At 64.1% G+C, this 56,606-nt stretch carries 48 protein-coding genes (1 of these 48 cut by a window edge); 31 read left to right on the forward strand and 17 right to left on the reverse strand.

The window, feature by feature from the left end:
- Positions 1 to 133 precede the first annotated feature (133 nt).
- Positions 134 to 1,927 carry an ABC transporter transmembrane domain-containing protein gene (locus KVG96_RS06245; protein ID WP_217891247.1) on the forward strand — a complete coding sequence of 598 codons (1,794 nt, stop codon included), beginning with the start codon at positions 134 to 136 and terminating at the stop codon, positions 1,925 to 1,927.
- Positions 1,928 to 2,007: 80 nt separating this feature from the next.
- Here KVG96_RS06245 and KVG96_RS06250 read toward each other — a convergent pair whose 3' ends face one another.
- Complete coding sequence (locus KVG96_RS06250) at positions 2,008 to 3,936, reverse strand: transglycosylase SLT domain-containing protein (RefSeq protein ID WP_217891248.1); 1,929 nt, start codon at positions 3,934 to 3,936, stop codon at positions 2,008 to 2,010.
- Positions 3,937 to 4,151: 215 nt separating this feature from the next.
- Between KVG96_RS06250 and KVG96_RS06255 the strand changes: the two genes are divergently transcribed.
- On the forward strand, positions 4,152 to 6,074 hold the full coding sequence (locus tag KVG96_RS06255; RefSeq protein WP_085584644.1) for an ATP-binding cassette domain-containing protein: 1,923 nt from the start codon (positions 4,152 to 4,154) through the stop codon (positions 6,072 to 6,074).
- A gap of 81 nt (positions 6,075 to 6,155) precedes the next feature.
- Here the strand turns inward: KVG96_RS06255 and KVG96_RS06260 are convergent, their stop codons facing one another.
- Positions 6,156 to 6,593: a universal stress protein gene (locus KVG96_RS06260; RefSeq protein ID WP_085584573.1), complete on the reverse strand. Its 438-nt coding sequence runs from the start codon at positions 6,591 to 6,593 to the stop codon at positions 6,156 to 6,158.
- A 102-nt stretch (positions 6,594 to 6,695) separates the two neighbouring features.
- Between KVG96_RS06260 and KVG96_RS06265 the strand changes: the two genes are divergently transcribed.
- The 7 genes from KVG96_RS06265 to KVG96_RS06295 all read left to right on the forward strand — a co-directional run bounded on the left by KVG96_RS06265 (position 6,696) and on the right by KVG96_RS06295 (position 15,129).
- Positions 6,696 to 7,133: a hypothetical protein gene (locus KVG96_RS06265; protein ID WP_217891249.1), complete on the forward strand. Its 438-nt coding sequence runs from the start codon at positions 6,696 to 6,698 to the stop codon at positions 7,131 to 7,133.
- A gap of 538 nt (positions 7,134 to 7,671) precedes the next feature.
- Positions 7,672 to 9,819: a fatty acid oxidation complex subunit alpha FadB gene (fadB, locus tag KVG96_RS06270; RefSeq protein WP_217891250.1), complete on the forward strand. Its 2,148-nt coding sequence runs from the start codon at positions 7,672 to 7,674 to the stop codon at positions 9,817 to 9,819.
- A 30-nt stretch (positions 9,820 to 9,849) separates the two neighbouring features.
- On the forward strand, positions 9,850 to 11,025 hold the full coding sequence (fadA, locus tag KVG96_RS06275; protein ID WP_085584567.1) for an acetyl-CoA C-acyltransferase FadA: 1,176 nt from the start codon (positions 9,850 to 9,852) through the stop codon (positions 11,023 to 11,025).
- Between the two features lie 97 nt (positions 11,026 to 11,122).
- Entirely contained in the window at positions 11,123 to 11,359 is a 237-nt protein-coding gene (locus KVG96_RS06280; protein WP_217891251.1) for a DUF1653 domain-containing protein, read from the forward strand.
- A gap of 114 nt (positions 11,360 to 11,473) precedes the next feature.
- Positions 11,474 to 14,104 carry a type I DNA topoisomerase gene (topA, locus tag KVG96_RS06285; protein WP_217891252.1) on the forward strand — a complete coding sequence of 877 codons (2,631 nt, stop codon included), beginning with the start codon at positions 11,474 to 11,476 and terminating at the stop codon, positions 14,102 to 14,104.
- Positions 14,105 to 14,264: 160 nt separating this feature from the next.
- Positions 14,265 to 14,789: a DUF6586 family protein gene (locus KVG96_RS06290; RefSeq protein ID WP_217892447.1), complete on the forward strand. Its 525-nt coding sequence runs from the start codon at positions 14,265 to 14,267 to the stop codon at positions 14,787 to 14,789.
- A gap of 106 nt (positions 14,790 to 14,895) precedes the next feature.
- Positions 14,896 to 15,129, forward strand: a complete 234-nt coding sequence (locus KVG96_RS06295) for a hypothetical protein (protein ID WP_003226592.1) — start codon at positions 14,896 to 14,898, stop codon at positions 15,127 to 15,129.
- Positions 15,130 to 15,196: 67 nt separating this feature from the next.
- On the opposite strand, the gene sulA is transcribed toward KVG96_RS06295, so the two are convergent.
- Together sulA and lexA are read right to left on the reverse strand one after the other, a co-directional pair.
- A complete protein-coding gene (gene sulA, locus KVG96_RS06300; RefSeq protein ID WP_217891253.1) occupies positions 15,197 to 15,670 on the reverse strand; it encodes an SOS-induced cell division inhibitor SulA in 474 nt (157 codons plus the stop codon).
- Between the two features lie 10 nt (positions 15,671 to 15,680).
- Positions 15,681 to 16,289, reverse strand: coding sequence for a transcriptional repressor LexA (gene lexA, locus KVG96_RS06305; protein WP_085584557.1), 609 nt, complete (start codon positions 16,287 to 16,289; stop codon positions 15,681 to 15,683).
- A 229-nt stretch (positions 16,290 to 16,518) separates the two neighbouring features.
- Between lexA and KVG96_RS06310 the strand changes: the two genes are divergently transcribed.
- The 3 genes from KVG96_RS06310 (at position 16,519) to KVG96_RS06320 (ending at position 19,143) form a co-directional block, all read left to right on the forward strand.
- Complete coding sequence (locus KVG96_RS06310; protein WP_085584555.1) at positions 16,519 to 17,226, forward strand: TetR/AcrR family transcriptional regulator; 708 nt, start codon at positions 16,519 to 16,521, stop codon at positions 17,224 to 17,226.
- Positions 17,227 to 17,394: 168 nt separating this feature from the next.
- Positions 17,395 to 18,393, forward strand: coding sequence for a beta-N-acetylhexosaminidase (gene nagZ / locus KVG96_RS06315; RefSeq protein WP_176243877.1), 999 nt, complete (start codon positions 17,395 to 17,397; stop codon positions 18,391 to 18,393).
- 12 nt (positions 18,394 to 18,405) lie between these two features.
- Positions 18,406 to 19,143, forward strand: coding sequence for an S-methyl-5'-thioinosine phosphorylase (locus KVG96_RS06320; protein ID WP_085584551.1), 738 nt, complete (start codon positions 18,406 to 18,408; stop codon positions 19,141 to 19,143).
- 116 nt (positions 19,144 to 19,259) lie between these two features.
- On the opposite strand, the gene KVG96_RS06325 is transcribed toward KVG96_RS06320, so the two are convergent.
- From KVG96_RS06325 to mfd, 3 genes are read right to left on the reverse strand one after another with little or no spacing between them, the layout of a single operon-like run.
- The gene (locus tag KVG96_RS06325) at positions 19,260 to 21,950 is read right to left on the reverse strand and encodes a DEAD/DEAH box helicase (RefSeq protein ID WP_217891254.1); all 2,691 of its coding nucleotides are present in this window, start codon (positions 21,948 to 21,950) and stop codon (positions 19,260 to 19,262) included.
- An 11-nt stretch (positions 21,951 to 21,961) separates the two neighbouring features.
- Positions 21,962 to 22,528, reverse strand: coding sequence for a CsiV family protein (locus KVG96_RS06330; RefSeq protein ID WP_217891255.1), 567 nt, complete (start codon positions 22,526 to 22,528; stop codon positions 21,962 to 21,964).
- A 10-nt stretch (positions 22,529 to 22,538) separates the two neighbouring features.
- The gene (mfd, locus tag KVG96_RS06335) at positions 22,539 to 25,988 is read right to left on the reverse strand and encodes a transcription-repair coupling factor (protein ID WP_217891256.1); all 3,450 of its coding nucleotides are present in this window, start codon (positions 25,986 to 25,988) and stop codon (positions 22,539 to 22,541) included.
- A gap of 354 nt (positions 25,989 to 26,342) precedes the next feature.
- Here mfd and KVG96_RS06340 point away from each other — a divergent pair, with 354 nt between their 5' ends.
- Positions 26,343 to 27,806 carry a glyceraldehyde-3-phosphate dehydrogenase gene (locus tag KVG96_RS06340; RefSeq protein ID WP_085630799.1) on the forward strand — a complete coding sequence of 488 codons (1,464 nt, stop codon included), beginning with the start codon at positions 26,343 to 26,345 and terminating at the stop codon, positions 27,804 to 27,806.
- 201 nt (positions 27,807 to 28,007) lie between these two features.
- Here the strand turns inward: KVG96_RS06340 and KVG96_RS06345 are convergent, their stop codons facing one another.
- Positions 28,008 to 29,306: an MFS transporter gene (locus KVG96_RS06345; protein WP_217891257.1), complete on the reverse strand. Its 1,299-nt coding sequence runs from the start codon at positions 29,304 to 29,306 to the stop codon at positions 28,008 to 28,010.
- A gap of 75 nt (positions 29,307 to 29,381) precedes the next feature.
- Here KVG96_RS06345 and KVG96_RS06350 point away from each other — a divergent pair, with 75 nt between their 5' ends.
- Entirely contained in the window at positions 29,382 to 30,431 is a 1,050-nt protein-coding gene (locus KVG96_RS06350) for an FAD:protein FMN transferase (RefSeq protein WP_217891258.1), read from the forward strand.
- A gap of 198 nt (positions 30,432 to 30,629) precedes the next feature.
- A complete protein-coding gene (sthA, locus tag KVG96_RS06355) occupies positions 30,630 to 32,024 on the forward strand; it encodes a Si-specific NAD(P)(+) transhydrogenase (RefSeq protein WP_217891259.1) in 1,395 nt (464 codons plus the stop codon).
- Positions 32,025 to 32,066: 42 nt separating this feature from the next.
- Here the strand turns inward: sthA and KVG96_RS06360 are convergent, their stop codons facing one another.
- Both KVG96_RS06360 and KVG96_RS06365 read right to left on the reverse strand, forming a co-directional pair.
- Positions 32,067 to 32,789 (reverse strand): glycerophosphodiester phosphodiesterase, encoded by a 723-nt coding sequence (locus KVG96_RS06360; protein ID WP_217891260.1) that lies wholly within the window; start codon positions 32,787 to 32,789, stop codon positions 32,067 to 32,069.
- 14 nt (positions 32,790 to 32,803) lie between these two features.
- Positions 32,804 to 33,385, reverse strand: a complete 582-nt coding sequence (locus tag KVG96_RS06365; protein ID WP_217891261.1) for a PilZ domain-containing protein — start codon at positions 33,383 to 33,385, stop codon at positions 32,804 to 32,806.
- 94 nt (positions 33,386 to 33,479) lie between these two features.
- Here KVG96_RS06365 and KVG96_RS06370 point away from each other — a divergent pair, with 94 nt between their 5' ends.
- The 3 genes from KVG96_RS06370 (at position 33,480) to KVG96_RS06380 (ending at position 36,728) form a co-directional block, all read left to right on the forward strand.
- Complete coding sequence (locus KVG96_RS06370) at positions 33,480 to 34,730, forward strand: lipoprotein-releasing ABC transporter permease subunit (protein WP_217891262.1); 1,251 nt, start codon at positions 33,480 to 33,482, stop codon at positions 34,728 to 34,730.
- 7 nt (positions 34,731 to 34,737) lie between these two features.
- Positions 34,738 to 35,421 carry a lipoprotein-releasing ABC transporter ATP-binding protein LolD gene (gene lolD / locus KVG96_RS06375; protein ID WP_170930074.1) on the forward strand — a complete coding sequence of 228 codons (684 nt, stop codon included), beginning with the start codon at positions 34,738 to 34,740 and terminating at the stop codon, positions 35,419 to 35,421.
- Between the two features lie 62 nt (positions 35,422 to 35,483).
- Entirely contained in the window at positions 35,484 to 36,728 is a 1,245-nt protein-coding gene (locus KVG96_RS06380; RefSeq protein WP_217891263.1) for a lipoprotein-releasing ABC transporter permease subunit, read from the forward strand.
- A gap of 85 nt (positions 36,729 to 36,813) precedes the next feature.
- On the opposite strand, the gene KVG96_RS06385 is transcribed toward KVG96_RS06380, so the two are convergent.
- Both KVG96_RS06385 and KVG96_RS06390 read right to left on the reverse strand, forming a co-directional pair.
- Positions 36,814 to 38,163, reverse strand: a complete 1,350-nt coding sequence (locus KVG96_RS06385; protein ID WP_217891264.1) for a heavy metal sensor histidine kinase — start codon at positions 38,161 to 38,163, stop codon at positions 36,814 to 36,816.
- Positions 38,163 to 38,843 (reverse strand): heavy metal response regulator transcription factor, encoded by a 681-nt coding sequence (locus tag KVG96_RS06390; RefSeq protein ID WP_085584523.1) that lies wholly within the window; start codon positions 38,841 to 38,843, stop codon positions 38,163 to 38,165. The genes KVG96_RS06385 and KVG96_RS06390 overlap by 1 nt, the downstream gene beginning before the upstream one ends.
- 154 nt (positions 38,844 to 38,997) lie before the next feature.
- Here KVG96_RS06390 and copI point away from each other — a divergent pair, with 154 nt between their 5' ends.
- Positions 38,998 to 39,561 carry a copper-resistant cuproprotein CopI gene (copI, locus tag KVG96_RS06395; protein WP_217891265.1) on the forward strand — a complete coding sequence of 188 codons (564 nt, stop codon included), beginning with the start codon at positions 38,998 to 39,000 and terminating at the stop codon, positions 39,559 to 39,561.
- 61 nt (positions 39,562 to 39,622) lie between these two features.
- Positions 39,623 to 40,453: an NADPH-dependent 7-cyano-7-deazaguanine reductase QueF gene (gene queF / locus KVG96_RS06400; protein ID WP_217891266.1), complete on the forward strand. Its 831-nt coding sequence runs from the start codon at positions 39,623 to 39,625 to the stop codon at positions 40,451 to 40,453.
- 126 nt (positions 40,454 to 40,579) lie between these two features.
- Here queF and KVG96_RS06405 read toward each other — a convergent pair whose 3' ends face one another.
- Both KVG96_RS06405 and pcrP read right to left on the reverse strand, forming a co-directional pair.
- The gene (locus KVG96_RS06405; RefSeq protein ID WP_217891267.1) at positions 40,580 to 40,843 is read right to left on the reverse strand and encodes a DUF4404 family protein; all 264 of its coding nucleotides are present in this window, start codon (positions 40,841 to 40,843) and stop codon (positions 40,580 to 40,582) included.
- A gap of 108 nt (positions 40,844 to 40,951) precedes the next feature.
- Positions 40,952 to 41,569, reverse strand: coding sequence for an HAD superfamily inactivated hydrolase PcrP (pcrP, locus tag KVG96_RS06410; protein ID WP_217891268.1), 618 nt, complete (start codon positions 41,567 to 41,569; stop codon positions 40,952 to 40,954).
- Positions 41,570 to 41,766: 197 nt separating this feature from the next.
- Between pcrP and KVG96_RS06415 the strand changes: the two genes are divergently transcribed.
- From KVG96_RS06415 to rssC, 3 genes are all read left to right on the forward strand, one after another.
- On the forward strand, positions 41,767 to 42,456 hold the full coding sequence (locus KVG96_RS06415; RefSeq protein WP_217891269.1) for an MlaA family lipoprotein: 690 nt from the start codon (positions 41,767 to 41,769) through the stop codon (positions 42,454 to 42,456).
- Between the two features lie 330 nt (positions 42,457 to 42,786).
- Entirely contained in the window at positions 42,787 to 43,971 is a 1,185-nt protein-coding gene (gene rssB, locus KVG96_RS06420; RefSeq protein ID WP_085640694.1) for a two-component system response regulator RssB, read from the forward strand.
- A complete protein-coding gene (rssC, locus tag KVG96_RS06425; protein ID WP_085584507.1) occupies positions 43,968 to 44,450 on the forward strand; it encodes an anti-sigma factor antagonist RssC in 483 nt (160 codons plus the stop codon). The genes rssB and rssC overlap by 4 nt, the downstream gene beginning before the upstream one ends.
- Positions 44,451 to 44,563: 113 nt before the next feature.
- Here the strand turns inward: rssC and tal are convergent, their stop codons facing one another.
- Together tal and KVG96_RS06435 are read right to left on the reverse strand one after the other, a co-directional pair.
- Entirely contained in the window at positions 44,564 to 45,490 is a 927-nt protein-coding gene (gene tal / locus KVG96_RS06430) for a transaldolase (protein ID WP_217891270.1), read from the reverse strand.
- 190 nt (positions 45,491 to 45,680) lie between these two features.
- On the reverse strand, positions 45,681 to 46,628 hold the full coding sequence (locus KVG96_RS06435; RefSeq protein ID WP_217891271.1) for a glycosyl hydrolase family 5: 948 nt from the start codon (positions 46,626 to 46,628) through the stop codon (positions 45,681 to 45,683).
- A gap of 287 nt (positions 46,629 to 46,915) precedes the next feature.
- On the opposite strand from KVG96_RS06435, the gene KVG96_RS06440 reads away from it, so the two are divergent.
- The 8 genes from KVG96_RS06440 to KVG96_RS06475 are packed head-to-tail and all read left to right on the forward strand — an operon-like array spanning position 46,916 to position 56,430.
- A complete protein-coding gene (locus KVG96_RS06440) occupies positions 46,916 to 47,356 on the forward strand; it encodes a low molecular weight protein-tyrosine-phosphatase (protein WP_217891272.1) in 441 nt (146 codons plus the stop codon).
- A 39-nt stretch (positions 47,357 to 47,395) separates the two neighbouring features.
- A complete protein-coding gene (locus KVG96_RS06445; protein ID WP_217891273.1) occupies positions 47,396 to 49,624 on the forward strand; it encodes a polysaccharide biosynthesis tyrosine autokinase in 2,229 nt (742 codons plus the stop codon).
- A gap of 40 nt (positions 49,625 to 49,664) precedes the next feature.
- The gene (locus KVG96_RS06450) at positions 49,665 to 50,747 is read left to right on the forward strand and encodes a glycosyltransferase (RefSeq protein WP_217891274.1); all 1,083 of its coding nucleotides are present in this window, start codon (positions 49,665 to 49,667) and stop codon (positions 50,745 to 50,747) included.
- A gap of 14 nt (positions 50,748 to 50,761) precedes the next feature.
- A complete protein-coding gene (locus tag KVG96_RS06455) occupies positions 50,762 to 51,874 on the forward strand; it encodes a polysaccharide pyruvyl transferase family protein (protein WP_217891275.1) in 1,113 nt (370 codons plus the stop codon).
- On the forward strand, positions 51,871 to 53,100 hold the full coding sequence (locus tag KVG96_RS06460) for an MATE family efflux transporter (RefSeq protein ID WP_217891276.1): 1,230 nt from the start codon (positions 51,871 to 51,873) through the stop codon (positions 53,098 to 53,100). Before KVG96_RS06455 ends, KVG96_RS06460 begins: the two co-directional genes overlap by 4 nt.
- Positions 53,091 to 54,209 carry a hypothetical protein gene (locus KVG96_RS06465; RefSeq protein WP_217891277.1) on the forward strand — a complete coding sequence of 373 codons (1,119 nt, stop codon included), beginning with the start codon at positions 53,091 to 53,093 and terminating at the stop codon, positions 54,207 to 54,209. The genes KVG96_RS06460 and KVG96_RS06465 overlap by 10 nt, the downstream gene beginning before the upstream one ends.
- Positions 54,209 to 55,264: an acyltransferase family protein gene (locus KVG96_RS06470; protein WP_217891278.1), complete on the forward strand. Its 1,056-nt coding sequence runs from the start codon at positions 54,209 to 54,211 to the stop codon at positions 55,262 to 55,264. The genes KVG96_RS06465 and KVG96_RS06470 overlap by 1 nt, the downstream gene beginning before the upstream one ends.
- 5 nt (positions 55,265 to 55,269) lie before the next feature.
- A complete protein-coding gene (locus KVG96_RS06475; protein WP_217891279.1) occupies positions 55,270 to 56,430 on the forward strand; it encodes an SGNH/GDSL hydrolase family protein in 1,161 nt (386 codons plus the stop codon).
- Between the two features lie 4 nt (positions 56,431 to 56,434).
- Here KVG96_RS06475 and KVG96_RS06480 read toward each other — a convergent pair whose 3' ends face one another.
- On the reverse strand, positions 56,435 to 56,606 hold the end of the coding sequence (locus KVG96_RS06480; protein WP_217891280.1) for a phosphohexomutase domain-containing protein. The gene runs 245 nt beyond the window's last position; only the last 172 of its 417 coding nucleotides appear in the window; its start codon lies beyond the right edge, outside the window; the stop codon is at positions 56,435 to 56,437.

Raw genomic sequence — 56,606 nt, forward strand, 5'->3', positions numbered from 1 at the left:
TGAGATTAGACCATTAGCGTCTAGCCCCTAGTCGTGACGGTCATAATTAACCTGACTCGTTGTGATTCGCACAGTTCCACCCCATTTCAGCGTGTAGGCTGATCCCATTCACCTGCACAAGACGTGAACCCGAATGATCCCGATGCTTTCCCCGCGACACCGCCGGGCCCTGCGCCTGGCCAACCGGTTCCTGGCCCCTTACCGCTGGCAGGCGTTCGGCGCCTTGCTGGCGCTGATCGTCACCGCCGGCATCACCCTGTCGATGGGGCAGGGCATCCGCCTGCTGGTCGACCAGGGGTTCATGACCCAGTCGCCGCACCTGCTCAACCAATCCATCGGCCTGTTCATGCTGCTGGTGCTCGGGCTGGCCGTGGGCACGTTCACGCGCTTCTATCTGGTGTCGTGGATCGGCGAGCGCTGCGTGGCCGATATCCGCCGGCAGGTGTTCAACCATCTGGTCTACCTGCACCCGGGCTTCTACGAAAACAACCGCAGCTCGGAGATCCAGTCCCGGCTGACCGCCGACACCACGCTGCTGCAATCGGTGATCGGCTCGTCGCTGTCGCTGTTCCTGCGCAATCTGCTGATGGTGCTGGGCGGGATCGTGCTGTTGTTCATCACCAACCCCAAACTCACCAGCATCGTGGTGATCGCCTTGCCGCTGGTGATTGCGCCGATCCTCGTTTTCGGCCAGCGGGTGCGCAACCTGTCGCGCCTGAGCCAGGACCGGATCGCCGACATCGGCAGTTACGTGTCCGAAACCCTGGGCCAGATCAAGACCGTGCAGGCCTACAACCACCAGGTGCAGGACGAGCAGCGCTTCGCAACCACCGTCGAGCAGGCGTTCGAGACGGCGCGCAAGCGGATCTTCCAGCGGGCGTGGCTGATCACCCTGGTGATCGTGCTGGTGCTGGGGGCCGTGGCGGTGATGCTTTGGGTCGGCGGCATGGATGTGATCGCCGGGCGGATCTCCGCCGGCGAGCTGGCGGCGTTTGTGTTCTACAGCCTGATCGTCGGCAGCGCCTTCGGCACCTTGAGCGAGGTGATCGGTGAGCTGCAGCGGGCGGCCGGTGCCGCCGAGCGCATCGCCGAGCTGTTGCGCTCGGAGAACATCATCCAGCCGCCGGCCAACGGTCTGGTGACGTTGCCGGAGCGGGTCAAGGGTGAACTGACCCTGCAGGATGTGCGTTTTTCCTACCCCTCGCGTCCCGACAGCTTCGCCGTCGATGGCTTGAGCCTGACGGTCAGGGCGGGGGAGACCCTGGCGCTGGTGGGGCCGTCAGGCGCCGGCAAGTCCACGGTGTATGACCTGCTGCTGCGTTTCTACGACCCCGACGCAGGCCGGATCTTGATCGACGGCGTGCCGCTCACGAGCCTGGATCCCTTGGACCTGCGCCGCTGCTTCGCGCTGGTGTCGCAGAGCCCGGCGCTGTTCTTCGGCAGCGTCGAGGACAACATTCGCTATGGATGCCCCGACGCGACGCCGGAGCAAGTCAGGGAGGCCGCCCGGATCGCCCACGCCCACGATTTCATCGAGCGCATGCCCGACGGCTACCGCACGCACCTGGGCGACGGCGGGCTGGGCCTGTCCGGCGGCCAGCGCCAGCGCCTGGCCATCGCCCGGGCGTTGCTGGTGGATGCGCCGATCCTGCTGCTGGACGAAGCCACCAGCGCCCTCGACGCCCAGAGCGAACACCTGATCCAGCAGGCGCTGCCCAGCCTGATGCGCAACCGCACCACACTGGTGATCGCCCACCGTCTGGCCACGGTGAAAAACGCCGACCGCATCGCCGTGCTGGATCAGGGCAAATTGGTGGCCATCGGCACGCACCAGGAGCTGATCGCCGGCAATCCGCTGTATGCGCGGTTGGCGGCGCTGCAGTTCAGCGATGGTGTTCATGATTCGACTGCCCCGGTAACCGACTGAGCCGTCGGCCCGGCAGGACGCCATGAAAAATGCCCGCATCGGATGCGGGCATTTTCATTTCACACAATTGCAGCTTCGGCTCACAGGTCGTCGAAGTAACGCTCGTGCCAATCCACCAACGGTTGCGGCGAATTGAGCTTCTGGCCGTAGATCACCGAATAAGACAGCACGTTCTGCACATACTGGCGGGTTTCGTCGAACGGGATGCTTTCGACCCAGACATCGAAGCTCAGGTGGTCGGCACCGCGCAGCCATTGGCGCACGCGGCCCGGACCGGCGTTGTAGGCGGCGGAGGCGAGCACGCGGTTGCCGTTGAACTGGCTGTGAACCTGGCTCAGGTAGGCGGCGCCGAGCTGGATGTTCTTGTCCGGATCGAGCACCTGCTGGGGCGAGGCCAGCGGGATGCTGAACTTGCGTGCGGTTTCCTTGGCGGTGCCGGGCATCAGTTGCATCAGGCCGCTGGCGCCGACGCTGGAGCGGGCGTCGTCCATGAAGGCGCTTTCCTGACGGGTGATGGCGAACACCCAGCTCGAATGCAGGCCGCGCACCTTGGCTTCGCGCACCAGCGTATTGCGGTGGGCCATCGGGAAACGGATGTCCAGGTCGTCCCAGTATTGCGCCTGGCTGATGGTGCGGATCGCCGGGAAGTACCATTTCAGGTCGTAGGCCAGCTTGGCCTGGGCGACCATTTCGTCGCGGCTGAAATGGCGGCTGACGTGATACCACTCGCGCCGTCCGTCGACGATCTGCCCGCGGGCGTGGAATTCCAGGGCGCGGCGCACGCCCGGGGTGTTGCGCACCTTGTTGATGGTTGCCTGGCTCAGCACCAGCGGCTTGTTGACCAGCGAGTAGGGCGACTGGGAGCGGTCGGCGGCGAGGAAACCGTAGAAGTCCCGCTCGCGGGCCAGATTCTTGTACAGGGTCTGGGCTTCCGGGTTCTGCGGTTGCGCCAGTTCCAGGCTGCGGGCCTGCCAGTAGCGCCAGCGGTTGGTGGTGGCCAGGTCCTGCGGCAGGCGGCGGGTCAGCTGATAGGCGTCGTTCCAGCGGGCCAGGCGCAGCAGCAGGCGCAGACGCCATTCCGACACGGTGTTGTCGCGCAGTTCCGGATCGTATTGGGTCATCACGTCCAGGGCGCGGCTGTCGAAGCGGCGGGCGAGGGTCAGGCCTATTTCCCGGGCGATCGCGACCTTTTCGTCGCGGGAGAAATGCATGCTGCTGGCATAGCCGTCGAGCAGGGCCATGGCCTTGTCCGGATCCTGGCGGGCGAGGCGGCGCAGGCCGAGGCTCACCACGTCGGACATCGGCTCGTCCGCCGGGATGAAGCGCGAAGGCTGGTTGAGCAGCTCTGGCTTCTGCGCCACGTCCACCAGCAGGCGGCCGCGCGGGGCGAGGGTGGTCAGGCCGTTGACCAGGCTGTTGGCCAGCGGGTAATTGCGGTGCTGGGCGGCGAGTTTCGCCCGTTCCCAGCGCTTCTGCTCGGTCAGTTGGCCTTCGGCGGCCCACATGCCGAACAGCGCGTCGCAGGCGGCGGGCTGCGACTTGCCGGTCAGCCAAAGCTTCTCGGCGTTGGCGTAGCCCTCGGCCTTCTTGTTGTGGCTGATCTGGTACTGCGCGTTCAGGCAGTCCAGTTCGGTGAAATTGAGTTTCGGGTCGTAGTACTTGACGAAGGTCGCCCAGTCGCCGCGTTCGGCCAGCCAGCGCAGCCAGCGCAGCTTCATCCAGTTGGCCTGGGGCAGGTCGCCGTGCTCGGCGAGGAATTTCTCGATCTCGGCGTTGCTCGCGGTCTTCAGCCGGGCGGTGAGTTCGTCGTAGGCCAGGTAAGGTTCCAGCGGATAATCGGCCAGGGCCTGGCTGTAGCGAAAGTACGGGCCGGTATCGCCCTTGGCCAAGGCGCGCTTGGCCTCATCGTAGTACTGGCGTTGGGTGGACAGGTCCACCGCCTGGGCGGACTGGGCGGCAGCGGCGGAAAGCAGCAAACAGGACAAGACACTGAAAAGGCGACTGCGCATGAGGCATCCGGGCACATGAAAACAGGACAAGCGCCGGCAAGGGCCGGCACTGAATTGTCTGTAGCTTAGCCTTTTGCCAGCAGGCGGCGAAAGCTTTGCCGGGCTTGAGCCGCAAGATCGCAACAAATGTTGTGCAGAGTGCTTCCACGGTGAAATTGCCGGCCTGCTGGAGCCCCGATTCAGGTAGAATGCGCGCCCGGTTTTTGGAGAAGCTCATGACCCTGCTCAAATTCAGCGATGTGTCCCTTGCGTTCGGCGCCATGCCGTTGTTGGACAAGGTGTCCTGGCAGATCGCCCGTGGTGAGCGGGTCTGCATCATCGGCCGCAACGGCACCGGCAAATCCAGCATGATGAAACTGGTCAAGGGCGACCAGAAGCCCGACGACGGAGCGGTATGGCGAGCTCCCGGTCTGAAGATCGGCGAATTGCCTCAGGAATTGCCGGTGGCCGACGAACGGACGGTGTTCGACGTGGTGGCCGAAGGCCTCGACGGCGTCGGCGCGCTGCTTGCCGAATATCACCACCTGAGCCAGAACATCGTCACCGACGCCGATCTGGAAAAGCTGATGCACGTTCAGCACGACCTCGAAGCCCGTGACGGCTGGCGCCTGCAGACCCTGGTCGACAGCACCCTGAGCCGCCTGCAACTGCCGGCCGACAAGACCCTCGCCGAGCTGTCCGGCGGCTGGCGTCGCCGTGTGCTGCTGGCGCAGGCGCTGGTGTCCGAGCCGGACCTGCTGCTGCTCGACGAACCGACCAACCACCTGGACATCGGCGCGATCGCCTGGCTCGAAGAGGCGCTGAAGGACTTCCAGGGCGCGGTGCTGTTCATCACCCACGACCGTTCCTTCCTGCAGAACCTGGCCACCCGCATCCTCGAGCTGGATCGTGGCGGCCTGATCGACTGGAACGGCGACTACGCCAGCTTCCTCGTCCACAAGGAAGCCGTGCTGGCGGCGGAAGAGACCGCCAACGCCTTGTTCGACAAGCGCCTGGCCCAGGAAGAAGTCTGGATCCGCCAAGGCATCAAGGCCCGCCGCACCCGCAACGAAGGCCGCGTGCGTGCCCTGAAGGCCTTGCGGGTAGAGCGCAGCGAGCGCCGCGAACGCACCGGCAAGGCCAACATCCAGCTGGAGACCGCCGAGAAGTCCGGCAAGCAGGTGATGGTGCTGGAGAACGTGAGCTTCGCCCACCCGGGCGGCCCGTTCCTGGTCCGCGATTTCTCGATGGTGCTGCAGCGCGGCGACCGCATCGGCCTGCTGGGCGCCAACGGCACCGGCAAAACCACCTTGCTCAAGCTGATGCTCGGCGGCCTGCAACCGAGCAGCGGCACGGTCGAGGAAGGCACCAAGATCGACGTGGCCTATTTCGACCAGCTGCGCCATCAGCTGGATCTGGAAAAGACCGTGATCGACAACGTCGCCGAAGGCCGCGACTTCATCGAGATCGACGGGCAGAGCCGCCATGTGCTCAGCTACCTCGGCGACTTCCTGTTCAGCCCGCAGCGTGCGCGCACCCCGGTCAAGGCATTGTCCGGCGGCGAGCGTGCGCGCCTGCTGCTGGCCAAGCTGTTCAGCAAGCCGGCCAACCTGCTGGTGCTCGACGAACCGACCAACGACCTCGATGTGGAAACCCTCGAGTTGCTCGAAGAGGTGCTGCTGACCTTCAGCGGCACTGTGCTGATGGTCAGCCACGACCGGGCGTTCCTCGACAACGTCGTCACCAGCACCCTGGTGTTCGAAGGCGAGGGCAAGGTGCGCGAGTACGTAGGCGGTTACCAGGACTGGATCCGTCAGGGCGGCTCGCCGCGTCTGCTGGGCGTGACCGAGAGCAAATCCGGCAAGGCCGACTTGAATTCGGCGGTGGTGAAGGCCGAACCCGCGCCGGTGGCCGCTCCGGTGGCCGAAGCCCCGGCCGCGAAGAAGAAGTTGAGCTACAAGCTGCAGCGCGAGCTGGAAGCGCTGCCGGGCGACATCGACGCCAAGGAACAGCAGATCGCCGCCGTGGAAGCCGAAATGGCCGAAGCCGGCTTCTACCAGCGTCCGCCGGCGGAGACAGCTGAAGTGCTGGCTTCGCTGGAGCGCCTGCAGGCGGAGCTGGACGCCCTGGTGGAGCGTTGGGCCGAGCTGGAGGCCTGACCGCCCCCGGAAACGGAAAAGCCCGGCGTCCAGTGATGGGCGCCGGGCTTTTCGCATGCGGGTCGGGCGCTGGAGAGAGGCTCAGCGCTTGATCAGGTGCACCGCCAGTACATCGCACGGCGCGCCGTGCAGCACATCGTTGGCGGTCGACCCCAGCAGCAGCGCCAGGCCGTGCCGGCCATGGCTGCCGACCACGATCAGGTCGCATTCCTGTTCCTTGGCGAAATGGTGGATTTCCTGGCGCGGCTGGCCGTAGGTCAGGTGGCAGTTGGCGCTTTCCAGCTCGCTGTACTTGTGCTTGAGGCGCTCCAGGCGCTCCTTGGCCTGGTCGAACTGCTGCTGTTGCAGTTGTGACAGATCCATCGGCACGTCACCGCCGAAGGCCATGGCCATCGGCTCGACGATGTGCACCAGCGACAGCTTGGCGCCGTTGCTCACCGACAGCTCGCGGGCGCGGTGGATCACGGGGTCGCATTCTTCGGTCAGGTCGACGGCGACCAGGATGTGGTGGTAGGGCATGGTTGCGCCTCCAGAGGATTCGATAGTGTTAAGTATGGCTGGTTTCAAGCGCATTGGTTCCGAACTGAAGCAATGGGCTCATCCAAAAACGGGAGTAGAGATATGACGGTCTGGCTGGTGGTGTCAATCCTGCTGGTGGTGTTGAGTCCGCTGGCATGGTTGCGCCCGTCCCGCGTGCAGAGCGGCCGCATGGCCCTGCGCATGGAGGCGCGGCGCCTGGGCCTGGCCATGCAATTGGCGCCCCAGGAATGGCCGCACTGGCTGTCTCAGGAGCCGCCGAACCCGTGCGCGCAGTACCACCGGCCGCGGCGCGGCAGCCGGCCGGCGTGTTGGGCCTACTGGCAGAAGTCTGCCGGGGTCTGGGTCAATCAATGGCAGGAGGCCTGCGAAGACCCTGCGCTGCTGGATCATTTCCGCAAGTTGCCGGCCAATGTCTTCAAGGTCGAGGCGGACAAGCAGATGATCGCCCTGTATTGGGGCGAGAAAGGCGAGGCCAGCGTCTTGCAGGACATCGACGCCACGCTGAAAGCGCTGGCGTGATCCAGGGACGTTTCGTGCCGCAACGGTGCGAAACGTCCGGCAGACGCGCAATAAAAAGCCCGACATGATGCATCGGGCGGGGTTGGCCAGGCAGGCCGGAAAATCTTCTGGGGCGTAGCCGGACGCTGTCCGTTCGCCTGGATGCGGCTGTTTTCCTGCGTCCTCCCGTGAGCGTAGCCCGTTGGACGGGGCTCGCCGGGAATTAGGGCGACTTTTCTAATGATTGATCTTATGAATGTACTCACATGCAACCGTGAGCGGTGGCCTGTGTCCTACGGAAATGACCGTAAGGTCGCGTTTGAACCGGTATTTCGGGCGATTGACAATTGTCGGAAATTCCGTGAATGTGGCGTACCCAAATCAAACGGGCGTATGAATTGAGCGTTTGTATTGCAGACTGCTCCTACAGATTCCCGACTATCGCGTTGGCGGGTGTGCCGGGTGGATTGGCGTCAGCATCGACGAAAAAAACGTCCTGCGAGCCGGTTGCCTGCGTCCGACGTGTACTGTTCAGCTTCCATATCGTGGAGATCAGTTGATGATTTACGAAGGTAAAGCCATCACGGTTAAAGCTCTTGAAAGTGGCATCGTCGAATTGAATTTCGACCTCAAGGGTGAGTCCGTCAACAAGTTCAACCGTCTTACCCTGAACGAACTGCGTCAGGCCGTGGACACCATCAAGGCAGATGCTTCGATCAAGGGCGTGATCGTCAGCAGTGGCAAGGACGTCTTCATTGTCGGCGCCGACATCACCGAATTTGTCGACAACTTCAAGCTGCCGGATGCCGAGCTGGTTGCTGGCAATCTCGAAGCCAACAAGATCTTCAGCGATTTCGAAGACCTCAACGTGCCGACCGTTGCCGCGATCAACGGCATCGCCCTGGGCGGCGGTCTGGAAATGTGCCTGGCGGCCGATTACCGCGTCATGTCCACCAAGGCCAAGATCGGTCTGCCGGAAGTCAAGCTGGGCATCTACCCGGGCTTCGGCGGCACCGTGCGCCTGCCGCGCCTGATCGGTGCCGACAACGCCATCGAGTGGATCGCCGCCGGCAAGGAAAACCGTCCTGAGGACGCGCTGAAGGTCGGCGCGGTCGATGCGGTGGTCGCTCCCGAGAAGCTTCACGACGCCGCTGTGCAACTGGTCAAGCGCGCCATCTCCGGCGAGTTCGACTTCAAGGCCAAGCGTCAGCCGAAGCTGGACAAGCTCAAGCTCAACGCCATCGAGCAGATGATGGCTTTCGAGACCGCCAAGGGTTTCGTGGCCGGCCAGGCCGGTCCGAACTACCCGGCTCCGGTCGAAGCGATCAAGACCATCCAGAAAGCCGCGAACTTCGGTCGCGACAAGGCCCTGGAAGTCGAAGCCGCCGGCTTCGTCAAACTGGCCAAGACTTCGGCCGCACAGAGCCTGATCGGCCTGTTCCTGAACGATCAGGAGCTGAAGAAAAAGGCCAAGGCCTACGATGAGATCGCCCAGGACGTGAAGCAGGCCGCCGTATTGGGCGCCGGCATCATGGGTGGCGGCATCGCCTATCAGTCGGCCTCCAAAGGTACGCCGATCCTGATGAAGGACATCAACGAGCACGGCATCGAGCAAGGCCTGGCCGAAGCGGCCAAGCTGCTGGTGAGCCGCGTCGACAAGGGCCGCATGACCGCAGCGAAGATGGCTGAAGTGCTCAACGGCATCCGTCCTACGCTGTCCTACGGCGATTTCGGCCACGTCGATCTGGTGGTCGAAGCGGTCGTCGAGAACCCGAAGGTCAAGCAAGCCGTGCTGGCCGAAGTGGAAGACCAGGTCAAAGAGGACACCATCCTGGCGTCCAACACCTCGACCATTTCCATCAGCCTGCTGGCCAAGGCCCTGAAGCGTCCGGAAAACTTCGTCGGCATGCACTTCTTCAACCCGGTGCACATGATGCCGCTGGTGGAAGTGATCCGTGGCGAGAAGTCCAGCGAGCTGGCCGTCGCCACCACCGTTGCCTACGCCAAGAAAATGGGCAAGAACCCGATCGTCGTCAACGACTGCCCGGGCTTCCTGGTCAACCGCGTGCTGTTCCCGTACTTCGGCGGTTTCGCCAAGCTGGTCAGCGCCGGTGTGGACTTCGTGCGCATCGACAAGGTCATGGAGAAGTTCGGCTGGCCGATGGGCCCGGCCTACCTGATGGACGTGGTCGGCATCGACACCGGCCACCACGGCCGTGACGTGATGGCTGATGGCTTCCCTGACCGCATGAAGGACGACCGTCGTTCGGCCGTGGACGTGTTGTACGAAGCCAAGCGCCTGGGCCAGAAGAACGGCAAGGGCTTCTACGCCTACGAGGCCGACAAGAAAGGCAAGCAGAAGAAGGTCGCCGATCCGTCGGTGCTGGAAGTGCTCAAGCCGATCGTCTACGAGCAGCGCGAAGTCACCGACGAAGACATCATCAACTGGATGATGATCCCGCTGTGCCTGGAAACCGTGCGTTGCCTGGAAGACGGCATCGTCGAAACCGCCGCCGAAGCCGACATGGGCCTGGTCTACGGCATCGGTTTCCCTCCATTCCGTGGCGGTGCGCTGCGCTACATCGATTCGATCGGTGTTGCCGAGTTCGTTGCCCTGGCCGACCAGTACGCTGACTTGGGCGCGCTGTACCACCCGACCGCGAAGCTGCGCGAAATGGCCAAGAACGGCCAGAGCTTCTTCGGTTAAGCGCCCCCAAACTAGAGTGAGAGTGAACGTATGAGCTTGAATCCTAGAGACGTCGTGATCGTCGACTTCGGTCGTACTCCGATGGGCCGCTCCAAGGGCGGCATGCACCGCAACACCCGCGCCGAAGACATGTCGGCGCACCTGATCAGCAAACTGCTGGAGCGCAACACCAAGGTCGACCCGGCGGAAGTCGAGGACGTGATCTGGGGCTGCGTGAACCAGACCCTGGAGCAAGGCTGGAACATCGCGCGCATGGCGTCGCTGATGACCCAGATCCCGCACACCTCGGCCGGCCAGACCGTCAGCCGCCTGTGCGGTTCGTCGATGAGCGCCCTGCACACCGCGGCGCAAGCGATCATGACCGGCAACGGTGACGTGTTCGTGGTGGGCGGCGTCGAGCATATGGGCCACGTGAGCATGATGCACGGCGTCGATCCGAATCCGCACATGTCGCTGTACGCGGCCAAGGCGTCGGGCATGATGGGCCTGACCGCCGAAATGCTCGGCAAGATGCACGGCATCACCCGTGAACAGCAGGACGCCTTCGGCCTGCGCTCCCACCAGCTCGCCCACAAGGCGACCGTTGAGGGCAAGTTCAAGGATGAGATCATCCCGATGCAGGGCTACGACGAGAACGGTTTCCTGAAAACCTTCGACTACGACGAAACCATTCGTCCGGAAACCACCCTGGAAAGCCTGGCGACCCTGAAGCCGGCCTTCAACCCGAAGGGCGGCACCGTGACGGCCGGCACTTCGTCGCAGATCACCGACGGTGCCTCGTGCATGATCGTGATGTCGGCGCAGCGTGCCCAGGATCTGGGCATCCAGCCGATGGCGGTGATCCGTTCGATGGCGGTGGCGGGCGTGGATCCGGCGATCATGGGCTACGGCCCGGTGCCGGCCACGCAGAAGGCGCTGAAGCGTGCGGGCCTGGGCATCAACGACATCGACTTCTTCGAGCTCAACGAAGCGTTCGCGGCGCAGGCCCTGCCAGTGCTCAAGGACCTGAAAGTGCTCGACAAGATGAACGAGAAGGTTAACCTGCATGGCGGCGCGATCGCCCTGGGTCACCCGTTCGGTTGCTCCGGTGCACGGATTTCCGGCACCTTGCTGAACGTGATGAAGCAGAATGGCGGCACCTTCGGGGTGGCCACCATGTGCATTGGTCTCGGCCAAGGCATCTCCACCGTCTTCGAACGCGTTTAAGCGTCTCGTCGACGGAAGCCGGGGCCCAGTGCCCCGGTTTTTGTTTTTGCGGTTTTTTTTGTTTTTATTTTGAAAAGATTTGAGTGAGGGCCGAAGCATGCCGATACAACCTGGGCTGTACCAGCATTACAAAGGTCCGCAGTACCGCGTATTCAGTGTCGCGCGGCATTCCGAGACCGAAGAGGAAGTGGTCTTTTACCAAGCCCTGTATGGCGAATACGGCTTCTGGGTACGCCCTTTGAGCATGTTTCTGGAGTCCGTCGAGGTTGACGGCGAGCAGGTGCCACGCTTTGCTTTGGTGCAGGCCGAACCGAGCATCTTTACCGGGCCGTGAGGCGAGTGCGCGCAGAACCCTGCGCTTGACCTCACCTTGTAGCCACTATATATAGCGGTGCCGCGTCAGGCGCCAACCGCCTTTCACTTCTAGAATTCAGGAATTTTCCGATCCATGGGCAAATCGCTGGTCATTGTGGAATCCCCGGCTAAGGCCAAGACCATCAACAAGTATCTGGGCAACCAATACGTGGTGAAGTCGAGTATCGGCCATATCCGAGACCTGCCCACCAGCGGTTCGGCTAGCGCCACCAAGGAGCCGGCCGCCAAGCGCGGCAAGGCCGCCGCCGGCGAGGCCCCAGCGCTGTCGCCGAAGGAAAAGGCGCGCAAGCAGCTGGTTTCGCGCATGGGCGTGGATCCCGACCACGGCTGGAAAGCCAAGTACGAGATCCTTCCGGGCAAGGAAAAGGTCATCGAAGAGCTGCGCCGCCTCGCCAAAGACGCCGACACCATCTATCTGGCGACGGACTTGGACCGCGAAGGGGAAGCCATCGCCTGGCACCTGCGCGAAGCCATCGGTGGCGACGACAGTCGCTACAAGCGCGTGGTGTTCAACGAAATCACCAAGAAGGCGATCCAGGAAGCCTTCTCGGAGCCGGGCGAGCTCGACATCGACCGCGTCAATGCCCAGCAGGCCCGTCGCTTTCTCGACCGTGTCGTCGGCTACATGGTTTCGCCGCTGCTGTGGGCCAAGATCGCCCGTGGCCTGTCCGCCGGCCGCGTGCAATCGGTGGCCGTGAAGCTGGTGGTCGAGCGCGAGCGTGAGATCCGCGCCTTCAACCCGGAAGAGTACTGGGAGGTGCATGCTGACCTCGGCACCGCCAAGGGTTCGACCGTGCGCTTCGAAGTGGCCCGCGAAAAGGGTGAGGCCTTCAAGCCGCTGAACGAGGCCCAGACCCTGGCCGCGCTGGAGAAGCTCAAGGCGTCCAGCTACAGCATCGTCAAGCGCGAAGACAAGCCCACCAGCAGCAAGCCGTCGGCGCCGTTCATCACCTCCACCCTGCAGCAGGCCGCGAGCAACCGCCTGGGCTTCGGCGTGAAGAAGACCATGATGATGGCCCAGCGTCTGTATGAGGCTGGCTACATCACCTATATGCGTACCGACTCCACCAACCTGTCGGCCGATGCCGTAGCGATGGCGCGTACCTACATCGAAAGCGAGTTCGGCAAGAAGTACCTGCCGGAGTCGCCGAACGTCTACAGCAGCAAGGAAGGCGCCCAGGAGGCTCACGAAGCGATCCGTCCGTCCGACGCCAATACCGTTCCGAGCAAGCTGTCGGGCATGGAGCGCGACGCCGAGCGCCTCTACGAGCTGATCTGGCGCCAGTTCCTGGCCTGTCAGATGCTGCCGGCGCAGTACCTGTCGACCACCGTCAGCGTGGCGGCCGGCGACTTCGAGCTGCGCGCCAAGGGCCGCATCCTCAAGTTCGACGGCTACACCCGGGTCCTGCCGCAGATCGCCAAGCCCGGCGATGATGACGTGCTGCCGGACATGGCCCAAGGCGACGCGATGAAGCTGATCAAGCTCGATCCGTCCCAGCACTTCACCAAGCCGCCGGCCCGTTATTCGGAAGCCAGCCTGGTCAAGGAAATGGAAAAGCGCGGCATCGGCCGGCCGTCGACCTATGCGGCGATCATTTCGACCATTCAGGACCGCGGTTACGTGACCCTGCACAACCGCCGTTTCTACTCGGAAAAAATGGGCGACATCGTCACCGAGCGCCTCTCGGAGAGCTTCGCGAACCTTATGGACTACGGCTTCACCGCCGGCATGGAAGAGAACCTCGACGACGTGGCCGAAGGTGAGCGCGACTGGAAGAACGTGCTGGACGAGTTCTACGGCGACTTCAAGAAGAAGCTTGAGGTGGCGGAGAACCCGGACAGCGGCATGCGCGCCAACCAGCCGGTGATGACCGACATCCCGTGCCAGACCTGCGCCCGTCCGATGCAGATCCGTACCGCGTCCACTGGCGTGTTCCTCGGTTGCTCGGGCTACAGCCTGCCGCCTAAGGAGCGCTGCAAGGCCACCGTCAACCTGGTGCCGGGCGACGAAATCGCGGCGGACGACGAGGGTGAATCGGAATCCCTGGTATTGCGTGGCAAGCATCGCTGCCCGATCTGCAGCACGGCGATGGACGCCTACCTGCTCGACGAGAAGCGCAAGCTGCACATTTGCGGCAACAACCCGGATTGCGCCGGCTACGAGATCGAAGAGGGCAGCTACCGCATCAAGGGCTATGAAGGCCCGAGCCTGGAATGCGACAAGTGCGGCAGCGAGATGCAGCTCAAGACCGGCCGTTTCGGCAAGTTCTTCGGCTGCACCAATGCGACCTGCAAGAACACCCGCAAGCTGCTCAAGAGCGGTGATGCGGCGCCGCCGAAGATGGATCCGGTGAAGATGCCTGAGCTCAAGTGCGAAAAGGTCGATGACACCTACATCCTGCGCGACGGCGCTTCCGGTCTGTTCCTGGCCGCCAGCCAGTTCCCGAAGAACCGCGAGACGCGTGCGCCGCTGGTGCTTGAGATCCTGCCGCACAAGGACGAGATCGATCCGAAGTACCACTTCCTGTGCGAAGCGCCGCAGAAAGACCCTGACGGCCTGCCGACGGTGATCCGTTACAGCCGCAAGACCAAGGAGCAGTACGTGCAGTCCGAAGTGGACAGCAAGCCGACCGGCTGGAAGGCGTACTACGACGGCGGTAAGTGGACGGTCGAAGACAAGCGCCCGGCGAAAGCCAAAGCTTGATCGGGCAATAGCCCGGCATTGTCGGCGATCTGAACGCAAAGGCCGGATGGAACCCTGGGTTTCATCCGGCCTTTCTGTTTTGTGCTTGCGGACGCATCGGATGATCCATGACACTGTCCGACCTGTGTGACGCAATCATTTCGATGTGGGGACTGCCGGCATGGCACATGAGCTCTATACCCGTACCAACCAGAAAATCTATTTTGCCGGTTTGTCGCTGGAGGCCTTGGCCAGGGCCGAAGAAGGGCGGGCCATGAATTCGTTGGCGTTGATCCAGGCAGGGCGCGAGTCGGCGTTGTTTCACCTGTACGGTGCGTTGCTGGGGCTCTGCCATGAGATCGCCGGTTTCTACCGGCTGCCGCAGGCAGGCGCGCCTCGGGCGGAAGCGCTGCTGAACCGTGATGTGCTGGAGTCGATCGCGATTCCGGAGCTGGCCGAGATGATCGAGCTGGCGGGTAATCCGGAAACCTGGCTGGCGAAGCTGCTGGCTGCGCATTCGGCCATGTTCCAGCCGCCTCGGGTGCCGCACAAGCCCAAGGGGGATGTGACGCAGCCGTTGATTCAGGCGGTAAACCTGGATGAGGAGGAGGCGCCTGCGGAGCTGAGCCGGGAAGAACTGGAGAGCTGGCGGCAGAACCTCAAAGAACTGGCGATTCGCTTCCGCGAAGGCCTGAACGAGTGCTGATGGGCTGAGGGACGCGGGTGGCACCTTACATGCTGCTGGTCAAGATCCCGAGCGAAGCCTTGACGATCTCTATATAATCGCTGCCTTTCGTGGAGAACAGACCCATATGCCAACGTCCTTTCTAGAGATTGTCGAGTTACCAGACGGCCGAATCGAACTGCGCAGGGCCGAAGATGAAGGCTCCCTGGTGACTCTGGATTTCTCCGAGGATGCCAAGGCGTTCCTTCAGGGTCAGCACGTGGAAATCGCCAAGGCGATGCTCAGCGTCGGCGTCCAGATGGCCGGTCGCATGGTCGAAGGCGAGTTCGACAAAGAGGAAGGGCCACGGGTTCTGCATTGATCCCGTCGGTCGGGCTTCTCTGTCCCTGGAGAGGCCCGGAGCTTGAGGCAGAGCGTTCCTCGCTCAGTCAACCCAATCGAATGTTCAGGCTTTGAGCGTCCCCGGCACGGGCGGCGCCGATCAGTTGTTGCCGTGAGCCAGGACTGAGAGGGTTGAGCCAGGTGACCACGGTGTGGCTGCGCCCCAGGCGCAATGCCTCACAGGCCAGTTGCTGAGCGCTTTGGGCTCCGCGAGGCTGCAGCAGCAGGATCCGTTCGCGGTTCAGGCCGGCATCCCGCAGCCAGGCCTGGGTCAGGCTTGCGGGTGGCGCGATCAAGGTGAGCCAGCGGGCGTCCTGCTCTTCGCTCAGGTCACGAAGAATGGGGGCAAGCAGGTTCAGGCAGTTCCCGGCAGCGCCTCGCAGTGACAGTTCGCTGAAGACTTCCGGGGCGGCATTCCAGGGACGCTCGACGATGTCCTTCAGGACTGGCGCCATCGGTTGCGCCAGAAAAGCTTCGAACAAGGGCAGTTGTGTTTGCTGAGGTGCGTGAGGGAACTGCATACAGCCTCCTTTAGCGGCGGATCACGCCGACACTCAAACCTTCGATGACCAGTTCCTGATCCTGGAGGTTGACTTCGATAGGGGCGAACTCAGGGTTTTCGGCGATCAGCCAGACCTTGCTGCCGTCGCGCTTGAAACGCTTGACGGTCACTTCGTCGCCGATCCGGGCTACGACGATCTGGCCGTTGCGGGCCTCCCGGGTGGTGTGAACCGCCAGCAGGTCACCGTCGAAAATGCCGATGTCCTTCATGCTCATGCCGTGCACGCGCAGCAGATAGTCGGCGCGCGGGTGGAAGAAGGCAGGATTGATGTTGCAGGACTCTTCGATATGTTGCTGGGCCAGGATGGGGGCGCCGGCAGCCACGCGGCCGATGATCGGCAGTGTGGATTCGTCGACCTTGGCTTCGAAATCGGGAATGCGGATGCCGCGGGAGGCGCCGGGCGTCATCTCGATCGCGCCCTTGCGGGCCAGGGCCTTGAGGTGTTCCTCGGCGGCGTTGGGGGACTTGAAGCCCAGTTCCTGAGCGATTTCCGCGCGGGTCGGCGGATAGCCGTTGTCTTCGAGGCAACGTTTGATAAAGGCCAGAATCTCGGCTTGGCGTGGCGTCAGCTTAAGCATATTGATCGCTCTGTCTTTTTATACAGTGACTGGGATTATATACAGTGGGCGAGGCTTGGCAATGCCCGTTTTTCGGCAGCCCGCCGGACGGTCGGCGACGGCTCCCGTCAAAGGCGCGGCCTTGTGTGGTTAAATACCTGACCGACCGTTCCCAAAACGAACCGGCAGGCTTGACAAGGCATGGGCTGAAACGTATGTTTCAAACAAGTGTTTGTCAGGCGGAGTAGCCATGGCCCAGTCGGAAACCGTTGAACGCATTCTCGATGCTGCCGAGCAATTGTTCGCGGAGAAAGGTTTCGCCGAAACCTCGTTGCGTTTGATCACCAGCAAGGCCGGGGTCAACCTGGCGGCGGTGAATTACCACTTCGGTTCCAAGAAGGCGCTGATCCAGGCAGTCTTCTCCCGGTTCCTCGGGCCGTTCTGCATCAGCCTCGACAAAGAGCTGGAGCGTCGCCAGGCCAAGCCGGAGCACAAGGCGTCCCTTGAGGAGCTGCTGGAGATCCTGGTCGAGCAGGCGCTGGTGGTCCAGCCCCGCAGCGGCAACGACCTGTCGATCTTCATGCGTTTGCTGGGCCTGGCCTTCAGTCAGAGCCAAGGTCACCTGCGCCGTTACCTCGAAGACATGTACGGCAAGGTGTTCCGCCGCTACATGCTGCTGGTCAACGAGGCCGCTCCGCGCATTCCGCCCATCGAGCTGTTCTGGCGCGTGCACTTCATGCTCGGCGCCGCCGCGTTCAGCATGTCCGGGATCAAGGCGTTGCGCGCCATCGCCGAAACCGATTTCGGCATCAACACGTCCATCGAGCAAGTGATGCGCCTGATGGTGCCGTTCCTCGCCGCCGGCATGCGCGCCGAAAGCGGCGTCACCGATGACGCCATGGCCGCCGCGCAATTGCGCCCCCGCAGCAAAACCGCCCCGGTGGCCGCCAAGGCCTGAGCAAACGGGTGGGCGCGGCGGCGGACATCCGCTAAGCTAGCCGCCCATGCCGACTCTCGTTCTGAACCCGTTCCCCGTTGAAACCGCCGACCCGCCGGGCAATGCCCCGGGCGGCGGTTGTCCGTGGAGCGGGTTTTTCGTTATCAAGGAATCCCTATGACTGCTGGCCTGCAAGGCTCGTTGATGGTGGACGTCGCCGGTACCTGGCTGACGGCCGAAGATCGCCAACTGTTGCGTCAGCCCGAAGTGGGCGGCCTGATCATTTTTGCCCGCAACATCGAACACCCCCGTCAGGTGCGGGAGCTGAGCGCGGCGATCCGCGCGGTGCGTCCCGACCTGTTGCTGGCGGTGGACCAAGAGGGCGGCCGGGTGCAGCGTCTGCGTCAGGGCTTCGTGCGGTTGCCGGCCATGCGGGCGATCGCCGACAACCCGAACGCCGAATACCTGGCCGAACAGTGCGGCTGGATCATGGCCACCGAAGTGCTGGCGGTGGGGCTCGACCTGAGCTTCGCGCCGGTGCTGGACCTGGATCACCAGCGCAGCGCCGTGGTGGGCACCCGTTCCTTCGAAGGGGACCCCGAGCGTGCCGCGCTGCTGGCCGGCGCCTTCATCCGCGGCATGAACAGCGCCGGGATGGCTGCCACGGGCAAGCACTTTCCCGGCCATGGCTGGGCCGAGGCAGACTCCCACGTGGCGATTCCGAACGATGAGCGCAGCCTCGACGAGATCCGCGCCAAGGATCTGGTGCCGTTCGCGAAGCTGAGCAAACAGCTGGCCGCCGTGATGCCGGCCCACGTCATTTATCCGCAGGTCGATGCGCAGCCGGCCGGGTTCTCCCGTCGCTGGCTGCAGGACATCCTGCGCGGCGAACTGCAGTTCGACGGCGTGATCTTCAGTGACGACCTGTCGATGGCCGGCGCCCATGTGGTGGGCGATGCCGCCAGCCGCATAGAGGCGGCGCTCAGTGCGGGTTGCGACATGGGCCTGGTCTGCAACGACCGCGCCGCCGCCGAGCTCGCCCTGAGCGCGGCGCAGCGCCTGAAGGTCAAGCCGTCCGCACGCATCGCCAGGATGCGCGGGCAGGCGTTCGCCAGCACCGACTACCGTCAGGATCCGCGCTGGCTCACCGCCCTCGGCGCGCTCAAAGACGCTCAACTGATTGATTAAGGATTCTTCGCTATGACGGTTTACGCGATTATCGGCGGCACCGGGCTGACCCAGCTTGAAGGCCTGAGCATCCGCCGCTCGCTGGCGCTGGACACGCCCTATGGCGCGCCCTCGGCCGAGGTGCAGATCGGTGAGTACGCCGGCAAGGAAGTGCTGTTCCTGGCCCGCCACGGCCACCCGCACCGTTTCCCGCCGCACAAGGTCAACTACCGCGCCAACCTGTGGGCCCTGAAGCAGGCCGGCGCCGAAGCGATCATCGCGGTCAACGCCGTGGGCGGGATCCATCCTGCAATGGGCACCGGGCATTTCTGCGTGCCGCACCAGATCGTGGATTACACCAGCGGCCGCGAGCACACCTTTTTCGCCGATGACCTGGAGCATGTCACCCACATCGACTTCAGCTTTCCCTACAGCGAACCGCTGCGCCAGCAGTTGATTGCTGCGCTGGCGGCCGAAGGCTGCGAGTACAGCGACCAGGGCGTCTATGCCTGCACGCAGGGGCCGCGCCTGGAAACCGTGGCGGAAATCGTGCGCCTGGAGCGTGACGGCTGCGACATCGTCGGCATGACCGGCATGCCGGAAGCCGCGCTGGCCCGCGAGCTGGAGCTGGATTACGCCTGTCTGTCGCTGGTGGTGAACCCGGCGGCGGGCAAGACCACGGCGGTCATCACCATGGCCGAGATCGAGCAGGCGCTGCATGACGGGATGGGCAAAGTGAAATCGACGCTGGCGCGGGTGCTCAAGGGCTGAGCCCGGCCTTACGCCGCGTCGCTCCCGCAGAGGCATGAGCCGTACCCAAAAGATCGGTTTGACTCAAGCCCTGTGGGAGCGGCGGTCTGATGATTCGACTTGCCCGCAATCCGTACTTAGCGCTTGTCGAACTTGTCCGGCAACGGCGCAAACAACGCTTCGATGTCGTCGTTCTGCAGCTTCCAGTCCCCGGCCTTGCGCCCGTCCAGCACGCCGGCCGCCAGGTCGGATTTTTCTTTCTGCAGGTGCTGAATTTTCTCTTCGACGGTGCCCCGGGCAATCATCTTGTAGACGAACACCGGTTTTTCCTGGCCGATCCGGTAGGCGCGGTCGGTGGCCTGGTTTTCCGTTGCCGGGTTCCACCACGGGTCGTAGTGAATCACCGTGTCCGCTTCGGTCAGGTTCAACCCGACGCCCCCAGCCTTCAGGCTGATCAGAAAGATCTGACGCTTGCCGCTCTGGAATTCCTTCACTGGCGTGCGACGGTCTCGGGTCTGGCCGGTCAGCAGCGCGTAATCCACCTTGCGTTTCTTCAGTTCGTCCTCAATCAGCGACAGCATCGAGGTGAACTGCGAGAACAGCAGGATCCGCCGGCCTTCATCGAGCAATTCCTCCAGCATCTCCATCAGGCTGTCGAGCTTGCCCGACGTGCTGCCGCGGGTGGGCGGGGCAGCGTCACTGACCAGGCGCAGGTCGCAGCAGACCTGGCGCAGCTTGAGCAGGGCTTCGAGGATGATGATCTGGCTGCGCGCCACGCCCTTGCGGGTGATCTCGTCGCGGACTTTCTTGTCCATCGCCAGGCGCATGGTTTCGTACACGTCGCGTTGGGCTTCGTTGAGTTCGACCCAGTGGATGATCTCGGTCTTGGGCGGCAGTTCGGTCGCCACCTGTTCTTTGGTGCGGCGCAGCAGGAACGGCTTGATCCGACCGTTGAGGTGTTGAAGTCTGACTTCGCTGGCGCGCTTTTCGATTGGCACCCGGTAAGCGGCATTGAAGCTTTTGACGTCGCCGAGCCAGCCGGGCAGCAGGAAATGGAACAGCGACCACAGTTCGCCCAGGTGGTTTTCCAGCGGCGTGCCGCTCAGGCACAGGCGCTGGCGGGCGTTCAGTTCGCGGGCGGTCTGGGCGGCCTTGCTGCCGGGGTTCTTGATGTATTGCGCCTCGTCCAGCACCAGCACATGCAGCGGTTGCCGGACGAGGTGGTCGATGTCCTTGGGCAGCAGCGCGTAGGTGGTGAGGATCAGGTCGTAATCCTCCAGGTGCTCGAAGTGCTTTTTGCGGCCGGCGCCGTACAGCGCGAGCACCTTGAGCTGCGGGGTGAAGTGCGCCGCCTCGTCGAGCCAGTTCGGGATCAGGCTGGTGGGCATCACCACCATGCTCGGGCGATCCAGGCGTCCGGCGTTCTTTTCAGAGAGGATGTGCGCCAGCGTCTGCAGGGTCTTGCCCAGGCCCATGTCGTCCGCCAGGATCCCGCCGACCTCCAGTTGCCGCAGCGACTGCATCCAGCTCAAGCCTTCGAGCTGATAGGGACGCAGCGTCGCGTTCAGGCCTTTGGGCGCCTTGGCGGAGTAGTCGCGGATGTCACGCAGGCGCTGGGCGAAACTGCGGATCTGTTCGCCGCCTTCCCATAGCAGGGGAATGCCTTCCAGCGCATTGAGCCGGGTGGCGTCGGCCTTGCTCAGGCGCAGGGCGGTTTCGCCCGGTTCCTGCAGGTAGAACCCGCCGAGCGTCGCCAGCACCGGTTTCAGCCGGCCCAGGGGCAGGGCCACTTGCAGCGGGCCGTGTTCGCTGTTGCGCTGGGGGATGTTCACCAGGATCAATTCGTCGTCGCGCCGGCGGGCGAGGCGTTCCGGGTTGAGGATCTCCGTGTGCGAGCGCATCAGGTTGAGCAGGATCGGCAGCAGGCTCAGGCGTTCGCCGTTGACGATGATCCCCAGCTCCAGGTCGAACCAGTCGCGCTCGGGCGTCTGTTCGACGGTGGCGTACCAATCGTCGACGGCGGTGAGGTCGAAGCCGAATTCGTCGTCGATCTGCAGCTCCCAGCCTTGGGTGCGCAGTTTCGGCAGGTCGTTGAGGGTGAAGGTCAGCCAGGCGCTGTCGTTGACCATTTCGTAGAGCTCGCCCGCGCTTTCGGGCAGGGCCTTGCTCTGCCGGGTGGCGATGCGGAAACCGAGGATGCGCAGTTGCTCGCGGTAGGTCTGTTCGATGTCCGGATGGCGTTTGATCCGCAGCGTCTGCGCTTCCTGGCGGATCAGGATGTCGCTGTTCTTCTGCCCGCTGACGTACTCGTCCAGATAGCTGAACGACAGCGCCGCGCGGTGCTGGATGTAGCGCTGCATCTTGCCGTTGCGCGGCTCGAACGCGCTGAACTCGACGCTGGCCAGCCACAGGCGCGGCACTGGCTGGACGTTGTCCACCAGCACTTGCGGCGGCGCCTTGGGGCTGCGGCTTTCGAGGACGGCCTGGAGTTTCTCCAGCAGTTCGGCGTCCTTCGCCGCCGCCGGGTACTCAAGGGTTTCCTGCACCTGCAAAAGGACCGCCGCGCAGTGTTTGCAGTTGCTGTGGACCGGGCAGGTGCACGTGGCGTCGACCATCAGCAGCGTGCCCTTTGCCGACTCGCGCAGGCGAATGGTCTGGCGGTAGACGTTGCCGCCGGAGCCTTCGCAACTGGCGGTGATGGTGGCGTCGCCGGCCTGGACGATCCGTACCCGGTTTTCCAGCGCGTAGCGGCGGCCGCGCTCCAGGCTCTGTTCCTTGAACCGGCCGACCCAGGAGGGTGCCAGCGGTTTGCTCAGGGGCGATGGCATAACGACTTCGATCAGTCCGGCACGACTTCAGGCGCTTCGCGAGGCGCAGGCGCCGTCAGTGAAGTGATCTTGATCAGCAGGGCCAGGTGGCCGTTGTCGAGGTAGTTGAGCTGGCCGTTCTTGGTGTGGCTGTCCTGCTTCAGCCGTTCGCTGGCCGTGACCATGCCGTTGCCGTCGATCTGGTTGACCCAGAAATCGGCGTTCACGTCGGTGAAGCGCCCCAGCTTCATTTCCAGCGTCCCTTCGATGGGGAACTGGCCGAACTGCTCCTGGCCTTCGCTGACCGCCACTTTCGCCGGCGCTTCGCCCAGGGTCTGCTGCCAGGCCTTGTGCATCAGTACGCTGTACTCGCCGCTGGCGGTGAGCTTGGCGGCGACGTCGCCCAGGGCCGGGGTGCGCCGGCTGTCATCGCCCAGGCGCCGGGCGCCGGCGGCCCAGTCTTCCGGTGCGGCGCGGCTGACGATCGCCGGCACGGCGTTCTGGCGCACCAGGATCATTTCGACCTGGTACAGGTCATCGGCAAACGCGGTGGGGGCGACCAGGGTCATCAACAAGGTCAGTGAGCGGAACAGGCGCATGCGGCGTCCTTCAAGCAGTTGTCGGGATGAGGCGCTCGAACAGCGCCTCCACAGTATTGAAGCGCTCTTCCGGGCGCTCCATCGGCACCATGAACTTGAACATCGTGGCGCCTTCGAACTTGTAGCGTTTGGGCTGGCCCTGGATCAGTTTGATCAGGGTCAGCGGATCGACCGGCGTCTGGGCGGCGAACTCGATGCGTCCGCCTTGCGGTCCGCCGTCGACCTTCTTGATGCCCAGCTGTTCGGCCTTGAGTTTCAGCGCGGTGAGGCGCATCAGGTTCTTGGTCGGCTCCGGCAGCAGGCCGAAGCGGTCGATCATCTCCACCTGCAGGTCCTTCAGGCCTTCCTCGTCGGTGGCCGACGCGATGCGCTTGTACAGGATCAGGCGGGCGTGGACGTCCGGCAGATAGTCCTCGGGAATCAGTGCAGGCACCCGCAGGTTCACTTCCGGGCCGCCGCCGAGCGGCTGCTCCAGGTTCGGTTGCTCGCCCTTGCGGATCGATTTCACCGCGCGTTCGAGCATTTCCATGTACAGGGTGAAGCCCACGGCCTGGATCTGGCCGCTCTGGCCGTCGCCGAGCAGTTCGCCGGCGCCGCGGATCTCCAGGTCGTTGGTGGCCAGCACGAAACCGGCGCCCAGGTCCTGGGTGTTGGCGATCGCTTCCAGGCGCTTCTCCGCGTCGGCGGTGATCTGCTGGCGCGGCGGCGTCAGCAGGTAGGCGTAGGCCTGGTGGTGGCTGCGCCCGACCCGCCCGCGCAACTGGTGCAACTGGGCCAGGCCGAACTTGTCGGCGCGCTCGATGATGATCGTGTTGGCGCTCGGCACGTCGATGCCGGTCTCGATGATGGTCGAGGCGATCAGTACGTTGAAGCGCTTGTGATAGAAGTCGCTCATCACCTGTTCGAGTTCGCGCTCGCGCATCTGCCCGTGGCCGATGCCGATCCGCGCTTCCGGCACCAGTTCGGCCAGGTCGGCGGCGCACTTCTCGATGGTCTTCACATCGTTGTGCAGGTAATAGACCTGGCCGCCGCGCAGCAGCTCACGCAGCAGCGCCTCTTTGACCGTGCTCTTGTTCTGCTCCATGACGAAGGTGCGCACCGACAGGCGCCGCGCCGGCGGCGTGGCGATGATCGACAGGTCGCGCATGCCCGACACCGCCATGTTCAGCGTGCGCGGAATCGGCGTGGCGGTCAGGGTCAGGATGTCGACTTCGCTGCGCAGGGCCTTGAGCTGTTCCTTCTGGCGGACGCCGAAGCGGTGCTCTTCGTCGATGATCACCAGCCCCAGGTTCTTGATCTTGACGTCGTCCTGCAGCAGCTTGTGGGTGCCGATGACGATGTCGATCTTGCCCTCGGCCAGATCGGCCACGGCGGCGTTGACTTCCTTGGCCGACTTGAAGCGGCTCATCACCTCCACGGTCACCGGCCAGTCGGCGAAGCGGTCGCGGAAACTGTTGTAGTGCTGCTGGGCGAGCAGGGTGGTCGGCACCAGGATCGCCACCTGCCGGCCGCCGTGCACCGCGATGAACGCGGCGCGCATCGCCACTTCGGTCTTGCCGAAGCCGACGTCGCCGCAGACCAGGCGATCCATCGGCTTGGGCGCGAGCATGTCCTCGCGCACGGCTTCGATGGTGGCCTGCTGGTCCGGGGTTTCCTCGAACGGGAAGCCGGCGCTGAACGTGGCGTAGTCGGCCTTCGGGTCGGCGAAGGCGTAACCTTCGCGGGCGGCGCGGCGGGCATAGATGTCGAGCAGTTCGGCGGCGACGTCGCGCACCTGTTCGGCGGCCTTGCGCTTGGCTTTCTGCCAGGTTTCGGAGCCTAAGCGGTGCAGCGGCGCGAGTTCGTCGTCGCTGCCGGTGTAGCGGGCGATCAGGTGCAGGTTGGCCACCGGCACGTACAGCTTGGCGCCCTCGGCGTATTCCAGGGTGAGGAACTCGGCGGCCTGGTTGTCGATCTCGAGGATCGACAGGCCCAGGTAGCGGCCGACGCCGTGGTCGATGTGCACCACCGGCGCGCCTTCGCGCAGTTCCGTGAGGTTCTTGATCACCGCGTCGTTGTTGGCGTCGGCGCGTTTTTCGCGGCGCCGGCGTTGCATCACCCGTTGGCCGAACAGCGGGCTTTCGGCGATCAGCGCCAGCGACGGTTCGTCCAGCATCAGGCCTTCGTCGAGCGGGGCGATGGTGATCGCCAGGCGCTCCTTGCCGGCGACGAAGTCCGGCCAGCTGTCGACGGTCTTGGGGCGCAGCTTCAGGCGTTCGAGCAGTTCCAGCAGCACCTCGCGGCGGCCTGCGGATTCGGCGGTGAACAGCACGCGTCCGGGGAAGGCGTCGAGGAAGGCGGAAAGGGCCGCCAGCGGTTGGCTGGCCTTGGCCTCGATGGCCAGGTTCGGCAGCGCCTGCGCCGGGAAGCGCTCGCGGCCGACGCCGGTGTCCGTGTCCTGTTGGCTGGCGGTGACGCGAGGCCAGCTCTTGAGGCGGGCGAAGCAGTCTTCCACCGGCAGGAACAGTTCGGCGGGCGGCAATAAAGGACGCGACGGGTCGACGCGGCGTTCCTCATAGCGGTTGCGCACGTCGTTCCAGAAGTTCTCCGCCGCCTGTTCGATGCCCGGCAAGGAGAACACCTGGGTGTCCTGGGGCAGGTAGTCGAACAGGGTGGAGGTCTCTTCGAAGAACAGCGGCAGGTAGTACTCGATGCCGGCCGGGGTGATGCCGCTGCTCAGGTCCTGGAAGATCGGGCAGCGACGGAAATCGACATCGAAACGCTCACGGAAGCGCGCCTTGAAGCGGGTGACCGCTTCTTTCTGCAGCGGGAATTCCTTGGCCGGGAGCAGCTTGACCGAGTCGACCTTGTCGATGGAGCGCTGGTTCTCCGGGTCGAAGGTGCGCAGGGTCTCGATTTCGTCGTCGAACAGGTCGATGCGGTAGGGCAGTTTGCTGCCCATCGGGAACAGGTCGATCAGCGCGCCGCGCACGGTGAACTCGCCGTGCTCGTAGACCGTGTCCACATAGCGGTAGCCGCTGGCTTCGAGCCGGGTGCGCATCTGTTCGACATCGAGCTTCTGGCCGACGTCCAGCGCCAGGCTGCTGCCGAGCAGGAACTGGGTCGGCGCCAGGCGGTGCAGGGCGGTGGTGATCGGCACCACCAGCACGCCGTGCGCAAGTTCCGGCAGGCGGTAAAGGCTGGCGATGCGCTGGGAAATGATGTCCTGGTGCGGCGAGAACAGGTCGTAGGGCAGGGTTTCCCAGTCCGGGAAATGCAGCACGGGCAGATCCGGGGCGAAGAAGCTCAGCTCCTGTTCCAGCCGCTCGGCGCTTTGGCTGTCGGCGGTCAGCAGCAGCGTAAAGCGCTTGGCTGCGCTGGCAGCCTCGGCGATCGCCAGGCTCAGGGCGGCACCGGGCAGGTTGCCCCAATGCTGTTTACCTGCCGCGGCAGGGAGTGGCGGTAGACGCAGAACGGGCACGGAAGGTCGGGCTCCAGGCGGTGCGACAAAGTCGGTAATTGTAGCGGCGTCGGGTGCCGCCTGTCAGTTGCAGACTGCGTCTATCTGCGCTGTTTGGGCGAAATGTAGTGGTAAAGACAAAAACGGGCGGTTTTTTGGTGGAAATGTAGTGCCGAAAACCAAGGGTGTTACGGAGGGTTACAGACATGGTCGTTTGGGTGTCGAAAAATTGACAGCGCTGGAAGCCCCGGTTTTGCTGGGCTGGCGAGGGGCGCAATTTTTTCGGCCGGTCATTTGTTACCGATTGCGCGACAGGCGCGCATTGCTACGCGATGGACTCGGCGGCATAATGTAGCCCCTTTTTTCTGCCCCTACATGTGGAAGGTTCCCGTGACTCAGAAGCCCGACCAGTGTCTTGGTGAATGGATCGACCGTGAAGCACTCGCAGAAGCGATGATTCCGCTTATCGGTCAGCTCTACCGCAACAACAACGTGGTGAGCTCGATCTATGGCCGCAGCCTGATCAACCAGTCTGTCATCGCGATTCTCAAAGCCCACCGCTTTGCCCGCCATCGCGCTGCCGACGACAGCGAACTCTCCGTCCACGAAACATTCCCGCTGCTCAAGGCCATGAGCGAGCTCAAGCTCGGCGCGGCTTCGGTAGACCTGGGCAAGCTGGCGTTCAAGTTCCGCAACGAAGCCAACGGCCGTACCGCCGAGCAGTTCGTGCGTGAAGAGATGGCCGAAGTGGTCGGTCAGCAGAACGCTTCGGCCCGCAAGGGCACCGACGTCGTCCTGTACGGTTTCGGCCGCATCGGCCGTCTGCTGGCGCGCATCCTGATCGAGAAGACCGGCGGCGGCGACGGCCTGCGCCTGCGGGCCATCGTGGTGCGCAAGGGCGCCGAGAACGACCTGACCAAGCGCGCCAGCCTGCTGCGCCGCGACTCGGTGCACGGTTCGTTCAACGGCACCATCACCATCGATGAAGCCAACAACACCATCACCGCCAACGGCAACCTGATCCAGGTGATCTACGCGAAGAACCCGACCGAGGTGGACTACACCCAGTACGGCATCAAAGACGCGCTGCTGGTGGACAACACCGGTGTGTGGCGTGACGCCGACGGCCTGGGTCAGCACCTGCAGTGCCCGGGCATCGACCGTGTGGTTCTGACTGCGCCTGGCAAGGGCAAGCTGAAGAACATCGTTCATGGCATCAACCACAACGAAATCACCGCTGACGACAAGATCGTCTCCGCCGCTTCCTGCACCACCAACGCCATCGTGCCGGTGCTGAAGGCTGTGAACGACAAGTTCGGCATCGTCAACGGCCACGTCGAGACCGTTCACTCGTACACCAACGACCAGAACCTGATCGACAACTTCCACAAAGGCGACCGCCGTGGCCGCAGCGCCGCGCTGAACATGGTGATCACCGAGACCGGCGCCGCCACCGCTGCCGCCAAGGCCCTGCCTGAGCTGGCCGGCAAGCTGACCGGCAACGCGATCCGCGTTCCGACGCCGAACGTGTCCATGGCCATCCTCAACCTGAACCTTGAGAAGGCCGCCACCCGCGAAGAGATGAACGAGTACCTGCGCTACATGGCGCTGCACTCGGACCTGCACAAGCAGATCGACTTCGTCAATTCGCAGGAAGTGGTTTCCACCGACTTCGTGGGCTCGCGCCACGCAGGCGTGGTGGACGCCGAGGCGACCATCACCCAGGACAACCGCGTCGTTCTGTACGTCTGGTACGACAACGAGTTCGGCTACAGCTGCCAGGTGATCCGCGTGATGGAAGACATGGCCGGTGTGAACCCGCCAGCGTTCCCGCGCTAAGCCTTAGCGGTACATGAAAACGCCCCGACCTTGGTCGGGGCGTTTTTGTTTGTGTGCCTGTCGGGAGCTCGCTCGTCTGTGCGGGCCTCATCGTCGGATCGCCTCCCGGAGCAAGTCCGCTCCCACAGGTCGCGCGGCGTACGCAATGCTTGTGAACGACAGGGGCATTGTGGGAGCGGGCTTGCCCGCGAAAGCGATCGGTCAGGCACCGCCGCTCACGGCCGCCTGTGCCGCTCGCTGTTCGTGCCTGTTGCCGCGGAACAGCACCAGCGTCGCGATCAGCCCCAGCACCGCTGCACCGCTGAGCCAGATGCCCGGCGCTGCCTTGTTGTCCAGCACATGGATCAGGTAAGTGCAGGCCGCCGGGGTGAAGCCGCCGAACGTTGCGGTCGCCAGGCTGTAGGCCAGCGAGAAGCCGGTCGTGCGCACTTCCACCGGCATGATCTCGGTCAGCGCCACCACCATGGCGCCGTTGTACGAGCCGTACAGGAACGACAGCCACAGCTCGACGATCAGCAGATGGCTGAAGCTCGGGTTCGCCACCAGCCACGACAAGGCCGGGTAGGCCGTGACGATGGCCAGGATCGTCGCCGCCAGCAGCAGCGGTTTGCGTCCGATCCGATCCGACACCGACCCCATCACCGGCAGCCAGAAAAAGTTCGACAGGCCGATGCACACCGTCACCAGCAAGGCATCGAAATCAGACAGATGCAGCTCGGCCTTGCCGAAGGTCGGGGTGTAGGCGGTAATCAGATAGAACGACACGGTGGTCATCACCACCAGCGCCATGCCGGCGATGACGATGCTGAAGTTCTGGCTGATGGAGCGGACGATGTCCGACAGGGTAGGGCGATGCTTGCGCGCCTGGAACTCCGGCGTTTCTTCCAGCGAGCGGCGGATGATGAAGATCGCCGGGACGATCATGCAACCGACCAGGAACGGCACGCGCCAGCCCCAGTCGCCCATTTGTTCGGGGCTCAGCCAGTGGTTGAGCCCGACGCCGAGCAGGCCGGCGAAGACCACGGCCGCTTGCTGGCTGGCGGACTGCCAGCTGACGAAAAAGCCTTTGCGCCCCGGCGTGGAGATTTCCGCCAGGTACACCGAGACGCCGCCCAGTTCGACCCCGGCCGAGAAGCCTTGCAGGAGGCGTCCGAGCAGCACCAGCAGCGGCGCAGCGACGCCGAGGGTCGCGTAGCCGGGCACGCAGGCGATCAGCACGGTGCCGGCGGCCATCAGGGCCAGGGTGATGATCAGGCCGTGGCGGCGGCCGTGGCGGTCGATGTAGGCGCCGAGGAAGATCGCCCCGAGAGGGCGCATCAGGAAGCCGGCGCCGAAGGTCGCCAGCGACAGCATCAGGGAAGCGAAGGCGCTGTCGGCCGGAAAGAAGGCTTTGGCGATGGCCGTGGCATAGAAGCCGTAGACCATGAAGTCGAACATTTCGAGGAAGTTGCCGCTGACAACGCGAAAGATCGCCTTGCCTTTGCCCGTGGAGGAGGACATATCCAGGTACTCGCTGTTGGATTTTGTATGAAGGCGTTGCGTTCGTGCGGGAGCGCGCGGGCGCTTTGATTCATAATGGCCGGCGCGGTTTTGCGGGGAGATGAAGAATTGTTAACTGGACGGTGGCTTGGGCTTGTGATCCTGGCGGGCGCGCTGTGCGCCTGCGGCGCCGGCGACACCCTGGAAACCCTTGGCGGCCCGACCATGGGCAGCACCTGGTCGCTCAAGTACGTGCGGCACCCGGGCCTGCCCGATCCTGCGCAGGTGCGCGGCGAGGTCGAGGGCATCCTGGCCGGGGTCGACCGACAGATGTCCACCTACCGCAGCGACTCCGACATCTCGCGCTTCAACGGCTTGCCCGCCGGTGGCTGTCAGGCCATGCCGGCACCGGTGCTTGAGTTGGTTCGCGTCGGCGAGCGTCTGTCGCTACTTAGCGAAGGTTCCTACGACCTGACGGTGGAGCCGCTGATGAACCTGTGGGGCTTCGGCCCGCAAGGCCGCGAGGAAAAGGTGCCGGATGACGCGGCGCTGGCGCAGGCCCGGCAGCGCGTCGGCCATCAGCATCTGCGCATCGAGGGCGAGCGCCTGTGCAAGGATGCCGCCGTCGAGGTCGATTTCGACAGCATCGCCGCCGGTTACGCGGTTGATGCGATCGCCGCCAGGCTCGCAGCCCTGGGCATCCACGACTACCTCGCCGAGGCCACCGGCGAACTCAAGGCCAGTGGCAAGAAGCCCGACGGGTCTGCGTGGCGCATCGCCCTGGAGGAACCCCGTGACGACCGGCAGGTGACCGAGCGCATCATTGAGGTCGACGGCTACGGCGTTTCCACCTCCGGCGACTACCGCAACTATTTCCGGCAGGACGGCCAGCGTTATTCCCACACCTTCGATGCCCGCACCGGCCGGCCCGTCGTGCACGATCTGGCGTCCGTGACGGTGATTGATCCTTCGGCGCTGATGGCTGACGGGCTTTCGACGCTGCTGCTGATCCTCGGGCCCGAAAGGGGGTGGGACTATGCGCAAAAGCACGGCGTCGGTGCATTCTTCGTGATTCGTGCCGATACAGGTTTCGTCACGCGCGCAAGCCCTGCGTTCGAGCGGCTCAGTCGCGGGAAAACTGACTGAGGACAATGCGAAAACTGGCGTTGTAGTGCAGGCAGAAGTAGCCTACGACGCGACCAAGGGTTAATGTGCGCGGCGTTGACGCTTCTATAGACTGTGTCCGGGTTTTTTCACTGGCCCCCAATTGTTCCTTCGCGCCGCCATCCGGCGTGATTTAGCCGCCGGTGCCGATGGCGCCGCGGCCTGTTCTGAGGAGTACGCATGGCTGTCTACAACTACGACGTGGTGGTGCTGGGTTCCGGCCCGGCGGGAGAAGGCGCGGCAATGAACGCCGCCAAGGCGGGGCGCAAGGTGGCGATGGTCGACAGCCGCCGTCAGGTCGGCGGCAACTGCACCCACCTGGGCACCATTCCGTCCAAGGCCTTGCGTCACTCCGTGCGGCAGATCATGCAGTTCAACACCAACCCGATGTTCCGGGCCATCGGCGAACCGCGCTGGTTCTCCTTCCCGGACGTGCTGAAAAGCGCCGAGAAGGTCATCTCCAAGCAAGTCGCCTCGCGCACCGGCTACTACGCCCGCAACCGCGTCGACGTATTCTTCGGCACCGGCAGCTTCGCCGACGAGCAGACCATCGAAGTGGTCTGCGCCAACGGCGTGGTCGAGAAGCTGGTGGCCAAGCACATCATCATCGCCACCGGTTCGCGCCCGTACCGTCCGGCGGACATCGATTTCCACCACCCGCGCATCTACGACAGCGACACCATCCTCAGCCTCGGCCACACCCCGCGCAAACTGATCGTCTACGGCGCCGGCGTGATCGGCTGCGAATACGCCTCGATCTTCAGCGGCCTGGGCGTGCTGGTCGAACTGGTGGACAACCGCGGCCAACTGCTGAGCTTCCTCGACTCGGAAATCTCCCAGGCGCTGAGCTACCACTTCAGCAACAACAACATCACCGTGCGCCACAACGAAGACTACGACCGGGTCGAAGGCGTGGACAACGGCGTGATCCTGCACCTGAAGTCCGGCAAGAAGATCAAGGCCGACGCCTTGCTCTGGTGCAACGGCCGCACCGGCAACACCGACCAGCTGGGCCTGGAGAACATCGGGGTCAAGGTCAACAGCCGCGGCCAGATCGAAGTGGACGAGGCCTACCGCACCTGCGTGCCGAACATCTACGGCGCCGGCGACGTGATCGGCTGGCCGAGCCTGGCCAGCGCCGCCCATGACCAGGGCCGTTCGGCCGCCGGCAGCATCGTCGACAACGGCAGCTGGCGTTTCGTCAACGACGTGCCGACCGGCATCTATACCATTCCGGAGATCAGCTCGATCGGCAAGACCGAGCAGGAGCTGACCCAGGCCAAGGTGCCGTACGAAGTGGGCAAGGCGTTCTTCAAGAGCATGGCCCGGGCGCAGATCGCCGGCGAGCCGCAAGGCATGCTGAAGATCCTGTTCCACCGCGAGACGCTGGAAGTGCTGGGCGTTCACTGCTTCGGCTATCAGGCCTCGGAGATCGTGCACATCGGCCAGGCGATCATGAACCAGCCGGGCGAGTTGAACACCCTGAAGTACTTCGTCAACACCACGTTCAACTACCCGACCATGGCCGAAGCCTATCGGGTAGCGGCGTACGACGGCCTCAACCGGCTTTTTTGAGCGGCTCCGGCCGGTGGCCTGAGCCGGCCGGGGAGACCGATTTCAGCAATTCTCGAGGGTGGCAGTGGCCAAACCGGGAAAGTCTGTAATCAGGCTGTCAACGCCGAAATCGGCGAGCCTGCGCATCAGCGCAGGTTCGTTGACGGTCCACACCGATACGTGCAGCCCTTGGCGCTGCGCCTTCTGCAGACGCTCCGGCGTGCACAGCGTCCAGTTCAGGGCCAGAATCGCGCAACCGTAGTTCTGCGCGACCTTCAGCGGATCCAGCCAGGCGTACTCGGCCACCAGGCCGCGAGACACGTCCGGCACCAGGTCCTGCGCCGCCTTCAACACTTCCCGTGAGCTCGAGGTGATCGTCACCTTGTCGAGCAGGCCATGCCTGACCGCCATTTCGCGGATCGCCAGCACCGTGGTCGCGGCGCGGGTGCGCGAGGCGCTCTTGACCTCCAGTTGCCAGTGCTCGAAGTCGCATTTCTCGAACAGCTCCTCCAGCGTCGGGATCGGGCAGGGCTTGATCCAGCCCGGGCCGCCCTTGCGCGCATCGTAGGTCACCAGCTCGGCGGCCGTGTGCTCGACCACCTTGCCGCGCCGCTCGGTGGTGCGCTTGAGGGTCGGGTCGTGGATGACCATCAGTTCGCCGTCCTTGGACAGGTGCAGGTCCAGTTCGCAGCGGCGCACGCCGTGCTTGAGGCATTCCTGAAAGCTGGTCAGGGTGTTTTCCGGTGCTTCGCCCTTGGCGCCGCGGTGGCCGTAGATGAGGGTCACGGTTCTTCCTTAATTCAAATGCCTGATTCGTTCTGTTCGCGGGCCAGGCGTCGTTCCTGGGCCTGCTTCTGCAGGATGTAGCGGGCGAGCAATTGGCGCTGGGCGTCGGTCAGGTGCTCGAACTCGGTGCCGACGTCGTAGCCGTCGCCCTTGCGGTCGCAATGGGTCACGCGGGCGCGCAGCAGCAGGCCCAGGGCCTGGGGCATCAGCACCAGCTTGACCGACAGCCGCGCGCCGACGGCCACGGGCGTCGGGTGCTGAAAGTCGATGCCGCCTTCGGAGATGATCACCGGCTGCGGCTCGCCGATGTGGCCGAGCACGGTCAGGGCGACCACCTGGCTGAGCAGGTCGATGCGTTTGTTCTGGGTCTTCAGGAACGCGGCGATGGCGCGGTCGCGCTCGTTGATCTGGCGCAGCAGGTGCTGCGACTCGAATTCGCTCAGGTGCAGTTCGCTGAGCAGGTTGAAGAGGGGGGAAGCATCCTGCAACACTTCCTCGCCCGCCGCTTCGGGAGCGGACAGGGGCCTAATTTCCAGTGCGATCATGTCCTCGATACGGTAGTATTCGCGGCGATCTTCTTCATCTAATGTCGACATGGCGAACCCATGGTAGCGGCGGTGGTCTGAGTGTAAAGCTGGTTATCGACCCCCGCCACAAGGACGTTCCTTTTCCCTCCGAACAAGCCCCGACATGTTCAGACCTCTCTTCGTATTCATCGGCACGCGTTACACCCGTGCAAAGCGCCGCAATCATTTTGTCTCCTTCATTTCCCTGACTTCGATGATCGGGCTCGCCCTTGGCGTGGTCGTGATGATCGTGGTGTTGTCGGTGATGAACGGCTTCGACCATGAGATGCGCACCCGCGTGCTGGGCATGGTGCCCCACGCCACCGTCGAGTCCGGCGAAGCCATCAGCGACTGGCAGGGCCTGGCCGACAAGGTCAGGCAGAACCCTCAGGTGACGGCCGTCGCGCCGTTCACCCAGATGCAGGGGCTGTTGACCAACAACGGTCAGGTGTCCAAGGTGCTGCTCAACGCCATCGACCCGACGCTGGAGCGCAACGTGTCGATCATCGACAACTTCATGCAGCAGGGCAGGCTCGACGATCTGACCCCTGGCAGCTTCGGTATCGTCATCGGCGACAAGGCCGCGGCCAAGCTCGGCGTGGGCCTGGGCGACAAAGTCACGTTCGTGGCGCCGGAGGTCAGCGTGACCCCGGCCGGCATGTTCCCGCGCATGAAACGCTTCACGGTGGTCGGCATCTTCCACGTCGGCGCCGGCGAGATCGACGGCTACCTGGGCGTCACCAACCTGCAGGACCTGGCGAAGCTGCACCGCTGGAAGCCGGACCAGGTGCAGGGCCTGCGCCTGAAGTTCGACGACCTGTTCCAGGCCCCGCGCGAGGCGTGGAACATCGCCCGGCAGCTCGGCGAAGACCGTTACTACGCCCGCGACTGGACCCGCACCCACGGCAACCTGTACCAGGCGATCCGCATGGAGAAGGCCATGATCGGCCTGCTGTTGCTGCTGATCGTCGCCGTGGCGGCCTTCAACATCATTTCCACGCTGGTGATGGTGGTGAACGACAAGAAGGGCGACATCGCGATCCTGCGCACCCTGGGCGCCACGCCCGGCACGATCATGCGCATCTTCATGGTGCAGGGCACCGTGATCGGCGTGGTCGGCACCGCCATCGGCGCGGTGGTCGGGATCTTCGCCGCGCTCAACGTCAGCGCCGCGATCTCGGCCCTCGAAGGCCTGATCGGCCACAAGTTCCTCAATGCGGACGTGTACTTCATCGATTACCTGCCGTCGCAGGTGCAGAGCCAGGATGTGGTGATGGTCTGCTCCGCCGCGTTGGTCCTGAGTTTCCTCGCCACCCTGTATCCCGCCTGGCGTGCCGCACGCACCCAGCCGGCGGAGGCGCTACGTTATGAGTGAGTCGGGCATGAGTCAAAAAGCGATCTTGAGCTGCCGCAGCCTGGGCAAATCCTACGAGGAAGGCCCGGAGTCGGTGGAAGTGTTGGCCAATCTGCAGCTGGAGCTGTTCCCCGGCGAACGGGTGGCCATCGTCGGTACGTCGGGTTCGGGCAAGAGTACCTTGCTCAACCTGCTGGGCGGCCTCGACACGCCGACCAAGGGCAGCGTCTGGCTCGCCGGCGAAGAGCTCTCGGCGCTGAGCGAGAAGGGCCGCGGCCAGTTGCGCAACCGCGCGCTGGGTTTCGTGTACCAGTTCCACCACCTGCTGCCGGAGTTCACCGCGCTGGAGAACGTCTGCATGCCGCTGCTGATCGGCAAGACGCCGATCCCGGAGGCCCGTCAGCGCGCGACGGCGCTGCTGGAGCGGGTCGGCCTGGCCCATCGTCTGGAGCACAAGCCGGCCGAGCTGTCCGGCGGCGAGCGTCAGCGTGTGGCGATCGCCCGCGCACTGGTGAACAAACCGGGGCTGGTGATGCTCGACGAGCCGACCGGCAACCTCGACTCCCACACCGCCCAGGGCATTCAGGACCTGATGCTTGAGCTCAGCACCTCGATGCGCACGGCGTTCCTGGTGGTGACCCATGACATGAACCTGGCCCGCCAGATGGATCGCGTCCTGCACTTGCAGGAAGGTTGCCTGACCCCCATCTGACGCCTGCAGCCCGATGCCTGCGAAGGCGTCGGGCCTTTTATTTCCAAACGGTGCCCCAGCGAATGTTCAGACCGTTATCGATCTTCATCGGCGCGCGCTACACCCGTGCCAAGCGCCGCAACCGCTTTGTTTCGTTCATCTCGATGACCTCGATGATCGGGCTCGCCCTCGGCGTGCTGGCGATGATCGTGGTGCTGTCGGTGATGAACGGCTTCCAGCGCGAAATGAGCTCGCGCATCCTCGGCATGGTGCCCCATGCGACCATCGTCGGCGTCAATCCCATCGACGACTGGCAACCGGTGGCCGCCGCCGCGCTGAAGAACCCTGAAGTCACCGCCGCCGTGCCGTTCACCGAAATGGAAGGCATGCTTTCCTACAAGGGGATGATGCAGCCGATCCAGATCAGCGGCGTCGATCCGGCGCAGGAAGGCAAGGTGTCGATCGTCGCGCAGCACATCGTGCAGGGCCGGCTCGATGCCTTGAAGCCGGGCGAGTTCGGCGTGGTGCTCGGCGAAATCACTGCGCGGCGCTTTCGCCTGAACGTCGGCGACAAGATCACCCTGATCGTGCCGGAAGTCAGCACCGCGCCCGGCGGCATCACCCCGCGCATGCAGCGCCTGAACGTGGTGGGGGTGTTCAAGGTCGGCGCCGAGCTGGACGGCTCCATGGGCCTGATCCACGTGGCCGACGCCGCGCAGATGCAGCACTGGGAGCCGAACCAGGTGCAGAGCGTGCGCCTGGCGGTGAAGGACCTGTACGCCGCGCCGAAGGTCTCCTCCGACATCGCGACGGGCCTGGGCGCCGGCTACAAGGCCGACGACTGGACCCACACCCAGGGCAGCCTGTTCAGCGCGATGAAAATGGAAAAGACCATGATCGGCCTGCTGTTGCTGATGATCGTCGCGGTGGCGGCGTTCAACATCATCGCGACCCTGATCATGGTGGTGAACGACAAGGGTGCGGACATCGCCATCCTGCGCACCATCGGCGCCACGCCCCGGCAGATCATGGCGATCTTCATGGTGCAGGGCACGGTGATCGGGATCGTCGGCACCCTGATCGGTGGCGTGCTCGGTGTCATCGCCGCGCTGAACGTCAGCGAGATGGTGGGCTGGATCGAACGGGTCACCGGCCAGCACATCTTCAGTTCGGACGTGTACTTCGTCAGCAACCTGCCGTCGGAGCTGCAAGGCGGCGACGTGCTGCTGATCTGCTCGGCGGGCTTCGTCATGAGCTTCCTGGCCACCGTGTACCCGGCGTGGCGGGCGGCGAAGGTCGAGCCGGCGCAGGCCTTGAGATACTCCTGAGCCTCAGGAATGCGGCTCCCACATTGGATCTGTGTCATCCATTCCCTGTGGGGGCCTGCTGGCGATGAGGCCATGACGGCCGGCCTCAATCCTCCCTTGGCAACTCGATCACAAACCGCGTCCACCCCTGGGCCGATTCGCAATGAATCTGCCCGCCATGGGCGCGGACGATGGATTGGGTGATCGCCAATCCCAACCCGGCATGCTCCTGGTTGCCTTCCTGGCGGGCCGGATCGGCCCGGTAGAAACGGTCGAACAGGCGCGGCAGCAGCTGCGCCGAAATCCCTTCACCCGTGTTTTCCACGCTCACCCTCAATGACTTCGGCTGCTCGGCGATCAGCAAGCGCACCTGGCCCTCGGCCGGGGTGAAGCGCAAGGCGTTGTCCAGCAGGTTCGACAAGGCCCGGCGCAGCATGCCGCGGTCGCCGTCCAGGCGCCCGTGGCCTTCGCGGCTGAGCGTCACGCCGGCGTCTTCGGCCAGCGGCGCGAAGAACTCCAGCAGTGTGTCGGTCTCGTCGGCCAGTTCCAGCGGCTCGCGCGAGGGCATCAGCAAGCCGTGGTCGGCCTTGGCCAGGTACAGCATGTCGTTGACCAGTTGCGCCATCCATTGCAGCTCCTCGAGGTTGCTGTGCAGGGCTTCGCGGTAGTCTTCCATGGCGCGCGGGCGGGTGAGGGTGACCTGGGTGTGGGTCAGCAGGTTCGACAGCGGCGTGCGCAGTTCATGGGCGATGTCGGCGGAGAACGCCGAAAGCCGCTGAAAGGCGTCGTCCAGACGGCCGAGCATGGCGTTGAAGCTTTGCGCCAGTTCCGCCAGTTCCGGCGGCATCTGCTCCTGGGGCAGCCGTGCGTTGAGCGATTGCGCCGAGACGCCGCGCGCCACCGCGCTCATGCGCCGCAGCGGGCGCAGGCCGCTGCGGGCGGCCCAGGCGCCGAGCAGCGCAGTGGCCAGCGCCGACAGGCCGACGGTCAGCCAGATCAGGTGCTGCATGCGTTGCAGGAAGTGCTGGTGATGGGTGATGTCCAGCAACAGGGTCAGTTGCGGCGAATCGGCCTTGTCCGGATAGAGCGCCGCGTTCAGCACCCGGTAATCGGTGCCCTCGTCGCTGACGGTGGACAGGCCGTTCGCCCGCGGCAGTTCCCCGGGCAACCGGTCCGAACTGTCGTACCAACGCTGGCCGTCGCTGCCGCTGATGCGCAGCGACAGGTCGGCCTGTCGGCTCAGCTCGTCGGCCAGCCGCGCCTGGCGTTGATGATCCGGCACATCCTGCAGGGCCCGGCGCAGGCCAATGAGCTTGCTGTCGAGCAACTGCTGGTCCAGCTCAATGAAATGCGCCTCGCTGGCACGGCTGAACAGCACGCCGGCCACCAGCGACACTGCGGCGGTGCAGGCGGCGAACAGCAAGGCCAGGCGCCCGCTCAAGGAAAGCCTGCGCATCAGTCGGCCCGCTCTTCGAGGACATAACCCATGCCGCGCACGGTGTGGATCAGTTTGTTGGGGAAATCGTCGTCGATCTTCAGGCGCAGCCGCCTGATCGCCACTTCGATCACGTTGGTGTCGCTGTCGAAGTTCATGTCCCAGACCTGCGAGGCGATCAAGGATTTGGGCAACACTTCGCCCTGGCGGCGCAGGAGCATTTCCAGCAGGGCGAACTCCTTGGCCGTGAGGTCGATGCGCTGGCCGCTGCGCTCGACCCGGCGGCGGATCAGGTCCAGGCGCAGGTCCGCCAGTTGCAGGCTGGTTTCCTGGGGCGTGGCGCTGCCGCGCCGTAGCAGGCTGCGCACCCGGGCGAGCAGCTCGGAGAAGGCGAACGGCTTGACCAGGTAATCGTCGGCGCCCAGTTCCAGGCCGTGCACCCGGTCCTCCACCGCGTCCTTGGCGGTCAGGAACAGCACCGGCGTATCCAGGCCGGCGCCGCGCACCGCTTGCAGGATCTGCCAGCCGTCCCGGCCGGGCAGCATCACGTCGAGGATCAGCAAGGCATAGTCGCCGCTCAGCGCCAGTTGCTGGCCGCTGTTGCCGTCGGCCACAAGCTCGGTGTTGAACCCCGCCTCGGTCAGGCCCTGGCGCAAGTAATGACCGGTTTTCGGTTGGTCTTCGACGATCAGCAGTTTCATGGGGCGGCTCGGGTGGAGGTTTCGGGGCGTTATACCGTGGACGGTCGCCACGCAGGCCAACCTGACAAAGTTGTAATCTGCCTGTCAGGTTCGCGCCAGCGCAGGCGGGCTAGAGTTTCCCACAGGCTGAACCTTTCTTTGTTGGAGTACGACCATGTTTTTGCGCAACCGTCTGACCGTCGCCGCCTGCCTGCTGGCGCTGAGTTCGCCTCTGTGGGCGGCTGGGGCGCACACCTACGAATTCGGCCAGCCGGCCCCGGCGGCCAAGGCAAGCCGCAGCATCGAAGTGGTGATGGGCGACATGTCGTTCGATCCGAAGGCCATCGAGGTCAAGGCCGGCGAGACCGTTCGTTTCGTGCTGGTGAACAAGGGACAACTGCTGCACGAATTCAACCTGGGCGATGCGGCGATGCATGCCAGCCATCAGCAGGAAATGTTGCAGATGCAGCAAAGCGGCATGCTCACGCCCACCGGCATGAAGGACATGTCCCACGACATGGCCGGCATGGACCACAGCGCGATGGGCCACGATGCCATGGCGATGGACGCGATGAAGCCGGGCATGAAGCACGACGACCCCAACAGCGTGCTGGTGGAACCCGGCAAGACCGCCGAGTTGACCTGGACGTTCAGCAAGGCCGTCAATCTGGAGTTCGCGTGCAACATCCCCGGCCATTATCAGGCCGGCATGGTCGGCAAACTGACGGTCAGTCAGTAAGCACTCAAAGGCGGGAGCAAAGGCTGGTAGAATCCGCTGATTCTTCAGTCAGGTTTCCGCCATGCATCCCGCAGCCGAACATTCGCCGCTGGGCAAATCCAGCGAATACATCGCCACCTACACGCCGTCCCTGCTGTTTCCGATCCCGCGTACCGCCAAATGGGCGGAACTGGGGCTGAGCGCAGACACCCTGCCGTACAAGGGCGTGGATTTCTGGAACTGCTTCGAGCTGTCGTGGCTGCTGCCGTCGGGCAAGCCGGTGGTGGCGATCGGCGAGTTCAGCATTCCGGCGGATTCGCCGAACATCATCGAGTCCAAGTCGTTCAAGCTGTACCTGAACTCCCTGAACCAGACGCCGTTCGCCGACACCGCGAGCCTGGAAGCGACGCTGGTCAAGGACCTGTCCGCCGCAGCCGGCAAGCCGGTGGGCGTGCGGATCCGCAGCCTGAAGGACGTCGAGGCCGAGGGCGTGACGGCGCTGCCGGGGGTGTGCATCGACGACCTGGACATCCGTGTCAGCCAATATGAGCACCCGCGCCCTGAGCTGCTGCGTTGCGACGCTTCGCGAGTGGTGGAGGAGAGCGTGCACAGCCACCTGCTCAAGTCCAACTGCCCGGTGACCAGCCAGCCGGACTGGGGCAGCGTGGTGGTGGAGTACCGTGGCGCGGCGCTGGACCATTCGAGCCTGCTGGAATACATCGTCAGTTTCCGCCAGCACTCGGACTTCCACGAGCAGTGCGTGGAGCGGATCTTCCTCGACCTGCAACGGTTGCTCAAGCCAGAGAAACTGACCGTCTATGCGCGCTACGTGCGCCGCGGCGGCCTGGACATCAACCCGTACCGCAGCACGGAAAGCGTGCAGTTGCCGAACCTGCGCCTGGTTCGTCAGTAAAGTCTTGCACCACAGGTGGTGTCCTCGCCGGCCTCATCGCCAGCCCGCTGGCGATGAGGCCCGTGAAGGTTCGGACATGAAAAAGCCCTGCCGGCGACGGCAGGGCTTTTTTGCGTGTGCAGGGGTTCAGATGCCCATGCTGACCAGAGAGTTCATGATGTTGCGCAAGGTGCCGGCGATGGCGGGGTGTTCGACCTCGAAGCGTTCGACCGCGAGGTTCACGCCATCGGCGATGTTGGTGTCTTGGGTGGATTGCTCCAGTTTGAGCTCGGATTCGATCTGCGCCATGAGTTGGTGCAGATGCTCGCGCTCGGCGTCGGACAGCGGCGGATTCTGTTCCAGTTGCTCGCGCAGGGTGTTGAGCTGTTCTTGCAGTTCGCGGGCGGGCATGGCGGTTTCCTTTTGTCGGGAGGCACTGGCATAGACCGCAGCCGGGCGCCAAAGGTCTATGGCTCCCCTTAAGACTAATCCACTCTCGGGCCGCCTGCATGATCCCGGTCAGGGCTTCTCGCCTTTGAGCCTGCGCAGGCTGATGTCGGCCAGGCACGTGTCGAGCTCGCCCAGATGGTCGATCACCGAGTGCACACCCAGGCCGTACAGCTGCAGCGTCGCCTTGCCGCGCAACTGTTCGCGCTCCTTCTGCTCCAGGGCGTGCCATTGCTCCGGCGACAAGCCGCAGAGCGGGCCGCAGGAGGCCAGCCCGATGGTCCAGAGCCCGGCGTTCAGGCCCGATTGCAGCAGGCGCGGTTCGCCGCTGACCAGCACGCAGCCGTCGAGCCGTTCGACGTTCAGGGACATCAGCGCTTGCCAGCAGGCGCCCGGGGCCGGCCATGGATTGATTGTTGCCGAATATTGCGACGGCTGGATCCACGACGGCAACGCGGCGGTCAGGGGGTGGGCGAGGGCGGGCGGCAGTTCGTCGAGCCAGGCGCAGGGGATCTGCTGGCGCTGCAGGCTGTTCAGGCTGTCCAGGGCGCCGGGGGTGGCCTGGGTGTGTTCCTGCAGGACTTCGCCGTGGCGGGCGCGGGCGCCGAAATCCACCAGGCAGCCGCTGAGCCCGAACAGCACGGCGGTCAGGTTGGAGGCGCTGAGGGGCAAGGTTTCGGCGTGCGGCATGAAAACGTCCCTGAAATAGCGAGAGGCTAGGGCAGGCCGGTGACAGTTGGATGACAGGTTGGTGAAAGCGGCCGTAGGAGATGTCGCACGTTGTCTGCGCGACGGCCTGCCCAAAGCGGCTTTTGCGCTTATACTAGCGCCCATATCGCCGGGGCGGATTCGTCCTGCGCCAGTCCCCATCCAAGGAGTTTCTTTTTATGCGCTGGAGCAATCCTCTCGCTCAGATCTGTGTATGTGCCGGTGTGTTGCTGGCCCCGTTCGCCGCCCAGGCCGCGACGGAAGAAGACCCTTGGGAAAGCGTCAACCGTCCGATCTTCCAGTTCAACGATTTCGTCGACACCTACGCACTCAAGCCACTGGCGCAGGGCTATGAATACGTGACGCCGCAGTTCCTCGAGGACGGCATCCACAACATGTTCCGCAACGTCGGCGACGTCACCAACTTCGCCAACAACATCCTGCAGGCCAAGCCGGCCGCCGCCGGCGTCGATGCGGCACGCCTGATCTTCAACACCACCTTCGGCCTGCTCGGCTTCTTCGACGTCGGCACCAAGATGGGCCTGCAGCGCAGCGACGAAGACTTCGGCCAGACCCTCGGCTACTGGGGCGTGGGCAGCGGCCCGTACGTGATGCTGCCGCTGCTGGGCCCTAGCACCCTGCGCGACGCGCCGTCGAAGTACGTCGACAGCTACACCGGCCCTTACCGCTACATCAACGACGTGCCGGTGCGCAACTCGATCTTCGGCCTGAACATCGTCGACACCCGCGCCAGCCTGCTCTCCAGCGAGAAGCTGATCAGCGGCGACAAGTACACCTTCATCCGCAACGCCTATCTGCAGAACCGCGAGTTCAAGGTCAAGGACGGCCACGTCGAAGACGATTTCTGATCGCCTGCGGCGATCGCCGGACACCGAAGGCGGCCATCAGGCCGCCTTTTTTCATGGCGGCGACCTTCCAACGGGTTACGGATTGATGGGTTCTTATAACTCTCTGTGATTTGACAAACAAAGTCGTCAGGTGGCGATCGGCGCATGCTTGAAACGCCCCGCGGATGGGAGTACCGTCTGCGCCTTAGAAGGGCACCTCTGGTGTGATCGCGTTCGGGACCGTTGTCCGCAAGCGCCGCAGCAGAGAGGCTAGAAAGCGAATCCAGTAGTCTGCGCCGGGCCTGTCGCCCCGCCTGCTACGCCAACCCCATTCTGGCGCCGTTTGCCCACATGCCAAAAACCAGTGCCACGCTGCTGATAATCGATGATGACGAAGTAGTGCGCGCGAGCCTCGCGGCCTATTTGGAAGACAGTGGTTTCAGCGTCCTGCAGGCCGGCAACGGTCAGCAGGGACTTCAGGTATTCGAGCAAGACAAGCCCGATCTGGTCATCTGCGATCTGCGCATGCCGCAGATGGGCGGTCTCGAACTCATCCGTCAGGTCACCGAACGCTCGCCGCAGACGCCGGTGATCGTGGTGTCGGGTGCCGGCGTGATGAACGATGCGGTGGAGGCCCTGCGCCTCGGTGCCGCCGATTACCTGATCAAGCCCCTCGAAGACCTGGCCGTGCTCGAGCACTCCGTGCGCCGGGCCCTGGATCGTGCACGGCTGCTGCTGGAGAACCAGCGCTACCGCGAGAAGCTCGAAAAGGCCAACCGTGAGCTCGAAGCCAGCCTGAACCTGCTTCAGGAAGACCAGAACGCCGGGCGCCAGGTGCAGATGAACATGCTCCCGGTCAGCCCCTGGAGCGTCGACGAGCTGCGCTTCGAGCACCAGATCATCCCGTCCCTGTACCTGTCCGGCGATTTCGTCGACTACTTCCGGGTCGATGACCATCGGGTGGCGTTCTACCTGGCGGACGTCTCGGGCCACGGCGCTTCCTCCGCGTTCGTGACCGTGCTGCTGAAGTTCATGACCACGCGCCTGCTGTTCGAGTCCAAGCGCAACGGCACATTGCCGGAGTTCAAGCCGTCGGAAGTCCTGGGCCATATCAACCGGGGACTGATCAGCTGTAAGCTGGGCAAGCATGTCACGATGGTCGGTGGCGTCATCGACGAGGAGACCGGTTTGTTGACCTATAGCATCGGCGGCCATCTGCCGTTGCCTGTGCTGTACACGCCTGAGGGCGTGCGCTACCTCGAGGGCCGCGGGCTGCCCGTGGGGCTCTTCAACGAGGCCACCTACGAGGATCACGTGCTGGAGCTGCCGCCGACGTTCAGCCTGACGCTGATGTCTGATGGCATTCTGGATCTTTTGCCAGAGCCCACACTCAAAGAAAAAGAAGCCGCCTTGCCCCAACGGGTCAAGACGGCGGGCGGCAGCCTGGATGGTCTGCGCCAGGTGTTTGGATTGGCCACGCTCGGGGAGATGCCGGATGATATCGCCCTGTTGGTGTTGAGCAGGAACCTTCAATGAGTACCGGTAGAATCCAGTTCGCCGAGCAGGACGGCACCTTTGTCCTGAAGTTCGTCGGTGAAGTACGCCTGACCCTGTGTTCGGCGTTGGATGCGACTATTGAGAAAATCTTCACCGCGTTGAACTTCAACGCGATCGTGATCGATTTGACCGAAACCCGCAGCATCGACAGCACCACCCTGGGCCTGTTGGCCAAGCTGTCCATCCTGTCGCGGCAGAAGGTCGGCCTGTTGCCGACCGTCGTCACCACCCACGATGACATCACCCGTCTGCTGCAGTCGATGGGCTTCGAGCAGGTGTTCAACATCGTCAACCACCCTGTGCCGTGTCCGGAGTGTCTCGACGACCTGCCGGACCAGGACCAGTCGGAGGAAGTGGTGCGGATCAAGGTGCTCGAGGCGCACAAGATCCTCATGGGGCTGAACGAGTCCAACCGTGAGGCGTTCCATGACCTGGTGAACGCGCTCGAGCGGCATTGACCGTCCCGGCGGCGGGGCCGCTAACAGCCAGGCGGGAGCAAGCTCCCTCGCCAGATGAATGAAAAAGGGCGAACCTGTGAGGGTTCGCCCTTTTTGCGTTGGCCGTCAGCCGGTCACAGCTTGGCTTTGAGCAGCGCTTCGAGCTTTTCCTGGTCGCGGGCGAACTGGCGGATGCCTTCGGCCAGTTTCTCGGTGGCCATCGCGTCTTCGTTGGACAGCCAGCGGAACTGCGCTTCGTTCAGCGGCAGACGGGCCTCGCCGGTGTGGCCCGGCGCCAGTTTGCGCTCCAGCTTGCCGGTGTCCGCCGCCAGCTTGTCGATCAGGTCGGGGCTGATGGTCAGGCGGTCGCAGCCGGCCAGCTGTTCGATCTGGCTCAGGTTGCGGAAGCTGGCGCCCATGACCACGGTCTTGTAGCCGTTGGCCTTGTAGTAGTTGTAGATGCGGGTCACCGACTGCACGCCCGGATCGTCGGCGCCGGTGTACTCGTTGCCGTTGGCCTTCTTGTACCAGTCGTAGATACGGCCCACGAACGGCGAAATCAGGAACACGCCGGCATCGGCGCAGGCGGCGGCCTGGGCGAAGGAGAACAGCAGGGTCAGGTTGGTCTGGATGCCTTCCTTCTCCAGGATCTCGGCGGCGCGGATGCCTTCCCAGGTGGAGGCGATCTTGATCAGCACGCGGTCGCGGCCGATGCCGGCCTTGTCGTACAGCTCGATCAGGCGGTGCGCACGCTTGAGCATGGCGTCCTGGTCGAACGACAGGCGCGCATCCACTTCGGTGGAGATGCGCCCGGGGATCACTTTCAGGATTTCCTGGCCCACCGCGACGCCGAAGCGGTCGCTGGCCAGGCCCACGTCGCCCTTGCAGTCGCTGACGCTGGCGTTCAGCAGCTCGGCGTAGGCCGCAATGGCGGCCGCCTTGAGCAGCAGGGAAGGGTTGGTGGTCGCATCGACCGGTTTGACCCGGGCAATGGCTTCGAAGTCGCCGGTGTCGGCAACGACGGTGGTGAATTGTTTCAGTTGTTCCAGCTTGGAAGTCATGAGCGTGCTCTGTCCTAGGGGTCTGATGACATTACCCGAGCGCTGACAGCCGCTCAAGGGCATGAACGCGGATCGGCGGCCCCCGAGGCAACAACCTGAAAACGGCTGTTTGAAAGGCGGGGGCGCGGTGTCGATGGATTCGATGGCGAAAGCGGCCGCAGGTTCAAAGCGACGGATGGGTGGAGGGCGGCTATTGGGCGTTCAGTTGCGTGCGGGCCGTCAGTTGCGCCGGTTTCGGCTGGCCGTCGGAGGTCAGCAGGCCGAAGTTGCGTTCCCGGTCGTTGCTGCCCGAATCGCTGTTTTTCCATTCATAGATCGAGGTCAACGGGATGTTGAGCCGTTTGACGTCGCCGATGAACGCGCCGATCTTGCTGGCCTGGCCCTCGGGGCCGCCGTTGGAGCCGAGCGCCGAGATGCCCCACTCGCTGATGACCCCTGGCAAGTGGAAGTTCTGCTGGATGAACGCCTGGGCATTGCCGATCTGCGCGGCGGTCATGCCGTAGGGGTGATAGGACACCGCGTCCAGGCAGTCGGGGTAGGCGCTGACGATGCTGTTCAGCGCAACGGCCGAAGCCGACCCTGCGCTCGGCGGCCGGGCGAAGCCGAAGCCGATCAGGGGCGTGGAGGAGGTTTTGCCTCGCAGCGACTGGCACATGCCTTTCATGAACGGCGCGAAGGTCGTGTCGAAGTTGCCGGTCGGCCAGTACGTGGCCAGATCCGGTTCGTTCCAGACTTCGATGGCCACCAACTGCGTGCGGTAGGACGCCTCCAGGCTCGTCACCGCGCCGGCGAACGCTTCGCCCGCCGCCGCAGGCTCTGCGCTGAGGGGGCGGGTGGCGCGCACGGTCATCAGCACCGGCAACCCGGCTGCCCGGGCCACGGCGAAGGCGTCGCTGATCTGCCGCTGATAGGCCGGGTCACCCAGGCTGTCGCTCCAGACGCCCAGGCGCACGAAGCTGAAGCCCGCCGCCTTGATCTGGGCGGCGTCGGCGGAAGAGAAGTTCTGGATCTTGACCTGTACCCCGATGGTCCTGGTGCCGGTCAGGGCCGGAAACAATTCGCTGGCGTGGGCCTGGCCGGCGGCGCCGAGCAGCAAGCAGGCCAGGGCGCCGAGCCGTTTGAGATGTGCTGAATACATGTCTGCTCTCCTGATGAGAAATGACACTAGCAATCGTTGTTTGCCTTATCTGTTTCGATAGGCGCAAGTGCGCGAAGTGCACGGATGTTATTTTTTGTCAGGAAACGACTTGTGAAAATCACAGTTATTTTTGGTCCGGCAATTCTGGTTGGGGGACTTTCCAGCGGCGTGGTACTTAATGCACTCAATTAACAGGGCGAATCTATTTCTGAACGCAGGAATGTCTCGTGGGTTCATTAAGATTGCGAGAAGTATTGGCAGAATGATATTACACAGGAAAGTAAACCTTGTTCAAAAAGATCCTTGTCGTCTGCGTGGGCAACATCTGCCGAAGTCCGACAGCCGAACTCTTGTTGCGTGATGCGCTGGCCCCTGCGGGCGTCACGGTCGCGTCCGCCGGGCTGTCCGCCCGGGTCGGCGAAGCCATGGAAGCGTCCGCGCGCCAGGTGGTCGAGGAGCACGGCCACAGCGCCGAAGGTTTCCGGGCGCGGCAGATCACGTCGGATATCGTCAATGATTCCGACTTGATCCTGGTCATGGAAAAAGAACATGTAAAACAAGTATTGAAGATCGCGTCCCACGCCAGGGGCAAAGTGTTCCTGCTCGGCAAGTGGCAAAGCGAGCGGGAAATACCGGATCCGTACCGTCAGGGAAAGGCCGCTTTTATTCATGCGCATGCATTGATTGAAGATGCTGTTTGCTCTTGGGCGCAACGCCTCGGGCGTTGATGAATATTCTTCAGTTCAGTGAATGGTAAGAACAGACTTATGCAGTTACCGTCAGTAGTCGGCACCCGGGACAATGAGCAAGACAGCATTGATATCCTCGGCATCTTTGGCTCGTTGATCGACCGCAAATGGTTGATCGGCGCCTTCACCGGCGCCTTCATGATGGCCGGCGTGGCCTACGCCGTGCTGTCGACGCCGGTGTACCTGGCGAACGCGCTGGTCCAGGTCGAACCGAAAAAGAACGACATGCTCGGATTTTCCGACCTGAGCAGCATGCTGGGCGGGCAGTCGCCGTCGGTGACCGAGATCGGCATCATCAAGTCCCGCGCAGTGATCGGCCGCACCGTCGATGACCTGCGCCTGGACATCGACGTCACGCCCAACACCTTCCCGGTGATCGGCGGCTTCCTGGCCCGGCGCTATCGGGGCGACAGCGAAGACAGCGTCTCGCGCCCGCGCTTCGGCCTCAACAGCTACGCCTGGGGCGGCGAGCGCCTGGACATCGAACGTCTCGACCTGCCCAAGGAACTGCTGGGCAAGAAACTCACCCTGATCGCGGGCGAGCGGCACCGCTTCCAGCTGTTGGACGAAAACGACAACCTGCTGGCCGAAGGCGTGGCCGGCAGCGCCTTCGACCAGGACGGCGTCGCCGGGCTGATCGGACGGCTGCAGGCCAACCCCGGCACCCGCTTCGAGGTGGTGCGCAACCCGCGCATCGTCACGATCCAGAGCTACCAGGACGCGCTGGACATCGCCGAGCAAGGCAAGGAGTCGGGCATCATCCGCCTGGCCCTGGCCAGCAGCGATGCGCCCGAGGCGGTGAGGATCCTCAACAAGATCTCGTCGCTGTATGTGCAGCAGAACGTGCAGCGCACCTCGGCCGAAGCGGCGCAGAGCCTGAACTTCCTCCAGGGCCAACTGCCCCAGGTCAAACGCGACCTGGCCAAGGCCAGCGAAGCGCTCAACGCCTACCAGACCCGCGGCAAGACCGTGAACATTTCCCTGGAGACCCAGTCGGTGCTGGGCCAGGCCGTCGGCCTGGACACCAAGATCTCCGAGCTGAAGATGCAGCAGGCGGAGATGGACCGCAAGTTCACCAAGCAGCACCCGGCCTACCGCGCCCTGATGACCCAGATCGCTGAGCTGACCCAGCAGCAGCGCTCGCTGGAGAGCAAGGTGCAGGACCTGCCGGCCACCCAGCAGGAACTGCTGAACCTGACCCGCGACGTGGAAGTGGCCTCGCAGATCTACACGCAATTGCTGAACAAGGCCCAGGAGCTGGACATTGTCCGCGCCGGGGCGGTGGGCAACGTGCGGCTGGTGGATCCGGCGGACGTGGACATGACCAACCCGATCAAGCCGCGCAAGGCCCTGATCGTGCTGATCGCCACGTTCTTCGGTGCCTTTGCCGGCGTGGCGCTGGTGCTGGTGCGCAAGTCCATGAGCCGCGGGCTGGAAGGCCCGGAGGCCATCGAACAGCTCGGCCTGCCGGTGTACGCGTCGATTCCCTACAGCGCCTTGCAGAAGGAGGAGGACAGCAAGAAGGTCCGGGCCAAGGCGGCCGAGACCCAGCCGGCCTACCTGCTGGCCCTGCGCAACCCGACGGACCTGTCCATCGAATCGATCCGCAGCCTGCGCACCTGCCTGCACTTCGCCGGGCTGGACTCGACCAACAACCGGATCATGATCTCCGGCCCCAGCCCGCAGGTCGGCAAGACGTTCGTGTCTTCGAACCTGGCGGCGGTGATGGCGCAAAGCGGCCAGCGGGTGGTGCTGATCGACGCGGACATGCGCAAGGGGCATCTGCACAAGACGCTGAACACGCCCATCGCCAATGGCCTGTCGGACCTTTTGGTCAAGCGCTGCAGCCTCGAACAGGCGATCCACAAGATCGAGGTCGACAACCTGCACTTCATCAGCCGCGGGCAGGTGCCGCCCAATCCGTCGGAACTGCTGATGCACGCCAATTTCCGCGATCTGCTGGCCGAGCTCAGCGAGCGCTACGACGTGGTGATCATCGATACGCCGCCGCTGCTGGCCGTGACGGACGCGGCCATCGTCGGCCGCGAAGCGGGGATCAGCCTGATCGTCACCCGGTTCGCGATGAACCCGGCCAAGGAAATCGAACTGACGATCCGCCGGTTCGCCCAGAACGGCATCGAACTCAAAGGCGCGGTGTTCAACGGCGTCGAGAAGCGCGCAGCCAGTTACTACGGCAACGGTGGCTACGGTTACTACAGCTACGAATACGCGTCCGACAAGTCCTGAGTCGAGCGACGGTTCCAATTGGCAAGGAAGTGGGTGGGTTGTGAAAAAAATTCTGCACGTGGCTGAAACGATAAAAGGCGGCGTCGCGACGGTGATCCGCACGATATCGGCGTCGCCCGACGACGAAACCTCGAACTACGAACTGATCTATCTGGTGCCCAAGGACCAGAAGCAGGAACTGCACGGCATCGACGGGGGGCAGATCCGCACCTTCGAAAGGAGCGGGCGCAATGCGCTGTCGATGCTGCGCTTCGCCTGGCGGCTGATGCAGGTGATGCTCAAGGAAAAGCCTGATGTGGTGCACCTGCACAGCACCTTTTCCGGGGTGATCGGCCGTTGCGTGTGCCTGCTTCTGCGGCCCTGGCGGTCGCCGAAGGTCATCTATTGCCCCCATGCCTTTTCGTTCCTGATGGAAGGCTCGCCGGCCAAGCGCAAGCTGTATTCGCTGATCGAGCGCCTGCTGCAGAACGTCACCGACAGGATCATCTGCGTCAGCCGCTATGAGCTGGACAAGGCCGCCGCGTTCGGCATCGACCGCAAGCGCATGACCCTGATCTACAACGGCATACCGCCCAAGGATGAGGTGCCCAAGGCCGCCGGCGCGGAGCCGATCCGCTTGCTGTTCGTCGGTCGCCTCGACTACCAGAAGGGCTTCGACGTGCTGCTCAAGGCCTTTGCCGAAGTGCGCCGCACCGACCTCAAGCTCACGGTGGTGGGCAGCGCGGTCAACGAAGACGCGGCCGCGCCCCCGCCGATGGAAGGGGTCGAGTACCTGCCGTGGGTGACCCCGGCCGAAGTCCACGCCTTGTACCGCCAGGCCGATGCGCTGATCGTGCCCAGCCGCTGGGAAGGGTTCGCGATGGTGCCGCTGGAGGGCATGTCCATGGGCGTGCCGGTGATCGCCAGCGACTGCACGTCCCTGCCTGAACTGGTCACCCACGGGGTGTCCGGCTACATCTTCCCCGCCGGCGACCACCAGGCGCTGGCCGACCGCCTGATGCGGATCCACAGGCCGGGGCTGACCGCCCTGGGCCTTGAAAGCCGCCGGATCGTGCGCGAGCGCTTCAGCGCCGAGCTGATGATCCGCCAGACCTATGACGTGTATTGCGCCCCCACTTGTTAAGTAGAAATCAGCTTATGAACGTAACGATCTTGCATGGCTACAGTGCGTCCAACTCCGGTGACGGCCTCTTGGTGGACCTGGCCATCGCCCTGGTGCAGCGAAACTTCGGTGCCGACACGTCGATCAATGTCGTGGCGTCCGACCCGCAGTCCTTCAGCTACCTGCCGCACAAGCGCTTCGATGCGCCGGTGATGGCGGCCAAGGGCCTGGGGCGGGTCAAGGAGGCGGTGTTCCTCAACCGCTCCTACGCCGCGTTGGCGGATCTTTTGAAGAAGACGGATCTGATCGTCGGCGTCGGCGGCGGCTACATGCGCTCAAAGAGCGCCTTCGAACACATCAAGCTGAAGCTGGGGCACGCCAAGCAACTGGAAACGGCGATCCTCAGCAAGGTGCCGTCGGTGTACCTGCCGCAGAGCATCGGGCCGTTCCACGGCGAAAGCAGCAAGATCGTCGAGCACTACGCCAGCGCCGATGCGGTGTTCGTGCGCGACAACCGCTCCTCGGCGATGTTCGAGGCCTGCGAGAACGTCTACCGGGCACCGGACCTGGCGGTGCAGGCCCTGGCCGGCAAGATCCTCATGCAGCCCAAGTTCACCCACTGCGCAGCGACGCCGGCCACGGTGTGCGTGGTGCTGCGCAAGCCGCCGGCGTGGAGCCCGGAAAAGAAGGCCGCCTACGTCGCCAACCTCAAGGTGCTGCTGCAGCGCCTGAAGGAAAAAAGCAAGGTGGTGTGCGCGGTGCAGAGCGCCGTGCGCGGCAACGACGACGGCGCGTTCTACCGGGAGCTGGGCATCACCGAAGACCTGCTGCCGCTGAAGGCGACCCTGGCCAAGCACCAGCCGGATCTGGTGATTTCCGTGCGCTTGCACGGCGCCATCGAGTCGTTGCTGTCGGGCGTTCCGGCGTATCACATCAGCTACGAGCGCAAGGGTTTCGGCGCCTACCAGGACATGGGCGTGGAGGACTGGGTGATCAACGGCGGCGACATCGACGTCGACACCATCATCGACACGGTCTACGCACCCGATGCGCTGAGCCGCTTCGGCAAGCGCCTGACCGACACCTGCCGCGAGATCGAAGCCAAGACGGTGATGATGGACGAGATCATCAAAGGCGTCGTTCGATGATCTTCAGGCTCCTGCTGCGGGGCGGATCGCTGGGCGCCAAGTTCCTGCTGGTGCTGGCCGTCACCCATTACCTGGGCTATGAAGCGTTGGGTTTCTATGGCGTGGTGGTCGCGGCGTCGCTGATTGCGTCGAAGTTCTACAGCGCGGGCTTCAGCTCCGAGATCAACCGGCTGATCAGCGTCGGCGGCAGTTCGCGCCGGGTCATCGACAAGGTGCTGTGGCTGTACCTGGCCGTGGGCCTGGTGCTGTCGTTGGCGACGGTGGCGGTCTACTCGCTGTTCCAGTCGGTGCCGGCGACGCCCGCGCTGATCGCCTGCGTGACCCTGGTGCTGCTCACCGAGCACCTGTCCTTCGAAATCAACGCCTTTGTGTTTTCCGCCCAGAAAGCCACGTTGGGGGCGCTGCTGTTCTTCATCAAGACCGGTCTCTGGGCGCTGCTGGCGGTGGCCGGGCTGATGCTCGGCCAGGTCGCGGACATCACGAGCGTCCTGTGGCTGTGGGTGGTGGCCAACGTGGTGGTGATCGTCGCCGGGTACGCCATCGTGGCCAAGGTGCACCGGGGGCGGGAGGAAGGGACGCTGGCGGCCGCGACCGTGTGGAAGGCCGGTTTGCCGTTCTACCTGGGCACCGGGCTGATCGCGTTGAGTCAGTACGCCGAGCGTTTTCTGATCGCCGACCTTGAACCCTACGCCAACCTGGGCGTTTACGTGTATGCCTGGTCGGCGGCCAACACCTTGCAGGCGCTGTCCTATGCGGTGGTGGCGGTGGTGGGCATTCCGGTGCTGGCCAAGCGGTTTCAGGCCGACGGGCAACCGTTCACGGTCAGGCAACTGTTCGTGAACAAATGGGTGATGCGTTCGCTGGCGGTGTCGGCCGTGGTGGCGGTGCTGATCTACCTGTTCTTCAACGTCGTGCTCGACTTCGTCGGCGCGCCGGTACCGCGTCCGGACAACGGGATCCTCGGCGTGCTGATCGTGTCCTTTGCCTTGCGCGGGGTCGGCGACATCGTCTGGGGCGGATTGATCGCCTCGAAAAACAGCCGGGCGTCGCTCGCCGGTGCGGCCATCTGCCTGCTGGTGTCGGTGCCGGTCAGCTACGGCCTGATCAAGCACTATTCGATCGAGGGCGCCGCCTGGGGCAACGTCTTCGCCATCGTCGTGCAGCTCGGCGCGATTGCGCTGTTGACCCGTGCGGGCCAGGCGAAAAGGGCGCTGGCATGGGGCTGAAGTTGCCGTGCATCGAGTTTCGCGGGGTGAAGCTCGATTCGTCGATGTCGTTCCTGATCCTGTTCAGCGGCCTGTTCCTGTCGGTGGCCATGCCGCTGCTGGTGCCCCGGGCGCCGGGGCCGGACGCCATGACGCTGTGGATGTCCTACGCCCGGGCCGACAACTGCAATTTCTGGAACCCGTTCTCGCCGGACCGCTCGTCCTACGAGTGCTCGGCGTTCCTGCTGCGGCCCACCGGCATCGACCTGACCAACGCCTGGGCCTACGGCATGTTCTGCAACTTCTTCCTGACGGCGATCCCGGTGGTCGTCTTCCGGCGCATGCCGCTGGCGATCTTCGGCACCCTGTGCCTGTGGGGCATCGTCCGTTCGTTTTTCCTGGAGAACCTGACCAAGGAAATCATCGTGTCGGTGGCGGTGCTGAGCATTCTCCTGAGCTCGCTGACGCGCAAGTACCGCGGCGGGTTCTTCCTGTCGGCGGTGATCTACGGCGTGCTGATCCGCCCTTACTGGATTCTGTTTTCGCTGTCGTGGGTCGGCGTCTGCGTGATGAAGAAGTACGTGTCGCGCGTCACGTTCTTCCTGATGCTGTTCCTGTTCTACCTGGCGGTCGCCATGGCGATCCAGGTGGCGCTCGGCTTTCCGGTGTCGTCGATCCGCGCCAGCAACAACGAACTGCGCACGGCGGGCGAGGAGGGCTCCAAGTCGCTGATCGTGTCGTGGCTCAGCGGCAGCGACTTCGTCTCCCAGGCGCTGGACTCGATGATCATCTTCTTCCGGCTGTCGTTTCCCGCCGAGCTGATCCTGCTGTCCGGGCCGGGGCAGGTGATCTTCGTGGCGTTGATGATCATGACCGCGCTGCTGCTGTTCAAGGTCATCACGTCCAAGGACTACAAAGGTGTCCCCATCCAGACCAAGGCCAAGGAACTGATCGCGATCCCCCTCGCGTTCCTGCTGGTCCAGGGGCTGTTCGAGCCGGACTTCGGCTCCTTCGCCCGGCACTTCTCCATGGTGGTGCCGGTGCTGTTCGTCGGGCTGGGGCTGATGCTGCAGGGCAAGAAGCCCGTGCGGACCGAATCAACCAATCGCGAGATGAGGCGGGTGCCGTAATGTCGAGCAAGAGAAAGTCGCTGGAGATCGAGACCCTGCGCGGTCTGGCCTGCCTGCTGTTGGTGCTGTATCACGTCATCGGCCCGCTGGGCGGCGGGCTGAAGATCGACCTGGGCTCGCCGTTCCGGGTCATCGCCGATTCCATGGTGTACGTGCGCATGCCGCTGTTCACCTTTATCTCGGGCTACATCTATTCGCTCTACAAGATTCGCGGCAACGACTTCGCAGCGTTCTTTCGCGGCAAGGTGCGGCGGCTGATCGTGCCGCTGTTCTGCGTCGGCGTGCCGTTCTCCGTGCTGCAGGCGGTGGGGCCGGGCGTGAACAAGGACGTGGGCGTGACCGATGCGCTGCTGTCGTTCTACATCCCGGTCAACCACTTCTGGTTCCTGCAGGCGGTGTTCATCATTTTCATGTTCGTCGGCCTGCTCGAGTGGCGCGGCCTGCTGCGCACGGCGACGCGCCTGTACCTGCTGCTGGCGTTCGCGGCGGCGGTGTTTCTGCTGCCGACCTTCAAGGTCGATGCGTTCGGCATCAACGGCGCGACCTATCTGTTGCCGTTTTTCGTGGCGGGGATGATCGGCCAGGAAAAGGTCGACACCTTCCGGCATTTCTTCAAGGTCATCGGGCCTTGGGTGTTCGTGATGATTTCGCTGGCGCTGCTGTATGTGGCGGCGACGGACCGTGAGCTGATCGTCGACCGTCGCAGCCTGATCGGGCTGACGGTGGGCTGCGTGTCGTGCTTCGCGCTGCTGTCGAGCGAGATGCGTTCGAAGTGGCTGACCTGGCTGGGCGGCTATTCCTACGCGATCTTTCTGTTCCATGTGCTGTTCGCCGCCACGTCGCGGGCGCTGCTGGGGCGTCTGGGCGTGAAGGACGAAAGCGTGCTGGTGGTCTGCGGTCTGACCCTCGGCCTGTTCGGGCCGGTGCTGCTGTCGACGCTGTTCAGCCGCTTCAACTTCACCTCCGTGCTGTTCCTGGGAGAGCGGGCCAGGGTCAAGAAGCCTGTCGGGCAGGCGGCCACGGCGCCGCAGCCTGATGGTTGCGCACAAGGATAAGCGCCATGTTCGCAGTCGATGACGTCAGCCCGGTCGCGGCCTCGGTGGTTCAGGTCGGCGACGCCCGCGAGCGTTTCGGCCAGTGGCGCGAAGGGAAGGCGGGGCCGGTGCTGTCCATCTCCGTGATCGGCGACAGCTACAGCGCCGGGCAGGATTTCTACCTCAACCGCTTGGTGCAGCGCCTGGCCGCCGAGGCGGGGTTCGCAGGCCCCGGCTACATCGGCTTCAACCACGGCGCGGCCCTCGGCGGCACGCATTTCAAGTACACCCGCAACAGCGAAAAACACTTCGGCGGCGGCTGGCAAGTGTCGGGCCTCGGCCAGGCCAGCCCCGACAGCCGCACCGTCACCGGACGCCCGGGCGCATGGCTGGAGATCGATGCCCACGCCTCGGCGGCCATCGACACGACGGTCACCGAGGCGAAACTGCTTTACCTCGGCAACGGAGAACCCGGCGATGTGCGTTACCGCTGGGCGCCTTCTCAGGCCTGGCGCCCGCTGAAGCTCGACGGCGAGGGCGTCCGCGAAGCGCCGTTGGCGGATCCGCCGGCGGCGCCGGACTGGGCGCTGCGGCTGGAGGTGGCGAGCGGCTCGCCGACGCTGTTCGGCGTGTGGATGAGCAATGGCCAAGGGGGCGTGCGGGTGTCGAAGCTGGCGGCGTCCGGCGCGGCCTCGGCGGACTTCTACCACGACGACGCCGGCTGGCAGGCGCAGTGGAAAGCGGCGGTGGCGAAGATCCCGGCGGACATCTACCTGATCATGCTCGGCGGCAACGATCAGGGCTTCGGGGTCAAGCCCGAGCAGTACCTGAAGAACATCCAGGGCCTGGTGGGGATGCTGCGCGAGATCCAGCCGGCGGCGAGCATCAACCTCATCCTGCGCCAGGACACGTCACGTTCCAGTGCCTACCCGATGTCGGCCTACGCGCAGGTGCTGCAGCCCTGGGCCCGTGAGGCCCACCTGGGTTATGCCGACATGCAGTGCGCATTCGGCACCGACGTCAGGCGCTATGCGGCCGGCGGGCCGATGCCGATGATCGGGCCGGACAGGATTCATCCGGATCCGGCCACGGGAGGGAAGGTGATCGCCGGGTTTTTCCATCGCATGATGGTCGGCGGCCATGAAGCGGCGTCGCCGCAGGATCGCTGCGGCGACGTCCAGCGCTAGGCGCTCAGCCGTTGGCGCGTTCGAAGGCGTCCAGCCGGTCGAGCAGTTCGGCGGTTCGGCGCGGCATCGCGTGGGTGTCGCAGCGGGTTTCCACGTTGAGGATCACGGCCGGCTCGTTGCAGCACAGGCGCACCCGGAACCGCCAGTCGCTGAAGATCACCTTCAGGCCGTCGCGG

This window comes from Pseudomonas ekonensis, assembly GCF_019145435.1.
GTDB lineage: Bacteria > Pseudomonadota > Gammaproteobacteria > Pseudomonadales > Pseudomonadaceae > Aquipseudomonas > Aquipseudomonas ekonensis.

Bases quoted from the DNA above. Each gene is read 5' to 3' on its own strand.
- sulA (WP_217891253.1), bottom strand. From the start codon at position 15,670: ATGCAGTTCCCTCACGCACCTCAGCAAACACAACTGCCCTTGTTCGAA.
- KVG96_RS06245 (WP_217891247.1), top strand. From the start codon at position 134: ATGATCCCGATGCTTTCCCCGCGACACCGCCGGGCCCTGCGCCTGGCC.
- KVG96_RS06350 (WP_217891258.1), top strand. From the start codon at position 29,382: ATGGCCGGCGCGGTTTTGCGGGGAGATGAAGAATTGTTAACTGGACGG.
- KVG96_RS06265 (WP_217891249.1), top strand. From the start codon at position 6,696: ATGACGGTCTGGCTGGTGGTGTCAATCCTGCTGGTGGTGTTGAGTCCG.
- KVG96_RS06405 (WP_217891267.1), bottom strand. From the start codon at position 40,843: ATGCCCGCCCGCGAACTGCAAGAACAGCTCAACACCCTGCGCGAGCAA.
- KVG96_RS06260 (WP_085584573.1), bottom strand. From the start codon at position 6,593: ATGCCCTACCACCACATCCTGGTCGCCGTCGACCTGACCGAAGAATGC.
- KVG96_RS06445 (WP_217891273.1), top strand. From the start codon at position 47,396: ATGCAGTTACCGTCAGTAGTCGGCACCCGGGACAATGAGCAAGACAGC.
- KVG96_RS06330 (WP_217891255.1), bottom strand. From the start codon at position 22,528: ATGCGCCTGTTCCGCTCACTGACCTTGTTGATGACCCTGGTCGCCCCC.
- KVG96_RS06455 (WP_217891275.1), top strand. From the start codon at position 50,762: ATGAACGTAACGATCTTGCATGGCTACAGTGCGTCCAACTCCGGTGAC.
- KVG96_RS06465 (WP_217891277.1), top strand. From the start codon at position 53,091: ATGGGGCTGAAGTTGCCGTGCATCGAGTTTCGCGGGGTGAAGCTCGAT.
- KVG96_RS06345 (WP_217891257.1), bottom strand. From the start codon at position 29,306: ATGTCCTCCTCCACGGGCAAAGGCAAGGCGATCTTTCGCGTTGTCAGC.
- KVG96_RS06460 (WP_217891276.1), top strand. From the start codon at position 51,871: ATGATCTTCAGGCTCCTGCTGCGGGGCGGATCGCTGGGCGCCAAGTTC.
- lolD (WP_170930074.1), top strand. From the start codon at position 34,738: ATGAGTCAAAAAGCGATCTTGAGCTGCCGCAGCCTGGGCAAATCCTAC.
- KVG96_RS06320 (WP_085584551.1), top strand. From the start codon at position 18,406: ATGACGGTTTACGCGATTATCGGCGGCACCGGGCTGACCCAGCTTGAA.
- fadB (WP_217891250.1), top strand. From the start codon at position 7,672: ATGATTTACGAAGGTAAAGCCATCACGGTTAAAGCTCTTGAAAGTGGC.
- KVG96_RS06365 (WP_217891261.1), bottom strand. From the start codon at position 33,385: ATGTCGACATTAGATGAAGAAGATCGCCGCGAATACTACCGTATCGAG.
- KVG96_RS06435 (WP_217891271.1), bottom strand. From the start codon at position 46,628: ATGTATTCAGCACATCTCAAACGGCTCGGCGCCCTGGCCTGCTTGCTG.
- fadA (WP_085584567.1), top strand. From the start codon at position 9,850: ATGAGCTTGAATCCTAGAGACGTCGTGATCGTCGACTTCGGTCGTACT.
- KVG96_RS06310 (WP_085584555.1), top strand. From the start codon at position 16,519: ATGGCCCAGTCGGAAACCGTTGAACGCATTCTCGATGCTGCCGAGCAA.
- KVG96_RS06380 (WP_217891263.1), top strand. From the start codon at position 35,484: ATGTTCAGACCGTTATCGATCTTCATCGGCGCGCGCTACACCCGTGCC.
- KVG96_RS06415 (WP_217891269.1), top strand. From the start codon at position 41,767: ATGCGCTGGAGCAATCCTCTCGCTCAGATCTGTGTATGTGCCGGTGTG.
- KVG96_RS06325 (WP_217891254.1), bottom strand. From the start codon at position 21,950: ATGCCATCGCCCCTGAGCAAACCGCTGGCACCCTCCTGGGTCGGCCGG.
- KVG96_RS06280 (WP_217891251.1), top strand. From the start codon at position 11,123: ATGCCGATACAACCTGGGCTGTACCAGCATTACAAAGGTCCGCAGTAC.
- KVG96_RS06385 (WP_217891264.1), bottom strand. From the start codon at position 38,163: ATGCGCAGGCTTTCCTTGAGCGGGCGCCTGGCCTTGCTGTTCGCCGCC.
- KVG96_RS06370 (WP_217891262.1), top strand. From the start codon at position 33,480: ATGTTCAGACCTCTCTTCGTATTCATCGGCACGCGTTACACCCGTGCA.
- sthA (WP_217891259.1), top strand. From the start codon at position 30,630: ATGGCTGTCTACAACTACGACGTGGTGGTGCTGGGTTCCGGCCCGGCG.
- KVG96_RS06340 (WP_085630799.1), top strand. From the start codon at position 26,343: ATGTGGAAGGTTCCCGTGACTCAGAAGCCCGACCAGTGTCTTGGTGAA.
- queF (WP_217891266.1), top strand. From the start codon at position 39,623: ATGCATCCCGCAGCCGAACATTCGCCGCTGGGCAAATCCAGCGAATAC.
- KVG96_RS06475 (WP_217891279.1), top strand. From the start codon at position 55,270: ATGTTCGCAGTCGATGACGTCAGCCCGGTCGCGGCCTCGGTGGTTCAG.
- KVG96_RS06470 (WP_217891278.1), top strand. From the start codon at position 54,209: ATGTCGAGCAAGAGAAAGTCGCTGGAGATCGAGACCCTGCGCGGTCTG.
- KVG96_RS06255 (WP_085584644.1), top strand. From the start codon at position 4,152: ATGACCCTGCTCAAATTCAGCGATGTGTCCCTTGCGTTCGGCGCCATG.
- copI (WP_217891265.1), top strand. From the start codon at position 38,998: ATGTTTTTGCGCAACCGTCTGACCGTCGCCGCCTGCCTGCTGGCGCTG.
- topA (WP_217891252.1), top strand. From the start codon at position 11,474: ATGGGCAAATCGCTGGTCATTGTGGAATCCCCGGCTAAGGCCAAGACC.
- KVG96_RS06295 (WP_003226592.1), top strand. From the start codon at position 14,896: ATGCCAACGTCCTTTCTAGAGATTGTCGAGTTACCAGACGGCCGAATC.
- KVG96_RS06390 (WP_085584523.1), bottom strand. From the start codon at position 38,843: ATGAAACTGCTGATCGTCGAAGACCAACCGAAAACCGGTCATTACTTG.
- pcrP (WP_217891268.1), bottom strand. From the start codon at position 41,569: ATGCCGCACGCCGAAACCTTGCCCCTCAGCGCCTCCAACCTGACCGCC.
- KVG96_RS06290 (WP_217892447.1), top strand. From the start codon at position 14,265: ATGGCACATGAGCTCTATACCCGTACCAACCAGAAAATCTATTTTGCC.
- rssC (WP_085584507.1), top strand. From the start codon at position 43,968: ATGAGTACCGGTAGAATCCAGTTCGCCGAGCAGGACGGCACCTTTGTC.
- lexA (WP_085584557.1), bottom strand. From the start codon at position 16,289: ATGCTTAAGCTGACGCCACGCCAAGCCGAGATTCTGGCCTTTATCAAA.
- rssB (WP_085640694.1), top strand. From the start codon at position 42,787: ATGCCAAAAACCAGTGCCACGCTGCTGATAATCGATGATGACGAAGTA.
- tal (WP_217891270.1), bottom strand. From the start codon at position 45,490: ATGACTTCCAAGCTGGAACAACTGAAACAATTCACCACCGTCGTTGCC.
- KVG96_RS06250 (WP_217891248.1), bottom strand. From the start codon at position 3,936: ATGCGCAGTCGCCTTTTCAGTGTCTTGTCCTGTTTGCTGCTTTCCGCC.